The sequence below is a fragment of the Bacteroides difficilis genome, from assembly GCF_048319815.1.
Taxonomy (GTDB): domain Bacteria; phylum Bacteroidota; class Bacteroidia; order Bacteroidales; family Bacteroidaceae; genus Bacteroides; species Bacteroides zhangwenhongii.
In genome coordinates this window covers 2,018,500-2,076,170 of sequence record NZ_CP182814.1, presented here as the reverse complement: position 1 = coordinate 2,076,170, position 57,671 = coordinate 2,018,500, and the positions used below count along the sequence as shown (strand labels likewise).

Below are 57,671 nucleotides of genomic sequence, written 5' to 3'. Positions count from 1 at the left end.
GTGTCATGAGAACCGGCGCGTTTCACACCTTTCGTCTTCCGGAACGTATAGGTATCGGCTACGATATCCTGTTTCGGGAAGTCGAACATATAAATCGGATTGATTGCAATTCCTAAGAAACGAGTCTCAAAATGAAGATGCGAACCGGTAGAACGTCCCGTATTACCACCCAGACCTATCACTTCACCGGCTTTCACCAATTGATTTTCTTCTACCAACTGCTTGGACAAGTGTCCGTAAACAGTCTCCAAACCATTGTCGTGACGAATAACGACATACTTTCCATAACCTCTACGCTCATATTTCACGATACGTACCTTACCATCAAAGGCAGCCACGATAGTATCGCCGATATTAACCTTCAAGTCAAGACCGTTGTGCATTCTTCTCCAACGGGGACCGAAAGGCGAAGTTATCTTCGTACTCGGAGTCGGCATATGGAATCCGGTCAGGTCGATTGTATAAGTTTCGGGAATAATAGCGTTTCCGTAAGCATGTACATACTGGTTATTCCAGTTAGGATAAAGACTAAGGGCAGGATATTCGGACTGTTCGGCACGGATTTGCTTCTGCAATGCCAAAGAGTCAACAGTTTTCAATTTCTTGTCTATCGGTGCTTGGCGGGCAATCAGGTCTTGAGAGAAAGAGCTCAAACTAACCATAGCCGCTACAGCCACCAATCCGGTTTTAATAATGCAGTTAAAATTCATTCGTTCTTGTCAAATCATTTAATATTCGTCGTTTGCATACAGGTAATCAAAAGTAGCCTGCTTGTAATCGAATATTTCTTCCGGTTTAAAAAATCTCGTTAATTCAACAGCTGCGGTTTCCGGTGAATCGGAAGCATGAACTATATTCTCTTGAAAGCTCATACTGTAATCTCCACGAATGGTTCCCGGAGCAGCCAGACGTCCGTTAGTTGGTCCCGCCAATGTACGGACTGTTTGAATAGCATCCACACCCTCAAAACAACAAACGATGACAGGAGCTGTCATCATGGAATCTTTCACACGTTGAAAGAATGGCTTGCCGCTAAGGTGGGCATAATGTTCGCTTAACAATTCATCTGTCAGTTGCATCATCTTCATACCGGCCAACCGTAATCCTTTACGTTCAAAGCGATGGGTAATCTCACCTATCAATCCCCGTTGAAGGGTACATGGTTTTAAAATGACCAGCGTTTTTTCAAGCATAATACTCGACTTTATAAATTGGTTAAACGATACATTTACTAAAAAATTCCCCCAAAGGTAGCATTTTCTGATGAAACCACAAGGAAGTTATTAACTATTTTTCAGATGGTTAGCCGGTAAGCGGGTTAATAATCATCCCCTAAACTCCTATAAATAGGGAGAATAAGGACTAAATATGTTTTGCAACACATTTACGTAAATAAACTGTATGTTTAACCGTTTTTCAGCTAATGGCAGCCCAGTTAACATTCGTTTTCCGCAATGCTTTCAGTTGTCGCCACAAAATCTCGTTCTCCGGATTCTGCGCTGCAAAGTCATGCTCTACTATTTCTTCGGCAATGGTACGGACATATTGCAGAAGTTGTCCGTCGCGGGCTATATCGGCAATCTTCAGGTCAAAAGCGACACCACTCTGCTGAGTACCTTCCAGATCGCCCGGACCACGAAGTTTTAAATCGGCCTCCGCTATTTCAAAACCATCGTTGGTACGCACCATTATTTCCAGTCGTTTACGAGTATCTTCCGTCAACTTATAATTAGTGACTAAAATACAATAAGACTGTTCCGCTCCACGTCCTACCCGTCCCCTCAACTGGTGCAATTGAGAAAGTCCGAAACGTTCGGCATTTTCAATAATCATTACCGAAGCATTCGGTACGTTTACTCCGACTTCTATCACCGTAGTAGCCACCATTATCTGTGCCTCTCCCGAAACGAAAAGCTGCATCTGCTCGTCTTTTTCAGCCGGTTTCATTTTACCATGCACCTTGCAAACCTTGCATTTGGGGAATTCTTCGAGGATATGTTGATACCCCTCTTCAAGGTTCTTCAAATCGATCTTCTCACTTTCCTTTATCAAAGGATAAACGATATAAACCTGACGTCCCTCATCAATCTGCTTCTGCACCGAACGGTACATGCTCTCCCGACGATTGTCGAACTGATGCACAGTGGTTATCGGCTTTCGTCCGGGAGGCAACTCGTCAATAACGGACACATCCAGATCACCGTATAAAGTCATGGCCAATGTTCGCGGAATGGGGGTCGCTGTCATGACAAGCACATGTGGAGGTTGATTATTCTTACTCCACAGACGGGCACGTTGCGCCACCCCGAAACGATGTTGTTCGTCAATAACCACGAATCCCAAAGATGAGAAATTTACAGTATCTTCGATAACGGCATGCGTTCCTATCAGAATATGCACATCTCCGGTCAGCAGTCCGGAAAGAATAGCCTCCCGCTTTTTTCCTTTAATGGATCCGGTCAACAACTCAACACGGATATCCATGCCGAAAAGCAGTTCTTTTATGGTTTCATAATGCTGATTGGCGAGTATCTCCGTAGGGGCCATCATACATGCCTGATAACCATTATCCAAAGCCAGCAACATACTCATCAAAGCAACCAATGTTTTTCCGCTTCCGACATCCCCTTGCAAAAGGCGGTTCATCTGCCGCCCGCTGCCTACGTCGTTACGTATTTCCTTCAATACCCGTTTCTGAGCACCCGTCAGCTGAAAAGGAAGATTCTTGGCATAGAATGTGTTAAATACATCCCCTACCTTCTCAAAAACATAGCCCCGATATCTTCTCTGCCTGTCTTTGGCATACCGAAGAATATTCAATTGCACATAAAACAGTTCCTCGAATTTGAGACGGTATTGCGCTCTGCGGAGCAAATCGGGGTTGGCAGGGAAATGAATATTCCGAAGCGCTTCCGTCAAGGGCATCAGATGATGTTCCGCCAGCAGTTTGGGCGAAAGAGTCTCGGGCAAAGGCTCCTGTATCTGCTGAATGACAGTAGCCATCATTTTCTCTATTGCATGGGAGTTGAGGAAGCTGCGCTTCATTTTCTCCGTCGTATTGTAATAAGGCTGCAAACCTACGGACGAAAGTTTCAGTTCATCCGATTTGTCTATATCGGGATGCGCTACGTTGATACGTCCGTTGAACACGGTCGGTTTACCGAAAATGATATACTCTTCGTGAAGTTTATATTTACCTAAGATGTACTTTATTCCTTGAAACCACACCAGATCCACTACACCCGTCCCATCCGAAAAATGAGCAGTCAGGCGACGCTGCCGTCCTTCACCGATAGCCTCAAAGCCGAGAATCTCTCCCTTCAATTGGATATACGGCATATTGCCATCTATTTCGTGAATGTAATAGATGCGGCTCCGGTCAACGTATTTATAAGGAAAGTAGTAAATTAAATCGTGCAAAGAGTAGATTCCAAGCTCCTTATTTAATATAGCGGCCCTCTGAGGACCTACACCGGAGATAAACTTTATGTCTCGTGTGACTAAATCGAACATTTACAAAAGCGCACTCCCTATTTTTAAATCGAAAGGGGTCGTTATTTTTATATTCTCACGGTTGCCTTCGGCAAGATATACAGGCACTCCCATTGTTTCTACCACAGAAGCGTCATCTGTAAAGAACGGAGTAAACTCCTGCGTATATGCCCGCTTCAATAGTTCAGTATCGAATACTTGCGGTGTCTGCACCAGTTTATAATCATTGCGACTGACTGTCTCGCTACTATTGCCGGTCAAATGGCGTACGGTTTCCACTACATCGATAACAGGAATTACAGCCTTCCTTGTCTCCGCCAAATCGTAACAGTTACGGATTACGTCGACCGAGACAAACGGACGGACCCCGTCATGAACTCCCACCAATCCGGATTCCCGCACCAACGCCAAACCATTCTTTACCGAATGGAAGCGTGTCTCTCCCCCATCGGCAATGAGGTGTCCTACGTCAAAATGATATTCTTCACAAAGCTGTTTCCAGAAATCCTGTTGTTCTTTGGGAAGCACTAATATAATCTGAAGCGTAGCCTCATACTTCCGGAATGCTTCCAACGTATGCATCAGTACAGGCCTACCACCGATAGGAAGAAATTGTTTCGGAAGCTCACTCCCCATTCGCAACCCCTTCCCACCGGCGACAATAATGACATATTTCTTCATAAACGGCTTAGCGCTTAACACACATCGCTTCCGCCAATTCGTCTACTTTCTCTTTACCAGCCAACAGCTCTACGATAGCTAAAGCAAATTCCATAGCAGCGCCCGGTCCCATACCCGTTATAATATTTCCGTCACGGACAACGTGTTCACCGACACATTCCGCACCTTCCAGATACTGTTCGAATCCGGGATAACAAGTAGCTTTCTTACCTTTCAGCAATCCCAATTTGCCCAATACCATCGGAGCCGCGCAAATGGCAGCGATAGGCTTGCCTTTTTCCGCAAAGCTAAGAATCAGTTTGCGCAATCCTTCGTGCTTATCAAGCGTAGCTGCTCCCGGCATTCCTCCCGGCAACAACAAAAGCTCAGCGTCAAAGAAATCGCAATTTTCAAAGTTGACGTCGCAAAGAAGGGACACATCATGTGCTCCGACTACGATTTCATCCGGTGTAACGGATACGATTTCTACATTCAGTCCGGCACGTCTCAACGTGTCAACAGCAGTTAATGCTTCGATTTCTTCAAAGCCATCTGCAAAAAATGCGTATACAGTTCCCATATATAATAATGTATTAATGTGCCAATATGCTAATGTGCCAATTGGCTGCGCACTGATTGTTAACTATTCTCTATCTCAACTTAAAGTTATACGTAATCGTTCCAATCTGATTCGTCATTCTTTCCACCGCCTCAAAACGGGCTTTCTTTGCCGCATCTTCGGCTGCTTTCCGTAAGAAACGGTTCGGAGTATTCGTATGCGAAAGATTGATACTGGTTGCAATCACCTGTCCGGCAGGATTTACCGTGATATTCACAACAACCCGTCCCTCTTCCTGTACATTATAAACAGGTTTCGGCAGACTGGTGCCTGCACCTAAAGAACGTCCGCCGAGGTCAAATGTTCCCTCGCCTCCTATTCCTATTTTCGCACCGGTAGAAGAATTGCCTTCTTTGCTGCCTTCCGTACCTGTGCCACCGGTTGCCATCCCTTTATTGCCGGTCATTTGCGCTCCCTTACCAAAAGCACCGGCAACTTTCTTCCTTGCGGCTTCTTCGGCAGCCTTACGTTCACGTTCCGCCTTTTCCTCTGCAAGCCGTTTGGCTTCCACAGCTTTCTCAGCTTCGGTCTTTTCCGGTTTCTTCACAGGTTCTTTCGGCTTAACCGTCTCCTTAGGTTTCACCGTCTCCTTTTTAACTTCTTCTGTTTTCGGTTTCACAGCGACCGTTTCCTCCTCAGTCTGCGTCAACAGGTCTTGTTCTGAAGGTAGTTCCGGCTGTGTTTCCGCAGGAGCTGCCGCATCCTCATCCAGCACGTCCACATCTACCAGCGAAGGGTCGTCAAAGCCATGCGCCGATTCCACATTGCCCATCATCACGGGTATTCCACCCGCATCTTCATCCGGCTGCGGAACAGTGAAGCTCACCAGAATCAAAAGAGCAATCACTGCCACGTGCACCAGCAATGCACCCAGCGCTCCTATGTATTCACCCTTTTTTCTTCTGTCCATCATTCTTATCTGTTTTCGGGCGGGCGTGTAGCCAGCACCATCTTAAAATGATTCTCGTTCGCGATGTTCAGCACCCGTACTATTTCACAGTAAGGCACTGATTCATCCGCATATAATGCCACATACATTTCAGGCTCCTTCTCCGCACAGCTCTGCAAAAATGATGTCAAATCATTCAACGCTACGGGTTGCTCCTTCTCATTGCCGAAAGCCGCATAGAAATTCAAGTCCTTATCGATAATGACTCTGGTCAGCGGTTTGGCCGAAGTTTGCTGCTTGCCTTGCGGTAACAGCACTTTAATAGCATTGGGCGACACCACAGTAGAGGTTATCATAAAGAATATCAGCAACAGAAATATGACATCCGTCATGGAAGCCATACTGAAATTGGGCGATACTCTATTTCTTCTTTTTAATCCCACTTTATTAGTGATTAATGGTTAGTGATTAGCTGTCAGCTATAAAGTTACTTTTGGGCAGGCTCGTTCAACAAATCCATGAATTCCATTGTGCGGGATTCCATTTTGTTTACGACACGGTCTACCAACATCACCAGATAGTTATAAGCAAACATGGCAATGATACCGACAATCAGACCTCCGACTGTAGTAATCATCGCTTCATAGATACCACCGGAAAGCAACGTAATATCTATATTCCCGCTACCCGCATTCGCCATCTCGTAGAATGCGCGCACCATGCCGGTCACCGTTCCGAGAAATCCCAGCATTGGAGCGCCGCCGGAGATAGTCGCCATCACGGTAAGCCCTTTTTCCAGCTTCGCAACCTCAATGTTACCTACATTCTCGATAGCTACCTGTACATCATTTATCGGACGTCCCAAACGACTGATACCTTTTTCAATCATACGCGCCGAAGGAGTATTCATCGTACGGCAATAGTTAATAGCCGCTTTGATTTCTCCGCTATGAATATAATCTTTAATCCGCTCCATAAACATAGGATCCTCTTTCCCGGCCTTACGGATCATATAGTTACGTTCAAACAAGATATAGAAACAGACCACAGACAGTACGCCCAGCACAACCATAATCCATCCCCCCTTGATAGCCATATCAAGCATATTCATTTCAGGAGTGCCAACTTCCGTCAGTACGGGGTTGGCGGTAGCCAGCGAGTCGGCCATATTCATAGCCCCTTGAGCTAACAATATCATTGCATTCATCAGCGTAAACAGTTTTTATATTCCTGAATGGTACGTTCCAATCCTAAATACAGCGCGTCACTAATCAAAGCGTGCCCGATAGAAACCTCATCCACCCAAGGAATGTTTTTATAGAAATAGTTTAAATTAACAAGACTCAAATCATGACCGGCATTGAGACCGATGCCCAATTTACGAGCGGTTTTCGCAGCTTCGATAAAAGGGGCGATAGCCGCTTCCGGGTTCTTCGGATAATTCGTAGCATACGGTTCCGTATAAAGCTCCACACGATCGGCACCAGCCTTTGCCGCATATTCCACCATTTCCGAATCGGCGGCAACAAAAACGGATGTACGAATACCCGCACTGTTGAATTGGTCGAGAACTTCCGTCAGAAATCCCAGATTTGCTTTTGTATCCCAGCCTGAATTGGAAGTCAATTGTGAAGGGTCATCGGGAACCAAAGTTACTTGATGCGGCTTTACCTTCAGCACCAGGTCTATAAACTCAGGTGACGGATAACCTTCGATATTAAATTCAGTCCGCAACAAAGGGCGCAAGGCGTATACATCCGAATGGCGAATGTGGCGTTCATCGGGACGGGGATGAACCGTTATGCCGTCTGCTCCAAAAGACTCACAATCAAGGGCTACCTTCACCACATCGGGAACATTTCCTCCCCGTGCGTTTCTCAGCGTAGCTATCTTGTTTATGTTCACACTTAATTTAGTCATAGTTCTACGTAATATTTGCCGCAAAAATACAAATATTATTATTAGTTGCCTAATAATACGAAACGCATTCTCCGTTCTTTTTTGGTTATTTAAAGTAGAAATCCAAGAAAAAATGCCAAATTTGCAACCGAAACCAATGATACAGCTTATGAAATTTGCCATCTTCGGAAATACTTATCAGCCCAAAAAGTCTTTTCATGCCGCCAACCTGTTTCAATTATTGAAGAGGCAGGGAGCTGAAATATGTGTATGCAGAGAGTTCTACCAGTTCTTGATTTCAGAACAAATGGAAATCGAAGCCGATCAATTACTGGATGGCGATGATTTTACAGCCGATATGGTAATCAGTATCGGAGGTGACGGAACTTTTCTGAAAGCCGCCCGCCGTGTAGGCAGGAAAGGGATTCCGATTCTTGGCATTAATACGGGACGTTTAGGATTCCTTGCCGACATCTCTCCCGAAGAAATGGAAGAGACATTCAATGAAATTCATGCCGGACGATACAGTGTGGAGGAAAGAAGCGTGCTGCAATTGATTTGTGACGACACACATTTACAGGAATGCCCGTATGCCTTGAACGAGATAGCAGTATTAAAGCGGGACAGTTCCTCCATGATCAGTATCCGCACGGCTATTAACGGCGCTTTTCTAAATACATATCAGGCTGACGGACTGGTGATTGCCACTCCGACCGGATCGACCGCATACTCATTGAGCGTGGGCGGGCCTATCATTGTGCCCCACTCCAACACTATCGCCATCACTCCCGTAGCTCCACATAGCCTCAATGTCCGTCCCATCGTTATCCGCGACGATTGGGAAATCACACTAGATGTAGAAAGCCGTAGCCACAACTTCCTCGTCGCCATCGACGGTCGGAGCGAAACCTGCAAAGAGACTACGCAACTTACTATCCGTCGGGCTGACTACAGCGTAAAAGTGGTAAAAAGGTTCAATCATGTTTTTTTCGATACACTCCGTACCAAGATGATGTGGGGAGCGGATGGCAGACGATAAGCACTTATAATTCTTCTCTCCCCCTAATAATCCATTTTAATCACACTTATATTCGCCCAAATAACAAATTAAAGAATATCCCTAATTGCTAATTAAGGATATTCTTTACTGCTTCAAATATTTTTTATGAAGATCTATAAAACAAAAGTAATTACCAACAATCTGTCCTAAAAGGAGCAACCGGCAATCCTGTTTTATCATATAAATTGCAATCTGGATTATCAGCCCAACCATAACGCACAGCTACCGGATTGGAGACGTCCGGCGACCAAACCAACAATTCATCCCCTTTTATCTCCACCTTTGCCGGATAGAACACATGATCTGCACCTGCAATTGTAAATCCAGTCAGAAGATCCGAGGGTTGGAATCCTTTGGTATTGCCTTTGAACATCAAACGGACTATGCCTTTCTCGACAACATAATCCTTATAAGACATGATATCCGTTACTTTCCCTTTGCCATACGTCTTCTGTAAAGCAAGCAAGGACAGACGGCGTCCCACTTCCTGTTTGTTTTTGGGATGAATGTCGTTAGCGTCACCAATATCAATGGCTACTGCCATTCCTGTATTACATAAATGTAATGCTTTACTTTGTGCTTCTCGCAAAGCAGCCCATTCTGAATCCGGCTGTATCTCCTTACGTTCCAAATAACTAGCTAGCTGGACGAAGTAAAAAGGCATCTCCGAGTTTTGCCATTTATCGCGCCAGTCTTGAATCAACGACTGAAACAAGTCTGTATATTCAGCAGCACGTCCCACATTGGCTTCTCCCTGATACCAAATAACTCCCTTCACAGGAAAATGTATCAACGGATTCACCATTGCATTGTAAATTGCAGCCGGATAACTGGCATTATCAACTGGTGACAGCGGAACACGCGGAACCTCTTTCATAGAAACCCCGATCTTATATCTCCATTCTCCAGCCAACGGAATCTTATCCTCTTCACTGCAAGAGATCCACAAATCCTCCGGTTTCCCATGAATTCCACCTTCTCCCCCAAAGTCTGAAACACGGACTGTAATGACCGCCTGCCCCGCTTTCACCCATTCAGCGGGGACAGTATATTCACGTGGTGAGTTGTATCCATACCCACGAGCTATCTCAACCCCATTAAAATAGGTGACATCTTCGTCATCAATCATGCCCAGTCTCAATTTTAACTGTTTTCCACTCCAGTCTGTCGGTATGTCAATGGTCTTGCGAAACCATACAATGCCGTCAAAATTACCCATTCCTTTGTTTTCCCAATATCCGGGCAGAGCCATGGTATCCCAATTCTCGTCCGGATAGCCAGATAGTGTCCAAAGACTCCGGTCACCCGAATATCCTCTGTCGGCGTCATTCAAATTTTGTTGCCATTCTTTTCTATCCTCGTCATATTTCTTCCTCAACAGATCTGCATTAAATTTTAGCGCTTGAGCATTTTCCACCTCTTTACTAAATCCTAAGATCTTTTTCATCGCATCATAACTTGCCCATCCTTCCACAGGGGTTCCACCCCACGTGCAATCAATCACTCCAATCGGCACGCCCAACTCTCTCCATAGGTTACGTGCAAAGAAATAACCGACTGCCGAGAAGTTCGGAATCATTGTGGGAGAGCATTCCTTCCAACCTCCCATAGTAGAAACCAAATTCTTTCTAGGAGTCAATGAGGTCTCTTTTTTAACTTGAAACAACCGGATATACGGATAATCGGCTTCTGCTATTTCCTTCTCATAATTCATAACCTTACCCCAGCCTGCAAGTGGCATTTCCATATTAGACTGCCCGGAACAAAGCCAAACCTCACCGATTAGTACATTATGCAAAAAACACTCCTCACCATCGGATAGAACTATATCATAGGGACCACCAGCCTTGGGAGTCTCCACTTCTATACTCCATTCACCGCCTATGCCAATATCTGCCTTATGCACTTTTTTATCCCACCCCACTCTTAGTTCAACGAAACCTTTTCCAGAAGATTGTCCGCTAATAAGAACTTTAGTCTGTTGCTGCAACACCATGTTGTCCGCAAAATAACCAGGTAAAGTAATCTTCGCATACCCACCTATATGGGCAATACACAGTAGTAGTAATAGTATAAATCTCTTTTTCATCTTACTCATATTAATTAAAGTCATTCATGCGATAAATAAAACTATTAAAAAACACTTTCCCCCGCTCATCATTCACATTATAGGAGTAAATGCCTGTACGAATACCTTTCCAGTCTCCACTATGCAACGAATATAAATCACCACAGGCCATAAAATCCTTTCCATTCGCACTATAATAGAATTGATGAAGATTCTCCGGAACATTGAAACGAGCCTTCAGAAATATCCTGTTACCCTTCCATTCACAAATAGTCTTTGCTACCCCATTCTGCTCCAAATATACATAATTTTTTCCTTTGATGCGCGTTATCCCCGCTCCATTGAATACATTGCCGATTCCCAATATTCCTGCACGTTGCCCGTCGGCTATTTGCTTGATGTCTAGTTCCGTTACAGCTTCACTAATATATCCCATACATTTCTGCGTCATCATGTTATGTGCCTCACGTAAGTTTTTCGCTTTGGTCGAATGAATCATCATCCAGCCTTTACGTTCAGACAAACTCCAGTTTTCATCATCCGGATTATGATTAAATTGCCACTGATATCCCAGCTTTTCCGTTGAGAAATCATCATCCGTTTGAGGTAAGAACCGATCAGACATCTTGTTTATGTTCGGTTTTGTCCAAGTGCGCACAGGTTCACCGATACCGTTCATATCTATATCAACTCCGATCATAGGCCAATCTTCTTTCCAGCAAACCGGTTGAAGATGTACGACACGTCCCAGAGGTTCCGTCGCCTGAAAATGATAGAACCACCATTCACCGGAAGGGGTATCTACCAGGGCTCCCTGATGAGGACCGTTTACATTAGTAGTGCCTTGTTCTAATACGACTTTCTTCTCATAAGGTCCATAAATGTTCTTTGACCTTAAGATTGTCTGCCAACCGGTGCTCACCCCACCTTCTGGAATACTGATATAATAATATCCGTTCATCTTATAAAACTTTGTACCTTCTGCAACCGGTCCGGTATAAACCGTGACTCCTTCATCCAATAATTTTCTGCCGTCCGGACTCATACGGTGAACGATAATAGGTCCCCCTCCCCACTGGCTACGCCCTAAATAAGCTTCTCCGTTATCATCCCACAAAGGACATGGATCTTCCCACCTTTCGGCAGCCTCAATCACATGCAGCAGCGACCACGGACCTTTAGGGTCTGTCGCATAGCTCATCAACAGCCCCTCATGAGGAGTACAGACAAACATCCAATATTTATCATCATGAAAACGTAAAGAGGGTGCCCACGAACCGGCTCCGTATCTCTTGTTATGATTCCAGTCATCATGGAAAAAACGAGAATAGATTTGAGAAATCACTTTCCAGTTTACCATATCATCCGATTCCAGAACCTGCATGCCCAAATAATGAAAATCGGAACAGATCATATAATATTTCTCCCCTACCCGAATCACATCCGGATCAGAGTAATCCGCATTCAAAATAGGATTAACGTACGTCCCGTTCCCCTGATCTCCCCAGCTCATTGTTTTCTTCTGCGCGGAAAGGGAAACAGATATCAGCACCACTAAAAGAGAGATAGAAAATCGCATCATAGTAAGACAGTGTTTAGTTTATTTATAGAATCTGAATAATAAGACATCCCTAGCCGGAATTGTATAATTCATACTTGTTTTAACCTCTACTTCACGGTTTCTCCACAGCTCTTTCACTGTATATTTTTTATTTGCCTTCAACCCAAGCCTATCCAAAGACACCGTTCCTTCCACTTCTTCATCAGAATAATTGAATACTGCATAATCACAGCTTCCGTCTTCATTGAATCTCATAAACTGGTTTTCCGAAGCCTCTCCATTCCCTTCTACGGGACGAAACGCTACCCCCGTTGCAACACGATTTATTTCTTCCTTAGTCAACAGACAAAGAGATTTGCTTTTTGCCGATGCATCTCCTTCAACACTGAAATCATCTCCCAAGATATATAATCCCGTAATAATCCCTGAAGTTATCCGGGCGCGGTTCTCTCCTTCGGTCGCATCTTTCAGAACAATATGATCGGCGTCATTATATTGATAAATCAACTCCTGCCACCAGCCATAGGATACGGCATTCATCGTATATTCCGTATCTTTTATCTTATTCCAAGCATCACAGGCTATCCGTCGCGACTGCGCATATTGGGAAGGAAAAACCGGGGATATAGATAAGTTGATATACATATCCTCAAAATACTTGTTCAGTAACTTCATTCCGTAATTATATCCCTGTATTCCTGTCCGGATAGTATCACAGTACCATTGATCGGCTTCCATCGATCCGTGAGTCATAAAATCCATCTTGACATACTCAAATCCTGCCCGGCGGAACAAATCCGATTTGTTTTTCATGGCAGTCTCTACCGCAGGATGAGTAGGATCCAATGCATAAGCTCCGTCCAGTTCCTGTGGTACCCCATTTGCATAAAGATACACATCCTTATATTTATATTCAGGACAATCCTCGAATACCCTCTCCGGATTGCGCCCCCAATCCGTAAAAGGCGTCCAATAGACTCCCGCTTTCTGTCCGTTATCCCTACATTTCTTCACAAAAGAAGCCAACTGTTGTTCCGTGAAGCTATTCCAGCCAGAATCCAGTCCTATATACACTGCACCTGCCGGATTAACAAAAGACCGGTTTTGCAAATGATCTTTTATATATTCCGAAACCTCTATCGCTTTCTGATATGTCAAATCAAACTTCAAAACTCCCCAACTATTCCAACCGAAAGGAACAGCTCCCTCCCATTTCCGGGGAGGAGTGATGGTAGCATTCGCCTTCGCGTATGCTTCCAACCCGTTCCTCCAATCCGAAAAGTAGCCAATAAAGACTTTGGGTGACTTCAAACACCGTCCCACAAGGCTCCCATGAGGTTTAGAATCTCGTGTATATTCATCCGCCACGCCCCCATAGCAACATAAACTCCCTCTGTTATATAGAGAACTTTTACCTATTGAAACTACAGTTTTCCATGTATCGTGCTCTACCGAGCCGACAATTATTCCATTCCGTTCTTCATTATTAAAAAGGGCTGTCACTTCATAACTCGTAAGTTGTTCAAAAGGCAAAGGCACCGAATGATAACGTCCCCATTTATCATTATCAAACGGGACTTTTAAGACACGGCTATCTTCATTCCACTTAAGAGAGCTATTCGCCAGTGAGTCAATAATAAGCGGAGCCATATAGTTGGAAGATAATTCCTGATCGCCCTCTACTGTAAAGTCAGTCAATATGTAGTCGTAATCCGGATAAATATAAAAGGTATGAACAAGCATAGGAAGAACAGAATCCGTATAGACAACCTGATATAAGTATCCTTTTCCAAACTCATCTTCATACTTCCGGGAAAATATCCGGTGATTAGGATAATCACAAGACTTTATCAGACTCTCCTTATATTTAAAGGAAGAATAAACAGAACCGCAAAGAGGCAATGAATTCTTATAAATATCAACTCCTCCGGAGCGACTATTATAAATAATCTCCCAGTCTTTTACCTTTAAACATTCTGAAGTAGACCGGCTACATCCCGAAAACTGGACGGCCACCAATAACAGAAACATACAGAGAAACATTCTTCTACATTCTTTCTTCATAATATCAGCATAAAAAAAACACTGCAAATTTAAACGATGCAAAAGAAGAGTCCTCCTATAAATAGGACATAAAATATAATTTTTGACGCAAACCGACGGATACCCCACTACAAATCCGCAAATTTTACATCTTTGTCTTCATTTATTTCATTTTTAAATAACTGTCAATATCAATCTTTTCCTTCCCGCCCAAACTTTGTTTCTCAAAATCCTTAGGTGACATACCAAACTGCTTCAAAAATAGCTTGCTAAAATAAGACGGCGAATTAATGCCGACCATATAACAGATCTCTCCAACACGATATTGCCCTGTTTGAATGAGTTCCGCCGCTTTTCGCAAACGTATCAACCGAATAAAGTCCACAGGAGAAAGATTGAATAACATTTTTATCTTACGCAATAGTCCGGAACGGCTCATACACAAGATATCCGCCATACGTTCCACATTAAAATTCTCATCCGTCAGATTCTCGTTTATGATTTCAATAACTTTATCCATAAATTCTTCATCAGCCTTGTTCACCTGCATATTATGTACAGGGAAGAAAGGATGTTTGGAGAATGCTTCACGTTCCTTTCTCCGATTATTCAGCAATGATAAAATCTGAACTTTCAGATAATTAAACGAGAAAGGTTTTTCCACATAAGCCTCCGCCCCCATTTTCAAGCCTTTTATCTTACTATCCAAGTCATTCTTGGCTGTCAGGAAAATAATAGGTATATGGCATAATTCCATATCCGACTTCAATGTCCGACACAATTCCCAGCCGTCCATAACCGGCATCATCACATCGCTTATCACTAAATCGATTCGCTTTTCTCTCAATATATCTAATGCTTCCTGACCATGATGAGCCACTTCCACTATAAAATTCTCCTTCAATCGTTCCAGTATGAAGTTCAACATATCATCATTGTCTTCAACCAGCAGAATCGTATATTTATCTATTTCCTCATTCTCCACCAAACCGTCATCCGGCAATAAACCCGGCAACGAATCCGCCACTTGTTGCTGTTGTTCCACCTGACCGGTCAAACTAAGCGGAAGTGTCAGCACGAATGTATTATATGCTTCGTCCGCCATTTCCAGATACAGTTTTCCTTTATTCAAGGCAGCCAATGATTTAGCCAAAGATAGCCCGATTCCTATACCTTTCGCCTTTTGCATATTAGATTCCATTCGATAGAAAGGAGTAAATATCTGTTCGCGCATATCTTCCGGAATTTTCTCTCCGTCACTCACCACGCGAATAGTCAGAGTTTTCTCTTTCTTCTCCAACTTCACCTGTATTTCTTTCTTCGCATATTTCAATGCATTATTCAGCAGATTGCTGACTATCTTTGTGACAGACTCCTTATCGACGACAGCTGTAATCACTTCCTCTGGAATTTGGAGAGCCAATTCCTTCTTTTCGTATTGTATGGTAGGCTCAAAACGTTCACAGATTTCATTCAATAACGACGTTATATCTACCGTTTCAAATTTGAGTTTCAGTTTATTTGCTCCTATCTTCTGGAAGTCGAGCAATTGAGCGACCAAATCCAAGAGACGTTTTGTATTCTGCGCAATGACATTCAAGTTCTTGTTCAGCTTTGAATCTTCAAAATGCATCTCCCGGATCACCTCCAAAGGGCCGTTAATGAGTGTCAACGGCGTACGTATCTCATGAGCAATTTCGGTGAAGAACTCCACTTTCGACTCGTAAAGTTCTTTCTCCTTCTGTATTTCAAAAAGTTTCTGGTTCTCCGTCATTTGCCGTTCCTTACGTCGCTTATACCAAGAGAAACAAGCCCAAATAAAAGATACGAAAATAAAGATATAGCAACCATACGCCCATACGGACAGCCACCAAGGAGGCAAAATAACAATAGACAAAGAACGCTTGGCCAACCGACTGTTACTATTATCGGCCTGTATCCTAAAAACATACTTACCCGGTGACAGTTTGGCATACGAGATATTCTGATTACTAATCGCCTTTATCCAATCCTTGTCCAACGGATCCAAACGGTAATAGTACTGATTAGATTTTGTGGTAGAGTAGCTCAACAAAGCAATATCAAAACTGATATTCGACTGATTGTAAGGCAGGACTATCTCTTCCGTACCTACAATATTCTTCTTCAAAGGAGAATTGGGAGTATGTACCGTTATTTCTTTATTGTAGATGCTGAACTTTGAGATATAAATAGGAGAAGGAGGAGCCAACTGTTGTTGGGGGATATTCGGGTCAAAAGCAATAAGCCCATTGATTCCTCCAAAGAAAAACCTGCCGTCGCTTACCTTTAAAGCCGATTTGTAATTAAACTGGTTCCCCAGCAATCCGTCTTTGGTAGTAAAGACACGAATATCTTTCGTCTCCGGATTGAATTTCACCAGCCCTTTATTAGTCCCGAACCAAAGGTTATGAGCATCATCTTCCAATATCTCATAGGCCACATCATCCGGTAACCCTTCTTTTATAGAAAAAGAAGTAAAATCATTCGTCTCTGCATTATACCGGCAAATGCCACCTCTATCAGTCGAAAACCATATCCCACCCTTACTGTCCTGCATGATCGAACTGACCGAGTTCGAACTTAAGCTGTTAGGCTCACCTTCCTTATTGATATACTTTTCGAAAGAATTCGCCTGCGGGTTATGTTTCCAGACTCCACTGCCCATAGAAGCAAACCACAAATTACCTTCACGATCTTCAAAGATGTCGAAAATCCAGTCATATCCTACTTCATTCACTTTCGAAAATGAAAAAGAATCCTTATCCGCCATAAACAAACCGGAACCGGTTCCTATCCATTTGCATCCTTTCTTATCAATACAAAATGCCCAAACACTTCCCTCCTCAATATTCAAAGATCTGTCTGAATAATGAATAACTTCCCCTGTTGGTTTTATCACATCAACTCCATCCTTGAACAGCCCGCAATAGATGTTCTCCCCATATATGGACATATTCAAAATAGTCCGGTTCTGTTGTTCCTTACCATTTGATTTCATCCGTGTGATTTGTCCCGATGCAGATAAAATATTAACGCCTCCGTCTTCTGTTCCAATCCATACATTCCCTTTCCTGTCCTCAACCAATTCGCGTATCCTTTTGGAACTCAACGAATGCCCGGTATTCAAAGGAACATATTTTTCAAAAATCAACCCACGATTAGGCAAGTAATTAACCCCTCCGAACATAGTGCCTATCCACATACCACCTTCATCATCCTCATACATTGTATATATTATATTGTCAGACAAACTGAAAGGCTCAATAAGATTGGACTTTAAATGTACCACAATCCCTTTCTTTTCATTAATAATATACACTCCTTCATGAGTTCCTGCCCAGATTTCATCTCCATGCATTAGAACATTCCTGACAAATGTATGACTGACGTCTGCAATATCCAGACTACGAAGAATGTTTTGACAGGGATGATACTTCATAATACGCCCATTCTGGATAGCCATTATCAACCAACCGTCACTCTCACATATAGAGTTGATAGAAAGTGCAGTCAAAGAATTATTGTCTTTATCTACTTTATACTGCTCAAATTTATCTTTCGCAGTGTCATAACGGAACAGGCCCGCGCCCCAGGTTCCCACCCAAACTTCTCCCTTCGAGGTAACATGAATGCAATCCGGAGTTTCCTTTTTAAAGTTATTTCGGTCTATAATTTCATAAAAGTATAGTTTTTTATTAGCGTACCTGAACACTCCCTGATCCGGTATCACCACCCAGATATTCCCCACAGAATCGGCAACGATATTAGACACCCAATTATCCAAACTGGTACCAGATTCTGCCTTATCATCCAAAACAGTAAATGTATCCAGCATCATATCATATAAATACACTCCTCTATCAGTACCTACCCATAACTTCTTATCTTTATCCTCAAAAAGAGCTGAAATATTATGATTCCCTTTCTTCGCTACGTAATCATCACAATCAAGTTGTAAAATAGAAGTACCATCATAACGATTCAATCCATTCTTGGTACCAAACCACATAAATCCATAGCTATCCTTCAAGATAGCCTTCACATGGCTTTGTGACAGTCCATTATCACCTGTTATATGCAAGAAAGAGTAGCTAGAATAATTATTGGATATAGCAGATAAATGTAATAAAACCAATAATAAAGTCAACAGTGTCTTTTTCATATCATTCATATTATTGTGGTACAAAAATACGCAAACGCACGAAATATAGGCATTTTAAATGGTGAAAATTTACATTTGCGTCATTTTTGTTAGTTATTGACGCACCTGTAATTCTACCGCTTTCCGAAACAGACTACATTTGTGTGTTCAATCATAAATTTATCTATCAATGAAAACTATCGAGTACATGAAATTTACATTAATCCGTTATTGTTGTATAATAGCAGTATTTATCTTTCCAGAAATCCTGTCAGCCAAAGAACCTAATCCGCCCATAGAATTATGGTATGACCAGCCTGCGGATGAATGGATGAAATCGACTCCTGTCGGAAACGGACGCTTAGGTGCTATGGTTTATGGCGGAGTATTGGGAGAGATTATCGCCATAAACGAATCCAGCATGTGGTCCGGAGCTCACGATCCGTACCAGGAACAACCTTTCGGAAAAGAAAAGATGAAGGAGTTACGGCAATTATTCTTTGACGGAAAACTAGTTGAAGGAAATCAGATTGCCGGCGAGAAACTGAGAGGGCTACTACATTCGTTCGGTACCCATTTACCTATCGGAGACTTGAAACTAAGTTTCACATATCCTGAAGGAAAAATAACCAATTATAAACGTTCATTGAATATGAATCAGGCATTGAGTACAGTTTCTTATAAAATTGGAGCCATACAATACACTCGTGAATGTTTTGCGAGCAATCCGGACGACGCGATAATCCTCCATATGTCTGCCAATAAAAAAGGAAGTATCACAGCCGACTTGTCCCTTGATCTGCTGCGGGAGGCTTCTGTGCAAATAAAAGATCAGCAGATAACTTTTGAAGGAGATGTATCTTTTCCCAAACAAGGTCCCGGCGGGGTTTCCTTTATAGGCAAAATATCCGTTATTGCTCCCAAAGGAGCTTTTCAAACGAAGCTGGGGTTACTATCCGTACAAAATGCTGATGAACTGACTATTATTATTGATGTACGCACCAACTACAAGAATAATCAATATAAGCAATTATGCGAGCAAACAATTAAAAATGTAGAGATTCAAGCATATAAAGAACTCAAGTGTAAGCACATTGAAGATTTTTCTCCTCTGTTTGACCGCGTCTCCCTCACCCTCGGCAACAACCAGTATGATAAACTCCCTACTGACAAAAGGTGGGAACGTATCAAATCGGGCGCTACTGATCCCGGACTTGATGCAATTTTCTTTCAATACGGACGTTATTTATTACTCGTTTCCTCACGAGAAAACTCTCCGCTACCCGTAGCATTACAAGGTTTCTTCAACGACAATCTGGCATGCAACATGAGTTGGACCAATGATTATCATCTGGATATAAACACCCAACAGAACTATTGGATATCCAACATCGGAAACTTATCGGAATGCAACATTCCCCTTTTCAACTATATTAAAGATTTATCCATACACGGCACTAAAACCGCACAAATAGTATATGGTTGCAAAGGTTGGACAGCACATACAACAGCTAATATATGGGGATGTACAGCACCTTCAAGCAACATAGGCTGGGGACTTTTTCCCACAGCCAGTTCATGGCTTGCCTCACATTTATGGAGTCAATACGAGTATACATTGGACAAAAAATTCCTAGCCAAGACAGCCTATCCTTTATTAAAGGGAAATGCGGAATTTTTATTAGACTATATGACGGAGGACCCCAACAGCGGTCATTTGGTCACAGGTCCCAGTATTTCTCCTGAAAATAATTTCCGTTACCAAGGCACTACTTTATGTGCCTCAATGATGCCCACCTGCGATCGCGTTTTAGCTTATGAAATATTCCGTTCGTGCATACAAGCTGCCCAAATACTTAATACTGATAAAGCCTTCAGCGACAGTCTAAAGAATGCACTGAGCAAGTTTCCTCCAATTCGTTTACGTGTTAACGGAGCGATTCGTGAATGGTACGAAGACTATGAAGAAGCTAGTCCCAATCACCGACACACTTCTCATTTGCTGGCATTATACCCCTACAATCAGATCTCATTGACAAAAACTCCGGAATTAGCAGCAGGAGCAAGAAAAACAATAGAAGATAGGCTTAGCGCACCAGGCTGGGAAGATGTAGAATGGAGCAGGGCCAATATGATTTGTTTTTATGCCCGGCTCAAAGATGCTTCTAAAGCGCATGAGAGTATTGGTATTTTAGTTGGCGATTTTGCCCGCGAAAATCTGCTGAGCATATCTCCAGCAGGCATTGCAGGAGCGCCTTATGACATATTCATTTTTGACGGAAATGCAGCAGGAGCTGCCGGTATCGGTGAAATGCTTATTCAAAGCCATGAAGGATATATTGAATTCCTTCCTTGCTTACCGGAACAATGGAATAAAGGGAGTTACAAAGGATTATGTGTCCGTGGTGGCGCGGAAGTTTCAGCTGATTGGAACAACTCTATCATCAGTTATGCTTCGGTTAAAGCTACTGTTGCAAACTCTTTCTCCATAAAAATACCTCAAAACAAAAACAAACCTTACAAAATCCTGCTCAATGGAAAAACAATCGAAACGGTTCCTGACACTCACCATATTGTAACTATATCTATGAAAGCCGGGGATTTATTAGAAATCAAATAACCGAACAAACAACTATCAGATTATATACCGACAAGTTACCTGTTTGTCAGTTAATTAAATGAGACTTTACAGGAAGGAAAGCCGGTATAATTAGGGATATTCAGTAAATGTTCCTCTTTCTCATAAATCAAGAGAAAAGCTTTACTTTACGTGAGCTTTTCTCTTATTTTTTTCGGTCAGCTCCCCAGTCTTCCCTCCTTTTTTATGGAATATTATTTACATATTTTTATTTTTTCTCCCAACCTTGCATTATGTACATGTCTTTTTTAGGGGAAGTTAAAACCTCTCCTGTTTTCCTCTTATTTTAGTCAGATTATGATTGCCTCTCTTATTTTCTTTTCAACCTTTTTACCATACATACCACATTGACCGTATGTATCCAAAGAAAATCCAAAACATTTCCGTTTTCCTGTTTCTGACCTTTATCCTGGCCAGTGAGTAATGTTTCTGTGTTCCAATTAAATTAGAATACCGATATTACATAGAAAGCCCCGGACGAAATTTCGTCCAGGGCTTTCTATTCATTTACTTACGCTCTTTTATTTAACCTCTATGAGTTCAAACACCCGACTCGCATATTCTGAACCCAAAGGAACTTCCATTCCTGTACTCATCAGAATACTACCTGCCACCACCTTGTCATGCAAATAACACGGATTCTCGCCTTGCGGCAAATTCAGTTCGCGAATACGATAATTTTTGTTCGCATCCAGTCCGGCCATACGGAAACGAGGTAATACCTGATTCATATAATGTTCAATTTTATAAGCAAAGAATACGGCACGATCTTTCTCTGGAGTACAATACATCAAAGAAGCGACACCCAACTTATCAAAAGGAGAAATTAACCGGTATAAATCTCCGAACTGCACAACCGGACGGATTTCCTTATAAGTAGCAATCGCATGTTTCGAGAATTCTTTCTCCCCGTCGGACATGGTATTTGGTTGAATTTCCATTCCGAGACGACCGCTCATAGCAACATCAAAACGGAATTTCAAAGGGATTACCCGTCCTGTCTGATGATTGGGAGAAGCACTTACATGCTGCGCCATAGCCATAGAAGGATAGAAATAAGAGGTGCCCCACTGCATAAATATACGCTGCAACGCATCGGTATTATCACTCACCCAGAACTCATCAAATCCGGGCATCACTCCATAATCAACACGACCGCCGCCTCCACCACAGGCCTGCATCACCAGATCCGGGTATTTGGCACGAATACGTTCTACCGCCTTCTGCAATCCACGATGAAAATCAATGTATATATGAGATTGCTTGTCTTTAGGCAGATAAGGAGATCCGTAATTTACCAAAGACGCATTAGCATCCCATTTGATATAGGCGATATCAGGATAGTTGGTCATTAAATCATCGACTACCTGAAATACAAAATCCTGCACTTCGGGATTGGACAAATCCAACAACATCTGCGTACCACCGCGGCCATAACGAGGATCACGATTGGGAACTTTCAATACCCAATCCGGGTGTTTCTCATACAACTCGCTGACAGTATTGGCACTCTCCGGTTCAATCCAGATTCCAAATTTTATTCCATGTTTCTTTGCTGTCGCAATCAGACCGTCCACTCCATTAGGCAACTTCCGTCTGTTCACGACCCAGTCACCCAATGATGAATGATCATTATTTCGCGGATACTTGTCACCAAACCAACCATCGTCCATAACAAACAACTCACCTCCCATTGCAGCAAAGTCTCCCATCATCTGGTCCATTTTCTGCTCGTCAATGTCAAAATAGACACCTTCCCAACTATTCAACAGAATGTCACGAAGTTTATTACCACCATGAATCTGACCGTTACGCGCCCAACGATGAAAATTACGACTTACGCCACTCAACCCCTCTTCACTATAAGTAAAAGCAAGTTTAGGGGTTACGAAAACCTCTTTGGGTTCCAATTTATATTCGGATGCTTCATCGTTGATTCCTGCCAGGAAATTATGAGAATAATTATTATCTGTATCAATACGAAGTTTGTAATTTCCACTCCAACACAAGGCGGCTCCAATCATACGCCCCGTGTTTTCCTGCGGACGCCCATCCAGAGAGAACATAATCTCCGCATGGTCTCCCTGGCCATTGCGAGCTCCATCCATATTCTTTATTGTTTTCATACCCGGCTTCAATGGCTCGGAAGTAACGTCCGATTCTGCAATCCAGCTTCCATGTAAATGTGAAATCCATACGTCTCCTCTACGGATAGGCATACATCCCGAATCAAATCGTTTCAAGACAACCACTTTCTTTTCTGTATGGGAGATTTCCGCCCACATCTCGATGATATCTGAGTTATTATAGGCTTTGTAGTTCATCTTCACTTCAAACGGATAATGTTTATCTCTTAAAGTCACCACTGTCTGTTCTCCGTTTTCTACATTTTTTGTCGTTACATCTTTCACGATAAGATCCAAAGTCATATTTCCATCCGAATGTACCACTTGGAGTGCTGTAGCCGACGAATATTCCGAACCGAACGTCGGATATGCAGGTCTGTTCAGACCTGCCCATATATCATGGATTTGATTTATTTGATCCGGAGTTATCTTATCACCGTAATATGCAAACCGCAAATCGCCATCGTTCTGTGCAGCAAACAGCAACGAGGTATTTTTAGTCGAAACCAAGATATTCCGGTCCCATGCATACATTGAGACCACACTCCATATACACGTCAATATCACAAAAAGAATTTTCTTCATCATACTTTATTTATATTTAATTAATTACAACTCTTCCCCGTCTATTGCAGTTACTTTTTGCACTGTAATTTCCGCAATTGCACCCAAATGAGGCGCCCCATGTCCGCTAGTGCATATTATCTTTAAATAACGCCCTTTTTGTTGTTTCTCCAACATACTATTTATGACATCATTCCATTGCATTCCATTCTTTTGTAATAGTTCTATCTCACCAACATATATCCACTGATTTCCGTTTGGATTTCCAGCAGTAAACTCGTCATCATCAGAGATATAATAACTTATACCTTTCGTATAATAATTATTCTCACGAGACATGGCCCCCAATTTTCCTACCATAAGCTCGTCCTTCATGTCTATTACAAAAGTGAAAGGATAGGGTTTCTGCTGCCCTTCTCGATAATTAGAATGCCAATATGAAGAAGGGTTATTATCAATAATATATTCTGGTTTTCCTTCTTCCGGATCGGTGTTATCATAATACAACAATTCCCAATTTTTTCTATCCGCTTCTTCCATTGTGTACACATGTGGAAAGATCATCCCCGTCTCATCCGAACGTACCCATGGCGTATAAAAAGCATCAATACATTTTTCCTCTGGAAAATAAGCAGACCTGAATTCAACATATCCTCCCGGCTTCGCTCCCGGACAATCCAGAGTATTTTGAGTAGCATCCATTTTTACCACTACTTCTTCACCATCTATATTCGTATATTTCACTTCAGTATATATCAAGCCCTCCGAAGCAATATTCCACTCAATGATTCCTCCATTACCACTCGACAACATTTTACTAATACGTCTTTGGGATAGACTAGCCTGATATTTTTCTCCATAAGAAGTTCCTATACCTGTAGTTTTTAAAGATGTATGTCCGTACGAGTCTTGCAATTCGACAGTAAACGTATATGACTTTTCTTCCATATCATCCAAAATTACTTTTCCTTTTTCTATTCCGGAAGAAAGTTCTAACGGAACAACACGCGTTCCGTCGCCATTATCCCAATAAACATTCATATATTTTACATTTGGTGCTTTCGATATCTCATAATTCAATTCAACCCGATTCTTCCCAGCAATAAAAAATATCGTATCAGGCATAGGGGCATAAATAATCTCTCCCCCCTGAATAAAGACCTTATGTGTATCCATCACATCGTCACAGGCTGAAAAACTGAATAGACACAACAACAATATTAACAAATTATCATATATTCTTTTCATAATTATCAACAATATTTTATTCTACATTGGGATCTCCGTAAAACGTAAATTCAGCAGGATGACAGAATGTCGAACTAGTCCATACTCTTATAAATTTAAGTCTAAGATACCGTATAGGCTCCTGATCGATATCAAAACTAAAGTCATGACCTTCCTTAAGCGCCTCTATATCTTCATCCGTATTGGTGCCAACCGGCATTCCGGACGGTTTAATAACTTCACAATCCAGCAATTTGGTCCATTGCCCCCAATCACCGTCTCGTCCCGGTTCACTAGCAGAACAATAAACTTCAAATACCCGTGGATTTCCCCAACCATAAGGTTCGTTATTACGCTGATAAAGGACTATACGACTGAGTTTTACCGGTTCTCCCAAATCAATAGTGAATGAAGCCGGCATCGTTCCGTTACTGCTATGCCCGAAAGTCTCCAGATTATCATCAATCATATGCTCATTACTACCACCAAAATCATTGAAAGGTGTATCATTATTCAGTATCATGACTCTCATTGCCGATTTATTCAGTTTCTGCTCATACATAGGAACTATCTGAGTCTTCTCACCTAATTCATTACGAGGATAAATCGTGTCTGACACATTTCCATAATTATCACGCACTACGGCTGCAAACCAACGTGGTTCGACATCATACCCCCTCAAAGCATAAGTGCCCGTTTTTGATGCAGTTGTCATTATCTTCATGGCAATCATATTTCCCAATTCATCATTAGTCAACAGTTCCATTGTTATTGATTCACGCTCATCGTTGGCCCAACTGTATTGAGCTCCACCAAAATCACGTATAATTTTCATACTTTTTGAAACTTTACTGATAGAAGATTCCAAGGGAGTAAAAGTCACAGGAACAGGTTCCGACAATTCCATTGCACGATTCACCGTGTATAGTATTGCTTCATGTTCTTCCATATCATCATATCCCATAATTCGGACTTCATTATTATAATAAGATGAAATAACCTCACGCTGCTTTCCGTCAGCCAATGAATAAACGGCCTTCACCCCTAAAATATCTTCTACATCAGGGACACGATACGATATGACAACTCCTCCGGAAACCGGTTCAATACCAATTTCTGTCGGTACAGCCGGTTTACCTAAACTTTCTGTAATCGGCTCCATCTGCTTTTCCGTGCAGGACGCCAACATCATTAAGGATAAAGTGATTAATATATATATATTTTTCATAATGCTCATAATTTAATAATTACCACCATGGATTCTGAACTAACAGAGGATTCCTTATAATATCACCATCCGGTATCGGAGCGAAATAATCCCTGAGAGTAAATTGCTGATTATATATATTAGTAGGAATATAATAATCTTCTGCAGTTTCTCCATTCAAAACATTCCATCCCTGTACAATACGGTTCAACTCTTTTTCTGCTGTCTTCCAACGGCGAATATCCCAATAGTAAGATCCCTCACATGCCAACTCCACCTGGCGCTCACGATGAATAATATCTCGCATCTGAGACTTATGAGAAGGATAGTCTTTATATTGTTCACTCGCATATTTGATATATGTTTCTTTAATTCCTTCCAATCCCGCCCGCTTTCTTACTTGGTCCAAATAATCATACACTTTCGCATTTGGTGATTCTTCCACTTCATTCCATGCCTCCGCCGCCATCAGTAACAGGTCGGCATAACGCATATCCGGAAAAGGGATAGAATAGAAAGAGACATTATCACTTCCCGTAAAAGCAGAACGTAAAGTAACCAGTTTCTTGGCCCAATAACCAGTAACATTATACCAAGTTGAATTCCAAACTGAAGAGAATTCACCAAAACGATTCCTAGGATATCGATAAGCAGCTTGTGATTCACTTTGGTCACCAGCCGGATCACTATATGAATTTCCGTACCAAACTCCTCTATCAAAACCTACTGAAGCATAGAAACGAGGCTCACGATCAAAATTCATTCCAGCCGTAGTTTCATTTTCAATCACATAACGATAATTATAATCAAAATCATAATGCTCTGTAAACTCGACATTGTCCTTCGAGTATTTTACAGGAAAATACATTCCATCTTTATAATAACTCGCATCCTGCTCGATAGGTAACCCATTCTTTGTATAGAAAACATTGACCGTAGAAAACGGAAGACTAATGGTAGCAGATGTTACAGCTGTGCCTCCATCTTCTAATCTGGGAAGACACGAACTCTGAAACCCAGGATCTAACATTGAACGGGTACATCCCCATATTAACTCACAATTCCACGGTTCGGCAACAGAATTTCTAATCGTGTTGACCAGCCTTGTTTCATCTGTCAATAACTGAGATGTAATATAATCCTCTTTTTGATATAAGCGAATTCCTGCTTCCGTGCAGGCATTAATTGCATCCTCACAGGCATCCGCCGCCAATTTCCAACGCCCTTTATCTTCGATCTGATTAAAGAATGGTTCCTGATTATGATCTAAAAAGTCATTATAATTTGTATTTCCATTAAATAATGGGCTTGCCCAATACAATAACACCTTTGCTTTCAAAGTGTAGGCTGCTGCCTGTGTAAAACGCCCTAATTCTGTAGCTCTATTGGTAATGATTACCGGAAGTGATTGGCTATCAATAACCTCCTGTAACAATTCTAAAACATAAGCAAAACAATCATCTACTTTTTCACGGTATACACGTGCTCCTTGCGTAGATTCATCTACTGCAACATTAACACGCATCGGGCAAATGGGCCCATAATACTTAATCAAATAAAAATGCAAATAAGCTTTTATTAACTTTACTTCTGCTTTCATCCTCTCACGTTGATATTGCTGCAAATCGGTCACTCCGTCAATGCCTTCTAGAAAATCATTACAAACACGGATAGCAGCATAGCAACCGTCAGTTCCCTGCCAATAATCGATCACATTGGAGGAAGCACTGTTTTGTCCCAACGCCAACTTCATACATGCATTGTTTACCATATCAGTAGTAGTATTATACACCATCTCCATAGCTCCCACCAATCCCGGATTCCGATTAGTTTCTCCCAAACGCGGTAATCCACGATAACAAGTTGCCAAATAACGTTCAGCGGTATAACGATCAGCGAACATACTGTTCACTGTTACTGTATCATCAGGCATTATATCCAAATAGTTACATGATGAAACGGATAATGCCATACATATACCGACTACATATTTATAAATTGATTTCATTTTCTATAGTATTATTTAATTAAAACCCAAGATTCAACCCAACATTAAAAACCCTTTGAAGAGGATAGTTCAGGCCACTACCAGCCAACTCTGGATCCCACATTTTAAATTTACTCCAGCACAACAGGTTTGTGCCACTGAAATATAAACGTAAATTATTCATTCCTAATTTCTTCATCACTTTCTGTGGGAAGGTATAACCAATTTCAACCGACTTCAAGCGCAAGAAGCCTGCGTCTTGCAGCCACCATGTACTTGGTTGATTATTATTTTCATTAATTCCATTTTGCAAACGGGGCCAAAAAGAATATGGGTTAGGATTGGTTTCAGACCAATAACTATTTGCAATATCTTGAAGCACTACATTCGCACCAATCAATCCGTCACCACGAATATTATGGAACGGAGTTATCTCCGGTATATTAAGCAGGAATGACTGACGTGCCGATCCCTGAAAGAAACAGGAAACATCCACTCCCTTATATCCTACCGATACTCCAAAACCGTAATTTATCTGTGGAGTGTTCGGGAAACCAATCGTAACCTTGTCCAACTCATTAATTTTGCCGTCATTATTCACATCTCTATATTTAATATCACCCGCTGTATAGTCACCAAATTGTATCGGTGAATTCTTTACTTCCTCCTCATCAACAAAAAGACGTTCAGCAATATATCCTCCAATACGTCCGATAGATTGACCTACAGCTGAGACCCAAGGTGTATCTGTATAATCCGGTTCTTCCCAGACCAACACCTTACTCGCTGCATATGTAAATGTTCCTCGAGCTTGTATCCATAAATCCTTATTTAAAATTTTATCATAATTAATTTCCATATCAATCCCGCTACCTCTTGCTTCACCTAAGTTGGCCTTTACTCCCTGAGTAATACCAGTTGTAGACGGAATTGTACGCCCTAACAATATGTTATCACGTTTTTCATGGAAGTATTCTATATTTCCCCCTAAACCAAATGTGGTGACAAATTCAATACCGGTATTCAACTTATATGATTTCTCCCAACCAATTTGATCATTCGCATAGCGGTTTACATAAAAGCCTCCACCAGGGTTATAGTCCAGTCTTTCTCCCCAGTTCACTGTATTGTCAGCACCATTATTTACATCTGACATATAGTAAAAACGATCTTCATTATTACCTATCTGATCATTACCTGCCATACCATAAGTGGCCTTTATTTTAAACTGATCAAATATTCCACGCAAAGGCTTAAAGAACTGTTCGTTTGATAACATCCAGCCTGCGCCAATAGAAGGGAAAAAACCCCAACGATTATTCTCCGCAAAACGTTCAGAACCATTATAGCCAAAGTTTAATTCCAGCATATAACGATAATCATAATTATAAGCCATACGTCCCGCAAATCCAATGTTGCGATTGGGTAATGACAATTGCAAACTATTTATATAGGGATTAGACTGTTTTGACTCACGCATTGTATAAACAAACAGCCCGTTTACACTATGTTTCTCCTTAAATAAACGTGAATATTCCATTGCAGCTTCCAGATAAAAAGCTGTATTGATATATCTATCTCCAGATGAATAATTCAAACCATCACTTCCACTCTTTAATCTTTTCAACGTGTAGCTTCCGTCCAATAATTTATAATTTGAAATACCATAATAGAATGGGGTCCATTCACGCTTTGCCGAAAATTCAGCATAACGATCTATATTCACAAATGCTCGTGCCGAAAGTCCCTCTGTTATCATATCCAACTTTTGTTTAAAACCTAACTGCGCGAGCATCGTATTCTTACTGTACTCACGATACCCTCTCTGCACTTGTGCGTATGGATTTACATAATTGCCATCTCCGTAATTACCATATAATATATGTCTTACGTTCGAATACTGTTCATCTGCCTCATAATAAGGTTGAAATAGCACGGGATTGGCTTGCATAGCCATGCGATACACTTCCGTACCTCCGTCAATCGGGCCGTTATAATCATCGAATGAAGCGCTTAATTTCAAATATAATTCCGTTGATTTAGTCAGATTCAGATTGATATTTGAACGGAAAGCATATTTTATCAGACTAATATTATTATTGTAGTTATTCCTCTTATCTACTTTTATATTACCATTGTCATGAGATATATTAGCTGCAACATAATAGCGTGCCAATGGACCACCACCACTCAAACTGACGTTTGCACGTTGATTGGAGGTCACGTCCTTCAACATTGTATCGTACCAGTTGATAGCAGGAAACAAATGAGGATAACGCCCGGCAGCAGTCATACCTATTTTTTCTTCCGAATACATAGCTAATCCCATTGGATCACGAGTCTTAATAGCTTCATTTTGCATACGCATATAAGTGACCGGATCTGCAATCTTCACACGTTCTGTCGGAGATGAAAAAGAAGTCTCTACACGAGCATTGATGGAAACCTTTCCTTCTTTTCCCTCTTTAGTAGTCACTAAAATAACTCCATTTGCTCCACGTGCTCCGTAAAGAGCTGTTGCCGTCGCATCTTTCATTATAGAAAAAGATGCAATATCATCTGTATTCAAACGTGCCAAATCATCTGTAGTTAGTTCTATTCCATCAATTAAAATTAAAGGATCTTTTTTAGCATCCGCCCCGAAAGTTGTAATACCACGAATAAAGAAATTCGCATTATCCTGTCCAGGCTCTCCACTAGGCTGAAAAGATATTAAACCTGCAACACGACCGGCAAGAGCAGTAGTAAGATTACTACTTGGAACCCTTAACTCCGCAGGTTTTACCGTAGTGATAGAAGCTACCACACTTTCCTTTTTTTGCTTTGCAAAAGCAACGACAGTGACTTCGTCCAACTCGTCTGTTTTAGGTTTCAATGTAATTTTCAGAAAGTCCTCTCCATTGTATTTAACCTCCTTCGTCTCCATTCCGACAAAAGACACAATTAAAATACTACCTACCGGACAATTACTGAATTCAAAATTACCGTCCATATCAGATATTACTCCTTTAGTACTACCTTTTAACTGAACTGTAGCTCCTGGAAGTGGCTCTCCCATTGCATCAACAATTTTACCCTTTAAGTTCTGTAATGTAGCCTGAACAACACTTTTAGGCATTTCTGCATTTGCAAAAGCAACAGAATGCGGTAATGTAGAGATTAAGATTAACAGGAGAACGCCGACTATTCGCAGAAATAGAAACTTCTTCTCCTTCATTTGTTGTTTTTCATGAGACAATCCATTGTATTTATTGTCTCGTTTCATTCGTAAATTTACCATTGCATTAGTTTTAAGAAACGTTATTTCATTCATATTAAATTATGGTCTCTTATTAGACTAATGGCAAATGTATAGAGTTTATTTATCGTAAGCCTTCTGTAAATAAAGAAAAAAATAAAACTTTTACATCAAAAAGATTATAGCAATACATAAAAGACACAAATATTTCATTTTTTGATGCATTTACGCTAAAACAGAAAATACTATCATCACTTATAATGAATAGCATTAGTAATATAGAAACTTCAACTCCCCATAAAAAGTGCTATTTATACAACTAAGACACAATTAAAAAAGAGGTTTGCAATCACTTATATAAATTAAAGTGATTGCAAACCTCTTTTTATAATCAAACACTAATTTTATCAGGTGTTATTTATCAGTTTAATGTGAACGCCTGGGAACCGATCAAGTTGCCGCCTTCGAAAATATCCACCCGATAGTTTCCGGCGTACAAGAATTCTTCCACATCCCAAAACACATTCACATTCTGCTCTTCGCCATTGTACTCGATATACTTCTTGATGGAATAGGTCAATGTTCGGTTTTCATAAGGGAAAGTATTGGATGCGCTCTTGGTCAACACATCATTATCCGGTTTGGTAATACGTATATAGACAGTACGCTCTCCGTTCTCAGCCGTTATATTCTTCACAATAGTAAAGCTGATAGCCAATTTCACGACATCTTTCACTTTTTTCGCCACTTTACCGCGTTTATTGCGTGGTTCGACACGAATATTGGTCGCATCAAGCTGGGCTGCCAACGTCACTTTCTTATCCAGATTCTTCTTTTCTTCGGAAAGGTTATCAATCTGTCGTGAAGCCTGATTGTATTTCTGGGTGACTTCCGCGATGACTTGTTTCTGTTGTGCCGTCAGTTTATTCAGTGAATCTATCTGATTGATATAGCCAATCATTACCTTGCGCAAGGTAGCCAATTCCTTCTTCAGACGACGAATCTCCGTCGCATTCGAACTTTTCACTGTACGGAGTTCTTCCAATAATCGCTGAGTCTTCAACTGCTCCTGCTCCAGCAACTGAGATAAAGAGTCATTGGAAATTGTCATCTTTAACTCATCATATTGTTGTGCAAAACGAGTATATTCGTTTTCCAGATCCTCCTTATCTAATTGGAATTCCTGTACCAACTCCCGGTTAGCCTGTTTTTCAGTAAATAACAGATAGGTAACACCGATAATTGCTATCACTAATACGGCAACAGCCGCAATAAGAATGCCTTTTTTGTCCATAGTTCCAGTACGTTAATTGATAACCGCCGCAAAAGTAATCATTTCGTAATAGAAGTCAAGCAGAAAAGCAGAGAGTTTTTTATATCCCCTCTGCTAATCCATACAATTTTAACTTATTGATGGGTAGCGATCAAAGAATAGACTTGTGCCGAAGTATGTTCACGAATACTTTTTGAGATATTATCAATTTTTCTGTTAGCAACACCGCTCTCCCAATCGGTCAAGTCCTTACCTTTTTCAAGAGATAACGTATTATACGTCCACGACATTTCTTGCTATTGTATGATACGAACGTTATTTCTTTCTCTGCCTACTATTATTAATCTCACTGCCTATACTTATTTCGTTTAACTATAGTCTTCCTTGCGTATGACTATAGTTATGCGCAAAGGAGACTATAGTTATGCGCAAGGGAGACTATAGTGCAACGAAGTAATAGTAGCGGACGAAGTAAATCCGGATAGGCAAGCAATTATTAAATTATCATACCTATTATATTATTGGGAACTCAGACCTTTAACTAAAATTATTACGGAAAAATTTCTTTAATTAGGATTATCGTTGTAATTTTGTCGCGCTAAAAGATAAAACAAATTATCAACTTTTTAAATATATAGTATTATGTCAAAAGTAACCGTAGTAGGCGCAGGTAACGTAGGTGCTACATGTGCAAATGTACTTGCTTTTAATGAAGTAGCAGACGAAGTAGTAATGCTGGACGTTAAAGAAGGCGTTTCAGAAGGTAAAGCAATGGATATGATGCAGACTGCTCAATTGCTGGGCTTCGACACAACAATAGTAGGCTGCACTAACGACTATGCTCAGACTGCTGATTCTGACGTTGTTGTGATTACTTCAGGTATTCCTCGTAAACCGGGTATGACTCGTGAAGAACTGATCGGTGTGAACGCTGGTATCGTTAAATCGGTAGCACAGAACATCTTGAAATATTCTCCAAACGCTATCCTTGTTGTAATTTCTAACCCGATGGACACAATGACTTATTTGTCATTGAAATCTTTAGGTTTGCCGAAAAACCGTATTATCGGTATGGGTGGTGCCCTGGATAGCTCTCGCTTCAAATATTTCCTGGCTCAGGCTTTGGGATGCAATGCTAACGAAGTAGAAGGTATGGTTATCGGTGGTCACGGTGATACTACTATGATTCCGTTGACTCGTTTCGCTACTTACAAAGGTATGCCTGTAACCAACTTCCTGTCAGAAGAAAAACTGAACGAAGTAGCTGCCGCTACTATGGTAGGTGGTGCTACACTGACTAAATTGCTGGGTACCTCCGCATGGTATGCACCGGGTGCAGCTGGAGCATTTGTAGTTGAATCCATCATCCACAACCAGAAGAAGATGATTCCTTGCTCTGTATTCCTGGAAGGCGAATACGGCGAGTCAGATATCTGTATCGGTGTTCCTGTTATTCTTGGCAAAAACGGTATCGAAAAGATTGTTGAACTAGACCTGAACGCTGACGAGAAAGCTAAATTTGCTGCCAGTGCTGCTGCTGTTCACAAAACAAACGCTGCTTTGAAAGAAGTAGGTGCTCTTTAATCCCCTTTTACATTTATATATTAAAAGGCTGTTCTTCATTTCAGAAGAACGGCCTTTTTCTTTTCACCGGAATCACTAATTTTGCTATATTTCTAAAAAAAGCTAATTCTTTTTGCTTTCTCATAGAAAGCACATACATTTGCATCGTTGTTTATGCAATTATTGTTTAAGCTAACAAGTACAAATAAACAGACTATTTCCATAAACAAATTACATAAGAACAGGGTTATTTAAATAGAAGTATCACCTTATTAATATGCAAGATGCGATGAAAAAACTATTTCTCCTGACAATTCTATTGCACCTGACTTTTATAGTAAAAGCGCAAACTTCACTAAGCTTGGATAGTTGCCGGGCATTAGCGCTTACCAACAACAAAGATTTGTTGATAAGCCATGAAAAAATAAATGCAGCCCATTACCAACGAAAGGCGGCATTTACCAACTACTTACCCAACTTTTCGGCAACCGGAGCTTACATGAGAAATCAAAAAGAATTCTCTCTATTGAACAACGATCAGAAAGCGGCACTCTCCGGATTGGGAAGTAATCTGGCAGGTCCCATCGGGCAAGCCGCAGCCGGAATTATAGCAACTTATCCCGAACTGGCTCCACTCATATCCTCATTAAGCGGAAGTTTACCGGCAGCCCTCGACCAAGCAGGCAATTCTTTGGTGGACGCGCTTCGTACAGACACCAGAAATGTATATGCCGGAGCCATCACATTAACCCAGCCTTTATATATGGGCGGTAAAATCCGTGCTTATAATAAAATAACAAAGTACGCCGAAGAGTTGGCACGCCAACAACATAATGGCGGTATGCAGGAGGTTATCATGAGCACCGACCAAGCCTATTGGCAGGTAATCTCACTGGTCAATAAGAAAAAATTGGCAGAAGGTTACTTAAAACTTCTGCAACAACTGGATAGCGACGTTGAGAAGATGATCGCCGAAGGAGTAGCAACCAAAGCGGACGGTCTTTCCGTACGCGTCAAAGTCAATGAAGCGGAAATGACACTAACTAAAGTGGAAGACGGATTGAGCCTTGCCCGAATGTTGTTGTGTCAACTATGCGGTCTCGATCTGAGTTCACCCATCACGCTGGCGGATGAAAATATGGAGAATATTCCATTAATTCCGACAGACACTCATTTCGATCTGTCCACCGCATACGAGAACCGTCCGGAGATACGCAGTCTTGAACTGGCGACACAAATCTACAAGCAGAAAGTCAACGTAACCCGCGCCGAACATCTTCCGTCTATCGCATTGATGGGAAACTACATGGTCACCAACCCTTCCGTCTTCAACAGTTTTGAGAATAAATTCAAAGGTATGTGGAACGTAGGTGTCATGGTGCAGCTTCCTATATGGCATTGGGGAGAAGGTATCTATAAAACAAAAGCTGCCAAGGCCGAAGCACGCATCGCCCAGTATCAACTTCAAGATGCACGAGAAAAAATAGAGTTGCAAGTCAATCAAGCAGCATTCAAAGTGAATGAAGCAGGTAAGAAGTTGGTTATGGCTTCCAAAAATATGGAAAAAGCAGAAGAAAACCTCCGTTATGCGACGCTTGGATTCAGAGAAGGCGTAATTGCCACCAGCAACGTTCTCGAAGCGCAAACCGCCTGGCTATCCGCCCAATCTGAAAAGATCGATGCACAAATAGACGTGAAGCTGACTGAAATTTATCTGAAGAAATCATTAGGAACTCTTCAATAAGTGGAGAGTAAAAAGTGGAGAATGGAGAGTTGAGAGTAAAACTCATTATCTGGTAATTTATAAATAGTAATTTAGTAATTCATTATAATATGGTAACTACAAAATCACAAAACAGCAATATGCTGCTGGCTTTTCTTACTTTACTCGGAGTTATTGCAATCGTTGCAGTAGTTGGCTTTTTCATGCTTCGCAAAGGCCCTGAGATCATACAAGGGCAGGCAGAGGTTACCGAATACCGCGTTTCAAGCAAAGTTCCGGGGCGTATTCTGGAATTTCGCGTGAAAGAAGGTCAAAGTGTAAATGCCGGTGATACACTGGCTATTTTAGAAGCTCCTGACGTCATGGCAAAAATGGAACAGGCGCGTGCAGCCGAAGCCGCTGCGCAAGCACAGAATGAGAAAGCAATCAAAGGAGCCCGCAAGGAACAAATCCAAGCTGCTTACGAGATGTGGCAAAAAGCACAGGCAGGTGTTACTATTGCCGAGAAATCATACCAAAGAATCAAAAACCTGCATGAGCAAGGAGTTATGCCCGCACAAAAGTTGGATGAGGTAACCGCACAGCGTGACGCCGCCATCGCAACCGAGAAAGCCGCCAAAGCTCAATATACAATGGCTAAGAACGGAGCCGAACGTGAGGACAAAATGGCTGCGGAGGCTTTGGTGAACCGGGCAAAAGGTGCTGTTGCCGAAGTGGAATCGTATATCAAGGAAACCTATCTTATAGCGCCTGCCGCCGGAGAGGTTTCTGAAATTTTCCCGAAAGTCGGTGAATTAGTGGGTACAGGAGCGCCAATCATGAACATAGCCGAACTGAACGATATGTGGGTAACATTTAATGTGCGCGAAGACCTCCTCAAAGATTTGACTATGGGAGCCGAGTTTGAGGCAATCGTACCCGCTCTGGATAATAAAACAATCAAACTCAAAGTACATTATCTGAAAGATCTAGGAAGTTATGCCGCTTGGAAAGCAACTAAAACAACCGGACAGTTTGACTTGAAAACATTTGAGGTGAAAGCTTCCCCTATGGAAAAAGTGGAAAACCTCCGTCCGGGAATGTCGGTTGTCATTGACAAATAAGAAGTCATGAAAGAAAGAGAAAAGAAATATATAGCTTTGTGGCAAGTCATGCAAAGGGAATGCCGACGGTTGGTTTCACGTCCGCTCTACCTTTTCTGCATGGTTATCGCTCCACTATTCTGCTATATCTTCTTCACCACATTAATGGATTCGGGACTTCCGCAGAATCTTCCGACCGGTGTAGTGGATATGGACGACTCATCGACTTCCCACAACATCGTGCGCAATCTGGATGCCTTCTCACAGACGGGTGTCGTAGCGCATTACAGTAATGTGACGGATGCGCGAATTGCTGTACAGGAAGGGAAAATCTATGGATTTTTCTACATCCCGAAGGGTTTATCCGCAGAAGCGCAAAGCCAGCGGCAACCTAAGATTTCTTTCTACACCAACTATTCTTATCTGATTGCCGGCTCCTTGCTTTTCAGAGACATGAAAATGATGGGGGAACTCACCTCCGGTGCCGCCGCACGAACCGCTTTATATGCCAAAGGGGCAACGGAAGACCAGGCGATGGGATTTCTGCAACCTATTGTGATTGATACGCATCCTCTGAATAACCCGTGGCTGAACTATTCGGTATATCTGTGCAACACATTGATACCGGGAGTACTTATGTTACTTATATTCATGGTTACCGTCTATTCAATCGGTGTGGAAATCAAGGACCGTACCGCACGTGAATGGTTACGTATGAGCAATAACTCGATTTATATTGCATTGGCAGGAAAACTACTGCCCCATACGGTTATCTTTTTTATTATGGGCATATTCTATAATGTATACCTGTATGGTTTCCTGCATTTTCCTTGCAATAGCGGTATTCTTCCGATGATATTCGCAACACTCTGCCTCGTTCTCGCCTCGCAATGTTGCGGCGTTGTCATGATAGGAACCTTACCGACTTTGCGGCTTGGACTGAGTTTCGCTTCCTTATGGGGAGTTATATCATTCTCCATCTCCGGCTTTTCATTTCCGGTAATGGCGATGCATCCCGTTTTACAAGCTTTGAGCAATCTGTTTCCGTTGCGTCACTACTTCCTTATTTATGTAGATCAAGCGCTCAATGGGTACAGCATGGCTTATTCTTGGAGTAACTATATGGCATTACTGATATTCATGTTGCTTCCTTTTCTGGTAGTTCACCGTTTAAAAGAAGCACTTGTTTATTACAAATATATTCCCTAAATGAAAGATATAAAATTAAAAGATAAGATAGTACAAGGTATCAATGACCTGTTTTATATCTGGAAACGGGAGTTTCAGACAACTTTCCGCGACCAGGGGGTACTGATATTCTTTATACTCGTTCCATTGGGTTATCCGCTATTATACAGTTTCATTTACGATAATGAAGTTGTGCGTGAGGTCCCCGCTGTCGTTGTGGATGACTCTCATTCATCTCTCAGCCGCGAATACTTGCGCAAAGTAGACGCTACGCCTGATATCCAGATTGTTTCATACTGTGCCGATATGGAGGAAGCCAAGCAGATGTTGAAAAACCGACTTGCGTATGGTATTATCTATATCCCCTCTGACTTTAGTGATAATATAGCCAAAGGAAAACAGACGCAAGTCAGCATTTATTGTGATATGAGCGGATTACTTTATTATAAATCCATGCTCATAGCCAATACAGCTGTTTCATTGGATATGAATCAGGATATCAAAATTGCACGTAGTGGCAATACTACTGACCGTCAAGATGAAATCACTGCTTATCCGATAGAGTATGAGGAAATTTCCATATTCAATCCTACTGCCGGATTCGCAGCTTTTCTGATTCCTGCCGTACTGGTGTTAATCATTCAGCAAACCTTATTGCTCGGTATTGGCTTGGCTGCCGGTACTGCCCGAGAAAACAACCGTTTCAAAGACCTTGTTCCCATCAACCGGCATTACAACGGTACCTTACGGATTGTACTCGGAAAAGGTCTGAGCTACTTCTTGATTTATATATTGGTAGCTTTTTATGTACTGTATATTGTCCCAAGAATATTCAGCCTCAATCAAATAGGACAACCGGACTCATTAGTGTTATTTGTTGTCCCCTACTTAGCCGCCTGCATATTCTTTGCAATGACTGCCTCTATCGCTATCCGCAACCGGGAAACGTGTATGCTGATTTTTGTATTTACATCTGTCCCTTTATTATTTATCTCCGGAATTTCATGGCCGGGAGCCGCCATACCTCCCTTCTGGAAGTATGTATCTTACATCTTCCCGTCTACTTTCGGTATCAATGGTTTCGTGAAAATCAATAATATGGGAGCTACTCTAAGCGAAGTAGCCTTTGAATATAAAGCTTTATGGCTACAGGCAGGCATTTACTTCCTTACCACCTGTTGGGTATATCGCTGGCAAATCCTTATGAGTCGCAAACATGCGATAGAGAGATATAAAGAATTAAAAGAGAAGGCCCTACATTAATTCATTTTTGATATAGGATATTAAGTTGTACTGACACCCGGGTGTCAGACTAGTAATTCTTGCAGATAAACGAGGCAGAATGTATAACTCGTCCCAATATCATATAATAAGAAGAAATATATCAAACATTAGAATATAAAAATCCCCCGTTCCAAAGAGTATAGAACGAGGGACTTTAAAGAGATATTATAAAGAGAGTATAATCCTAATTAGAATTTATAACCTACACCGATAGAGAAGTTCATGTTCTTCGGAGCACCGTCACCATCACCAAGCTTAGTCAAGCCAAATTCTCCATCTAAACTAACAAAGAACTTATTGATCTCATAAGCAACACCAACACCAATACCAAAATCAAACCTCTTCATATCCATTTGATCTTCACCACTTCCAAAAAGATCTGCTTCTTTAGGAATATCTAGATAATCCAAAACATCTTCTACAGAAATTCCACCTAAATCACCCTCAATATCAGTTTTCCACTTACCTGCAATACCAAAAGCAAAGTATGGACCAGCTTTCACCACGATGTTTTGGTTATCAGCAATCGCAAAACGAGCAGCTGCCAACACAGGAATCTCTAAATACATCGGATTCAATTTCGCAGTAGCAGTAATTCCCTCTTCACTCTCTTCCATTTTAGTTCCTTTTTGAGTGAACATCAACGATGGTTGGATAGACCACATTTCTGTGAATTGATATTCCGCACCTACGCCTACATTAAATCCAATTCTCATCTTACTATCTTTAAACGCATCTCCTGTAAAATTACTCATGTTCATACCAACTTTGGCATTCCAAGAAAGCTGAGAATAAGAAACGATAGAAACAAGTGCAAATAGCACAAAAATCAAACCTTTTTTCATATCATTTATTTTTTAATTCGCCTCCCTCTTTCCCTTTGGTCAGCATTATTAATAGTTTTGTATCTCTAGTGCGGGGAATTTCCTGAACTTTGTTAGAGTATCAAGACGCACCGTTTCATATTTAACGTCTGTTTCGTACCCGCAAATATATTTCATTTATTTTATATAAAAAAATCCTAGAACAACTATTTTTTGCATAAATGTTATTAAAGTGTGACTATTTAGGCGAAAATAGTGTTTATCCTATCATTTTTCGTGCTTAATATTTTGGTGAAATAATATCATTGAAACATTTTTGCAACAAACACACATATTTTATTATAAACCAGCGGGTAGTCACAAGAATATTCTTATATTTGCTCGTAGTATAAGAAACATTATATAATAGATATGAGAAGTTTCGCATGGATTATCGGTTTGCTACTTTGCACCGTTTACGGTGTACAAGCCCAAGACAGAGTGATTGAACGTCCTCCTTTTCTCGCCTGGAGTTCCAATAGCATTGAGATTGATAAAATTGTTATGGGAGATACAGTTACCACCCTATACATTAAAGCTTATTATCGCCCTAAATATTGGATAAAAATTGCGACAGGCAGTTTTCTGAGAGACAATAACGGAATGCTTTACCCTATCCGCAAGGGAGTTGGAATCACATTGGACAAAGAATTCTGGATGCCGGAATCAGGAGAAGCCGAATTCCAATTATTGTTTCCTCCCATTCCTCAAAATGTAACTAGTCTTGATTTCTCGGAAGGAGATTTTGACGGAGCGTACAAGATATGGGGAATACAACTGGACAGAAACGCATTTTACAAGCAAAAACTTCCTAAAGAAGCGGTTAAACACAAAATAAACAAAAAAGCGGCATTACCCACCCCTAAGTTAGCTTATGCTACCGCTACTTTGAAAGGGAAAATCCTCGATTATCAGAAAGATATGATGAAACAGATGCGGATGCATATAGAAAGTCCCGCATCGAATATCCACAACGAACAGAATATTATAAAAATCGAGGAGGATGGCAGCTTTCAAGCAGAAGTAAAAGTAACGTCCGTCACAAGCGTTGCATTGGAGCTTCCTTTCGGCTGGGTGGAATGCCTGATAGCCCCCAATGAAGAAACATTACTCATTATCAACACAAAAGAACTTTGCCGTAGGCAGACACATCTGCAAAAGAAGGATAAAACATTCGGAGAACCTGTATACTTCAACGGATATCTGGCCAGCTTGCAACAAGAACTGGCTTCGGTAGATATTGATATCACATTAAAAAGTGTTTTCTACATGGATATGTACAACGCCATTGCAGGGAAAAGCGCAGATGAATATAAAGCCTACGTATTGGAACGTCTTCCATCCATCCGGAAAGCGATAGAACAATCTTCCTATAGCAATGCGTGCAAAGAACTATTGAACATACAGGTAGATCTCGCAGCAACCGGGAAAATTGCGATGACAGACAGAGAGGTAAAATCTGCTTATATTGCTGTAAATAAGTTAAACAGAGAAAAAGCAAACGAATATTTTTCCAATACGCATATTGATATTCCCGAAGGATACTATGACATATTAAAGGAATTTACTTCCATCAATACCCTCAAAGCGTTATACGGCAGGCAGTATGCATCAACAATCTATCTGATCAGTTTTATGCCGAACTATCGGAAAATACTTAAAGAAACGTTAGGAACGAATCAAGGGCCATTATTTGATTATATAAGATTCAACGAACTGTACCATTCTATCAAAGATTTCATTCCATTGACAGCAGATCAGGAGATAGAAATAAAGAAGTTGTCTTCTCCGGCGTATACCGAAATGCTTACTCAAACGAACAAAGAAACAATAAAGAAAATAGAATTGAACAAAAGGAAGAGTGGATTTAATATCAATGAAGCGGGAGAAGTCTCCAATGAAGATTTGTTCCCATCCATCCTTTCCAAGTTTCGCGGGCATACTTTACTGGTTGATATTTGGGCAACCTGGTGCGGTCCTTGCCGCATGGCCAATAAAGCAATCGCCCCGATGAAAGAGGAATTGAAAGAGAAAGACATTATCTACCTTTACATCACCGGCGAAACGTCTCCCAAAGGAACATGGGAAAATATGATTTCCGATATTCACGGCGAACATTTCCGCGTAACCAACGAACAATGGAATTTTCTGATGTCCAACCTCAACATAGAGGGAGTCCCTACCTATTTTATCATTGATCCTGAGGGTAATATCACTTATAAGAAGACAGGATTTCCGGGAGTGGAAACGATGAAAAAGCAGTTACTGAAAACTTTGAGTAAATAGTTCCGAATATGGTATGAAAGGGGCTTTGGAGTATCCAGAAGAGGATTGTCATAATGAATAAACGAAACGCGGATTAACGCAAATATCGTAGAAGCAATTTTACAAGTTATTGATAAATATATAATTGAAATACCCTACGATAAATTGCGTTAATCTGCGTTTTATTATTCATTACGATACAGTTCTTTTACGAACTCTTATTTATGCATCTCTACAATCTTGGTAGGAGCCATTTCCACATTCCGACGATCTACCTGACGGACAACACTAGCTGCCAAGGAAAGGAACGCACGTCCGGTCACGGAATCTTCATCCAATGCGACAGGAGTACCATTATCTCCTCCTTCACAGATACTTTGCACGATAGGAATCTGTCCCAGCAAAGGAACATTCATCTCTTCAGCCAGTTTCTTGGCACCTTCTTTGCCGAAGATATAGTATTTATTTTCAGGAAGTTCGGCAGGAGTAAACCATGCCATATTCTCAACCAGACCGAGAATGGGCACATTTACCTTATCATTGGTGAACATATTGATTCCCTTACGGGCATCCGCCAAAGCAACTGCCTGCGGAGTGCTGACAACAATCGCCCCTGTCATAGCCAATGTCTGAACAACGGTCAGATGAATATCACTGGTTCCGGGAGGAAGGTCTATCAAGAAATAATCCAAATCTCCCCAAGCCGCATCACCAATCAACTGTTTCAACGCATTGCTTGCCATCCCGCCACGCCATAAAGTAGCTTGATCCGGATCAACAAAGAAACCGATAGACAATAATTTCACTCCATATTTCTCTACCGGAATAATCAGATCACGACCGTCTATACGCTCGGCATACGGGCGCGCATCTTCCACCTGGAACATTTTCGGCATGGAAGGACCGAAAATATCCGCATCGAGCAAACCTACCTTATAACCCAATTTCGCCAAAGCAACCGCCAGATTTGCTGACACGGTAGACTTGCCTACCCCGCCTTTACCGGAAGAGATACCAATAATATTCTTTACCTGAGGAAGCATCTTGCCCACCTCCGGACGGGGAGCTTGTTTACTTTCTGTCGCAATCGTCACCTGCACATCCGGAGACACATAGGTATGAATAGCTGTCTCGGCAGCTTTCACCATTGATTTCATAAACGGATCGGTCGGTTTCTCAAAGATCAATGAAAAACTGACAGACATACCGTCAATACGGAGATTATCGGCAACCATCTCCGCTTCTACCAAATTCTTTCCCGTACCGGGATAGCGCACCGTTGCCAATGCATCCAATATCAATTTAGGATAAAGAGTCATGTCAATTAAAAATTAAATATTAAAAATTAAAAAGGGAGATGCGCAGGCTCCTTGAGTGATAGGAGGAGATGCGTAGGTCCGGTCCATATTTATGCAGTTCTATTTACTTGTATTTAGTCCGCTACGCTTGCTGCGGTTATAACTGCGATAAGAATCAAGTTCTATTTCCACATCCGGCTCTTGCAACTTTCCTTCCTGTGGAAGACGGAATTTGATATACTTGATGTTTAAACCACGATCGAGCCATTGTTGTTCATAATAGGTCTTGATACCGAGAATATCATCCACCAATTCCGAGTGATATAAATCTTCGGTCATAAAGTCTACCGGAAGCCGGTTCGCCTCTATCATGTATTTTGTATAAGTGAACATGAAATTGCTGTCCGTCTTCAGGTGGATAATGCCGTCCGGTCGCAAGAACTTGCGGTATCTTTCCATAAAGTAAGTGGAGGTCAGCCGTTTCGTCGCTTTCTTCATCTGCGGATCAGAGAAAGTAAGCCATATTTCGCTCACCTCACCCTCAGCAAAGAAGCGTTCGATAATCTCAATATTGGTACGCAGGAAAGCTACATTCTTCATTCCCGCCTGCAACGACTCCGTAGCTCCGGTCCACATACGGGCTCCTTTGATATCGACCGCTATAAAATTCTTCTCGGGAAACATCTTTCCCAAACCGACCGTGTACTCACCACGTCCACAGCCCAGTTCGAGTACAATAGGATGATCGTTTTTGAAAAACTCCTCATGCCATTTTCCCTTCATATCGAAAGGCACGTTATCTATCGCCGAATAAGGATACTCGAAGACGTGCGGATAACTTGCCATATCGGCAAACTTTTCTAATTTGTTCTTACCCATATCAATCCTGATTAGGCTGCAAAGGTACTGATTTTGACGTAATCGGCAAAAAGAAAAAAGAAGAGGATTATTTTCACCACAGATTACACGGATTAACACAGATTAAAAAGAAGAAATAATCTGTGTTAATCCGTGTAATCTGTGGTGAACCCTGTGTTATTCTACGATTGTCACCCATCCGTGTGTATCCGGTTCGTCACCATATTGGATACCACGCAGCTTATTGTACAGCTTCGTACAAATCGGTCCCGGCTTTCCGTCTTTAGAGATAACGTATGATTTTCCATTCTCCAAATCGTCGATACGCTGAATCGGGCTGATTACTGCCGCAGTTCCGCAAGCACCGGCTTCTTCAAAAGTCTCCAGTTCTTCTTCCGGTATCGGGCGGCGTTCAACCTTGATACCCATATCTTCCGCCAACTGCATTAAGCTCTTGTTCGTGATAGACGGGAGGATGGAAGTTGACTTCGGAGTGATATAAGTGTTATTTTTGATACCGAAGAAGTTGGCAGCTCCACACTCATCGATATACTTCTTTTCTTTTGCGTCGAGATAGAACTCGCAGGAATAACCCAAGTCATGCGCTTTTTTGTTGGCACGAAGACTGGCGGCATAGTTCCCACCCACTTTATAGATACCAGTTCCGTGAGGAGCGGCACGGTCATATTCGCGAATGATAACGTACGGATTGGTAGAGAAACCACCCTTGAAGTACGGACCTACCGGAGTCACAAATACGACAAACATATATTCATCTGCCGGATGCACCCCCACTTGAGCACTTGTTCCGATCAGCAACGGACGAATGTAAAGAGAAGCACCTGTCTCGTATGGAGGAATGAAACGTTCGTTCAGTTTCACCACTTTCAGAATAGCTTCCTTAAAACGTTCAGTCGGAAGTTCAGCCATCAGGATTCCCTGACAAGTAGATTGCAGACGGGCTGCATTCTCTTCCAAACGGAAAATACGCACTTTACCGTCTTTTCCACGAAAAGCTTTCAAGCCTTCAAACGCTTCCTGACCATAATGCAGGCACGTAGCTGCCATGTGCAGATTCAGATGTTCGTCACTGCTCACTTCCAGTTCTCCCCATGCTCCATTGCGGAAATTAATTCTCACATTGTAGTCTGTCTTCATGTAGCCAAACGACAGATTCGCCCAGTCTATTTCTTTCATATTGTAATGTATTAGTTTATTTTTCTTATGTATTGATTCGCAAAAATAGCTTTTATTCTTCAGATTGCCGCTTTTCTTGCAATAATTTTTCGACTTCCTTATCTGCTTTCGTCAGTTTTTCGGTGCAGAAAGCTATTATTTCATTGGCTTCTTTGATTTTCTCACCCAAGATGTCAATATCCAATTCATTATTGTCTATCTGGCGAACAATCTTCTCGAGACGTTCCATTGCTTGAAGATAGGTTTCTTTTTTTGCTGCCACGATCGTTATATTTATTAAGAGTTAATGAGATTTGTTTCTTTTATCAGTTCCGATAAGACGGCTTTGCTCTACCACAGATTGCACCTCCCCTTTCGAGAACCGGGTGACCAATCTGTCTCCCGACTTCAATGAGGATGCGTCCGTTACCGCCTTCCCATCTTTCAGCGTGATGCTGTATCCACGACTTAACAATTTATCAGGAGAAGCATCGGCAATGCGTTGTTGCAAAAGTTCCAATCGGTGACGCTGGCGGGACAATAACGCCATTGTGGCTTGCGACAGATCCTTTCGGGCTGTCAGCAAGGCAAGACGCGCCTCTGTCAGTTTCCGCTGTACAAGGTTCGGGATACGAGCCTGCAGTGTATCCAATCTTCTCCGCTCCCGCTCCAACAGCGTATATGCTCCTTGCCGAATGCGAACAGACAAATCCTCCAGACGGTCCGCCACTTCCGCAACCCGATGAATCAAAAGTTCCGCCGCAGCCGTAGGAGTTTTCACCCGGGTATGAGCCACCGAATCAAGTACTGTATCGTCTCGTTCATGACCAATTCCGGTAATGATAGGAAGCGGGAACTGCGCACACGCAGCAGCTAATAGGTAAGTGTCGAAGCCGGACAAATCGGAAGTAGCCCCTCCGCCACGAATGATGACCACCACATCAAAATCATCAATACGGGCATTGACGCGGTCTAATGCAGCCAACACAGATTCTTCCACCTGATTCCCCTGCATCAATGCAGGAAACAGTTCTGTGTAAAAGAAGAACCCTCCGGGATTATGCTGCAACTGATGACAAAAATCACCGTATCCGGCTGCAGTAGCGGAAGAGATGACCGCAATACGTTGAGGAAGCAGAGGCATTTCCAATTCCTTATTCAAGGTCAGTACTCCTTCTTCCTCCAACTGCAACAGTATTTCCCGGCGACGACGGGCCATATCTCCCAATGTATAGGCAGGATCAATATCAAGCACGGTCAGACTGTAACCGTAAAGTTCGTGAAACTGGACGGTCACTTTCACCAGCACTTTAATGCCGGATGTAAACGGTTGCCCGGTCGTTTCCTCGAAATAGGGTTTCAGCAAACGATAAATGGTATTCCAAATCATACCGCGTGCTTTAGCGATAAGACTATTGCTGCGAGGATCTTTCTGCACAAATTCCAGATAACAATGGCCTGTCGTATTGGAACGGACATCGCTCAGCTCAGCCTGTATCCAATATTCATCAGGCAGGCATTGCTCCAGACTACGGCGGACAAGCGCATTCAGCTCCAAAAGAGAAAGTCTTTCTCCACCCTCCCCCGAAGAGAAGGGGTCTGACCGCTTCGACTGATTCATAGTGTTTATCATACAGCAGCCATCTTATTTCTTTTCCTTAGAGGAGGAGTCTAGATAAGCCTTCCATAAGTCGGGTATGCCATAGCCATAAATATTGTCGGGGAAACCGGCTCTGTCACCCGAACGGCGAACAAGTTCGATTATCTCTTTTGCCGTCAGCTTTGGACAAGCCTGCCACAGACAAGCCACCATCCCACACATAATCGGAGAAGAGAAAGACGTACCGTTGGCACGGCTAAGATTGCCATTCGTTCCCATCACATCCGATCCCAGACCGACAGCCACCACATCAGGTTTCACCCGTCCGTCCGCCGTATTTCCTACGGAAGAAAACGGAGCCAACTCACCTCTTTTATTAATGGCGCCTACAGTGATCACATTTTCCGCATCTCCCGGAGGGGTAATCTTCTTCCACGAACCCGCACCGGAGTTTCCGGCACTGCAAACAACGACCATTCCTTTATCGGCTGCATGGGAAGCCTCACGTGACATCAACGCATAATGCCCGTTCAAATCACGGTACCTATAATTCTTTGTCGGATCATCAAAGGAATAATATCCAAGTGATGTATTCACCAAATCCACACCTACGCTATCGGCAAACTCAATAGCTGCCGCCCAATAGTCCTGTTCCACTAAGTTCTCCGAATACTCATCCTCACTGCGCAATAACCAATAAGAAGCTTCGGGAGCCGTACCGATCATGACATTCGGCTGATTCATCGCCATACAGGAAAGGACGGACATACCGTGACTGCTTTCCGCATAAATATCCGCCTCCGGGTTTACAAAGTCACGCACACCCCGAATATCGATATTCTTCATCGCTTCAATCTTATCTACATTATGGAATCCCGCATCAATAACCGCAATCGTCATTCCTTTTCCCTTGAAACCCGCATCATGAAGGAGGTTCGCCTTGCTCATCTCAATCTGGGTACACGCAGGACCGTAAAGGCTATCTGTACGTAGCGGCTTATTAATCAGCGAATCTCTTCGGGTAGCTTTTTCCATCTTTCCTTTCCATACTCTTTCTGCAGAACGCACAAAAGGCAAGCGGGCAATCTCATCTATCAACACACTGTCATTACAAGAGACAGTAACGAAATTCTCCCATTTTCCGGTCACAAGTATGTGAACTCCTCTCCGACGGATAGCGTCTACATATTTCTTACATACCGGCAAATCGGTGGAATCAATCTTCAAGCCCTGTTTCTTTCTCCGTTCAATAGACTTTTTGGATAAGTACTTTTCCGGCTTTTGCAAAGAATAATCGGTAGCAGCCTTGTCTTTCAGACTGATACGATACTTCAAGGTATCTCCGGGAGTAAATTGGGCGAATCCACCCAAGCACACAGTTAAAGTAAGAATCAATAGTATAAACTTCTTCATCAGTTATCTTTATTTTATCAATTAAAATCCTTCGTTTTCCAGAATCACCAGACCTATTCCACGCTGTGAAGCTATGAAAGCTCCTCCCAACACTCGCTTTCCATCATAGAATACAGCCGATTGTCCGGGAGCTATAGCCGAAGCCGTTTCAAGAAAACGGACAAGCAAACGACCGTCTTCAAGACGTCTCACCCGACAGGCCAACGGACGACTGCGATAGCGAATCCGTACCGTCAGGTTCTCACACTGAAACAGTTCTTGTTCGTCCACAATCTTATCCTGTTCCGCCAACATATAATCCGTCTTCAACTGCTCCGCATCGCCAAGCATCACCGTATTCTTCTGAGGGTTGATTTTCAACACATAAGCAGGCTTTCCAAGCGCGATTTCCAGTCCTTTCCTCTGACCTATAGTATAATAAGGCGCCCCTTTGTGCTGCCCCAGCTTTACACCTTCGGAGTTGACAAACCATCCCGGACCGATCTCGCTATCCAATTCCGGACACTGTTCGCGGAGAAAGTCGCGGTAATCTCCTTTAATGAAACAGACTTCCATACTCTCTCCCTCCTTCGATTTAGCCTCATAGCCATTCTCAGCCAGGTATTCACGCACTTTTATTTTTGTATAATCCCCCAACGGAAAGATACAACGTCGCAGCACATCCTGTCCCAACCTCCAAAGAAAATAAGACTGGTCTTTTTTATCATCGTCTCCGGCTATGATATAAATATGCCCGTTGTTCTCTTCCAGCCGTGAATAATGTCCGGTAGCAATCCAATCACAACCCAACTTGTCCGCCCATTCCGTCAACACACGGAACTTAAACAACGGATTGCACATCACACAAGGATTCGGTGTACGTCCCTGCTTATATTCGTCTATGAAGTTTTTTACAATAGTCTCTTTAAAAGGTATACGTTCATCCGCCACATAATGTTCAATGCCCATCCTGGCAGCCAACTCTCTGGCATCCTGCGGCTCATCTCCCCATACACGCATAGTGACTCCCACTATTTCGTATCCTTGTTCTTGCAGCATAAGGCAGGTAGCGGTACTGTCTATACCGCCACTCATACCCACCAGCACTCTCTTATTTCGTTCTTTCATCTGATCCTTGAAAAGTTATATGGATACAAATGTACGAGATTTCAACCAGATAGCCATACAGATAAAAAAATAAAAAGGAAACAGATCTAAAACCTATTTCCTTTCCATCATTCACACCTATTTCAAACCCTCAATCTTTATACCTATAATTCTATTTGGCATTAAACCTCTGTATTGTATCAAAAAACGCTTGAATATTCTCTTCCGGAACCAGAGGAGGAACATCACATCCTGTTGAAATCACAAAATTACCATATCCTTTTGTACGTTCCAACAATTCCATTGTTTCAGCTACAACTTGTTGGCTATTGCTTTGTTTAAGAATACCAACGGGATCTAAGTTACCCATTACTAATATATTCGAAGGACACTCTTTCAATGCTTCCACCACATCAATCTTGTTACCAAAGTGAAGAGCATTTGCACCGCTCTCCACCATTGCCAGAGTACATTGACCTGTATTTCCACAATTATGAAGAATAACTGTAAAGTCATCATCCTGTACAGCCTCCACAATACGTTTAACAAACACGGTTGAATACATCATACAGTCCTCATTTGATAACAAACCGGCTGCTGGCTCGGCTATGACAACTCCAGCAGTGCCCAGTTCCTTCAAAGCCTTACAATACTGTATCAGAAATTCCGTACATTTATCAAGCAAAGCTAAAATCATATCCGGTTCGATATAAATAGCAACCATTATTTCCGACATATCATACAAACGTCCCGCCAATGAATATGGACCGATACAACCTGCAAAAACCGGACGATCCTTCATAAATTCAACAGCAAGACGGTTTGCTTTCAAATATTCTGGCAACCGTCCCTGACTTAAATCTGGAATCTGCAATTTATCAACAGAATCCATATCTGTAATCAAACGACCTATTACCGTAGGAACCTCGTCTTCGGGAAACTTAACTTGCGCACCAAAAGCTTCCGCTTCTACCGTCAAATCCATAATTACAGTACAAGAAGAAGTATGATAACGTTCTGCGACAGCCTGAATAGCTCTAAAGTGTACCTCTCCGTCAGTTACCGCACGTTTTACCGTTTCACCTATCAACTCAATACCAGGATGTGTCATTATAGGCAATGACGTAACTTCCGCTTTCGATAGAACATCGTTTATCCATGTTTTCATAATACTTTTATTTGAATTTTGCTTCTGTTCTAAAAGAACATATTAATAAATACACAATACATACTCCCAATATCAACAAAGAACCGATCAGGCTACCAGAACAATCGGCAGCTACTCCCATTAATAAAGGAATAACAGCTCCGCCAGATACACCAGTTATCATCAATCCCGAAATTTCATTAGCTCTATCCGGTTGTATCCTTAAAGCCAAAGAGTAAATAACGGAGAAGATGCCTGCCGCACAAAAAGCTATAAGACAAACCCACATAAGAATGCCGGTATAGGAAAATGAGAAGATCAAACCGATAAGAGCCAATAAAGCAACCAGCATATTAATAGCAAAATAAGTTCTTTCTGATAGCTTGGTCAAAATCAAGACTCCTAGAAAAGCGCCAAAAGTTCTAGCCGCGAAATACCAACTAGTACCATATCCGGCAACTTCTTTGGCTAAATCCAAACGGGTCATTAATAACTTAGGAGTAACAGTATTCATTCCCACATCCAAACCAACCACACATATGATTCCAAAGAATAGTATCAATATCCGACGATCCTTTAAAAGTTGGAAAGTAGACCCTATAGATGATGTGGCTCGATTATTCACCACCTCTTTCTCTATGGTTGTCATATAAAGCCAAATGGTAGAAAGTAAGGTTATTCCTGCATAAATCAGAAACATCATTTCCCAATTTCCGAGTTGCAAGGAACAAAAAGCTGCCAAAAGCGGACCAACGAAAGCCGATATGGCTTTTATTAACTGTCCCGCCGTCAATGTACTGGTCAACAAACTTCCATCAATCACGTTAGAGACTAAAGGATTGAGCGAAACCTGCAAAAACGTATTTCCTATTCCAAGCAAAGCAAATGCAAAATAACACGCCCATTCATTAAATAGAAAATAAGGAAGAGCCATACCTACGAAAGTAAACAACATACTAAATAGAACCGTATTCTTTCTTCCGATACGATTCATTAATGAGGCAACCGGAACTGACAAAAACAGAAACCAAAAGAAAACCATAAAAGGTAAAAAACCGGCCTGCGTTTCACTCCATGAAAATTCCTCTTTTGCATAAGTCACCGAAATGCCGATCACATCTGCAAATCCCATCACCCAAAAGCCAAAAAGTACTGGTAAGACGCTTTTTAGCGAAATCTGTTTCTTCATAATCATTCTCTTTGATGTAACTTCTTTCTATATAAGCAATTCTTCATCTCACACAACATACAATTATGTTCTACATAGCGAACTGAATGTCCGACACCAATAATACCGCTTACCGACTTGGAAGGAATCATTAAGGATGATTCGCTTAAGCTAATTCCACAAGGGGATGAGGGGAAAAAAGAAAAAATTTTCTGTTGCTCTCTCACAAGCCATCCACAATATCCCGGACTAAAACGATTGGTGAGTTGCAATTGACGTGCAGACAATTCTTCCGCTAATTGATGTTGAACCTGGTCCATTGCCTTTTCAACAGCAATACTACCCAAAGTATCTGCAAAGTAAGCTTTCAACGGATCACCTTGCGAAATGAAATATTTATAGGCGTCTGATATTCCGGCACCTATGGTACAAACAAATAAAGCTACCTGCTCACTTCCTTTCATTAAACGAGCTATTTTTCGCCCACATTCAAAACGGACATTCCGGACACCTAAATCTGTAATGCCTATATCAACCCCATCAGTAAGTAGAACTTTACCAAAAGGCTTTATCCATTCCTCTCCCTGATCTATAACCAAATTCAGTTCATCGGACAACATTTCAGCTTCTTCTTCGTTCGAAAAAATACCAGAAAAATCATCCGACGAAAGCTGTAGAGAGGAATAAGTTAATTTATAGTCAAATATCATTATTTTATGAAACAAGAGAATCCAACCATTTCACCGATTCCTGAGGATCCTTTCCATAAGCATCAGCTCCAATAGAGACAGCAAACTCACGAGAAAGAGGAGCACCACCCACCATTACTTTGGTCTGTGGAGAATAGCCCTTAATTGCCTGAATAGCCGGAGCCATATTGGTCATTGTAGTAGTCAACAGAGCAGACATACCTATCACAGCATCAGGGTGTTCCTGAAGAGCCGAAATAAATTTATCAGAAGAGACATCCACCCCGAGGTCAATCACTTCCCAGCCGGCACCTTCTATCATCATGCCACAAAGATTTTTACCAATATCATGCAAATCTCCTAATATAGTTCCGATGATAACAGTACCTTTCCTTTTCACTTCTCCGGAATTGAAATAAGGTTTCAGTAAAGCCATAGCTGCATTCATCGCTTTAGCTGATAACAACATCTGAGGGACAAATATTTTATTTTCCGTGAAACGTTGTCCCACTTCATCCATAGCAGGAACAAGAGCTTTATTCATTACTTCAGAAGGAGCCACTCCTTCTTCTAAAGCCTCTTTTGCATAATCATAAGCTCCGGGCATTCCCTTCATATGAGGAGGGAAGGGGGTTGATGCATTTATTTTACCTACTATCACACATTCTTTTATTCTGCCAAGTATTTTTTCCATAATATTTTCTTCTTTATTTATTTTCGCGTCTTCTAATTTCTTTCACTGCATCAATCATTGCATTAAAACCTTCAATGCTCATATAGTCAGGTATCGAATTACCGGACCCAAGCGCATAACCATTAGCCATAGACCTGAATAATGTACCTTCCTCTAATACTTTCTGATATACTGTATCATATGGATTCAAAATCAGGAAATTCATATCGAAACCTCCGAACAGTCCTATCTTGTCTGCATATTTCTCAATCCAAACTTGATAAGGACAAATCTGATCTTCGTTAGAATGTTTTGCATCAATACCATTCGCCAAAATATCAGGCATTATTTCAAATATGTTACCACAGCTATGTAGCAAAAACTTCTTACCGGCACTATGCACAACATCAATCACACGTTTATGTTGAGGAAGAATATACTGACGAATCGTATCCGGCTCAAGCATTGTTGCAGTCTTATGTCCCAAATCATCTCCCATACGATGAAAAACGAAAATATCCGCATAGTCGTGAACCATTCTTGTCCATAATGTCACATACAAATCACCAATCTTATTAAATAAGTCAGTAAACAAATCAGGATCCAAATACTGCATTACACAAAGACTTTCATACCCCACTAAGTCCTGAGCTGTTTCAAATATGCCATAGCCACATCCACCATATGCTTTCATTCCTGCCGGAAGTACCTTACGAATTGCATCCAGCCGAGGTTTATAAGTATTCCAAAAAATTGCAGGAATTTCGTCAAACGGATATCTTTCAAAATCTTCCCGCGTTTGAATAGGACCAAGCATACCGCCTAAAATGGCTCCATGTCCTGGTAAAATGTCACAAATACCAGCCTCATAAGAAAACGAGTCATACCCCGCATTTATCCAAAATTGAATAGTTTTCCGGAAGAATTCTTCTAGTTCATCTGGAGTATTGGAAATAATCTCCAGCCTCTCGCCAATGTATTTCGATATAAACGGAGCATCTATATTATGCTCATACAAAGGCAAATAATCTGGCTTCTGATTATACAATACTTTTAATATATTTGTATAATCAGGACTAAATGTTTTTTCATTCATCATAGTTCCTTGTTTAAAATTATCATTAGTACTCAATAGCTTTTTATAAGCTATTGAGTATGTGTACTTCTCTATTCGGATATTGAGAAAGGAATATTTTCATCTCCGCTACCCCACTGAGAGGGATTTTCGCCCATAACAAATTTCAAGACACCACCTTTCATAACATCAACGTGACTTATGAAGTTCTTATTATAAGGAGTTCCATTAAGCGTAGCAGACTGAATATATATGTTTCTACCGTTAACATTCTCAGCTACTATCTCAAAAGACTTACCATCCTTCAACCGGATAGATGCCTTTTTGAAGGTAGGACTTGAAATTATATAATAAGGTGTTCCCGGACATACTGGATAAAATCCCAAAGCAGAAAAAGCATACCATGCAGACATCTGACCGGAATCATCATTACCCGAAAGGCCACCGACATCCAATAAATACTCTTCTTGCATGATACGACGAACATGTTGTTGAGTTTTTGCCGGCTTTCCAAGCCAATTATACAAATAAGCAACTTGATGGCAAGGCTCATTCCCATGCCAATATCTGTTTTCTGAAAACATTGAATCCAATTTTGCTTCAAATATTTCCTGCCCCCCCATTGCTGTCATCAAACCACGAATATCTTGAGGAACATACCATGTATAATGGCAAGGATAGCCTTCAGTTATATAAGGTGCAAATATATAAGGATCGAAATACTCAACAAAACGCCCATCTTCATGTCTTCCTCTCGCATAACCGGTGACAGGATCTATTACATTCTGATAGTTCAGCGCTCTCTTCTTTAATAAAATTGCATCTTCTATTTTCCCTAATTTCTTTGCCACTTGAGAAAGTACGAAATCATCAAAAGCATATTCCAGCGTACGGGAAACCTGTTCACCCGTATGAAATGCTTCTTTCACAGGATCCTCTAAAGGTATATAACCATATTTTAAATAAGAATTTAATCCGCGTCGTCCCTTTCCATCAACATACTCTTCATAGGAAACAGGAGTTTCAAAAGCATTTTTGCGCATTCCTTCGTATGCTGTTTCCAAATCACGAACAGGAATATCCTTTATGATCGCATCTCCAATCATCGCAATAACATGATCGCCCACCATTGCAGAAGTATAGCTATTCCAACAAGGAAATATCGGCAGCCAACCTCCCTGAACATATTTAGATACCAAAGAAGAAACCATATCTCCACCTTTTTCCGGATTCATCAAATGTACCAAAGGCATTAATGCACGATAAGTATCCCATGCACAAAAGTCATCATAGTAGACAAAAGAAGGATCATGAACAATTGAATCGCGCAAAGAAAATGCCGGATAAGTTCCATCAACATCACTATAAATTCTAGGCAACAGAGAACAACGATACAAAGCACTATAAAACATTTCTTTATCATCATTATTCTCCGACTCTATATTAATAGAAGATAAATGGTCATTCCAACGTTTCTCTGTGGCTACCCGTACCTTATCAAAATCCCAATCCGGAATCTCTACTTCCAAATTACGTGCAGCAGCATCCGTACTTGTAAAAGAAGAGGCTGTCTTCACTATCAAAGCTTCCCCTTTATCCAGTTTAAATCCGATATAAGCTCCCAATTCACGCTTATTATCCATCTGCGTTGCAGACTGTAAACGCTCATTCTCATTATATACTCCATAAACCGTAAACGGACGATCAAAGTGAACCACGAAATGACCGCTGAAACCAGCCGACTGTCCAGTTCCTTGATAAATACGGTAAGCAGGATTATATCCTTTGATTTCCTGTTTCTCTACGTCTATTGTGATGGAACCGGCAAAATGATCATTATTAGGAGTTACCAAAATATATACAGAATCTGCTTGGTCGGGTGTAAATCTAAAGATAGCAGAACGATCAGTGGCAGTCATTTCAGAGAGCAATTGTGATTCGGCAAAACGTATAGAATAATAAGCCGGACTACCGATTTCATCTTTATGATGGAAAAGCTCTTTTCTCTCTTCCGATAAACACTTCAATGAGCCACTTAACCCCATAATTGTATAAGATCCATAATCTTGTGCACATCCACCATTAATCCAGTGAGATGCACGAAATCCATAAAATAAGGAATCTCTATAATAATAAGGAGAAACACATTTATTCTCAGTCAATCGTGTCTGAGGTGTCCAACTATTCATAGCATTGGGAGTCAATACCGCAGGAATAGTCTGTCCCAGTTCTTCCGTACCTTTTCCATGAGAATTGGCCGCTTTCGTCACACTAGGAGCAGTTCCAATAAATGTATTCACCCATTTTATAGGTGCTTGAGGTGACTCTGCACGTTTGGTGCATGACATTAATACCAATAAAGAGACTAAAAGATAACTATACTTCATCATATATGTAAGTTCTTAAAGTTAACACTAAATATTACTTCTTCACCAATGCTCTGTATTTATCAACTGAGGCTTTCATTCCATCAATCCACACAGGTACATTACGTCCACCCGGTTTCCATCCTAGAAAATATCCATTATACAAGGTGGCACAATCTTTATTATCTTCCTTCAGTTTGCAATATTCTACCCAAAGTTGGTCATAGGTATCCAATGCTAATTGAATGGAACATTTATCCCATTTCCCCGTTTTCTCTCCCAAATATCCTTTGAGCATGATAATCCATCCTTGCTCCATAATTGCATATAGCAAATAGCCGTATTGAGAAGAAACACGGATATAGTGTTCCGTACTTTTATCATTACATACTATTTGTCGGGATAAACTAACAATATCACTCCAAAGTGCTACAGATAAAC

43 protein-coding genes (2 of these 43 only partly in view) are annotated in these 57,671 nt (G+C 41.5%); 8 read left to right on the top strand and 35 right to left on the bottom strand.

Going from position 1 to position 57,671, the window contains the following annotated elements; all coding sequences use genetic code 11:
• From ACNOGP_RS07700 to ACNOGP_RS07660, 9 genes are all read right to left on the bottom strand, one after another.
• Positions 1 to 710 carry the 5' portion of a peptidoglycan DD-metalloendopeptidase family protein gene (locus tag ACNOGP_RS07700; RefSeq protein ID WP_186966669.1) on the bottom strand. 163 nt of this gene lie to the left of the window's left edge, so only the first 710 of its 873 coding nucleotides appear in the window; it begins with the start codon at positions 708 to 710; its stop codon lies off the left edge, out of view.
• 18 nt (positions 711 to 728) lie between these two features.
• Positions 729 to 1,193 carry a nucleoside-diphosphate kinase gene (gene ndk, locus ACNOGP_RS07695; RefSeq protein WP_022275728.1) on the bottom strand — a complete coding sequence of 155 codons (465 nt, stop codon included), beginning with the start codon at positions 1,191 to 1,193 and terminating at the stop codon, positions 729 to 731.
• 223 nt (positions 1,194 to 1,416) lie between these two features.
• Positions 1,417 to 3,513, bottom strand: a complete 2,097-nt coding sequence (gene recG, locus ACNOGP_RS07690) for an ATP-dependent DNA helicase RecG (RefSeq protein WP_007764381.1) — start codon at positions 3,511 to 3,513, stop codon at positions 1,417 to 1,419.
• Positions 3,514 to 4,173: a 2-C-methyl-D-erythritol 4-phosphate cytidylyltransferase gene (locus ACNOGP_RS07685; protein WP_418214468.1), complete on the bottom strand. Its 660-nt coding sequence runs from the start codon at positions 4,171 to 4,173 to the stop codon at positions 3,514 to 3,516.
• Between the two features lie 7 nt (positions 4,174 to 4,180).
• On the bottom strand, positions 4,181 to 4,732 hold the full coding sequence (locus ACNOGP_RS07680; RefSeq protein WP_007749390.1) for a DJ-1 family glyoxalase III: 552 nt from the start codon (positions 4,730 to 4,732) through the stop codon (positions 4,181 to 4,183).
• A 70-nt stretch (positions 4,733 to 4,802) separates the two neighbouring features.
• On the bottom strand, positions 4,803 to 5,681 hold the full coding sequence (locus ACNOGP_RS07675; protein WP_418214748.1) for a cell envelope integrity protein TolA: 879 nt from the start codon (positions 5,679 to 5,681) through the stop codon (positions 4,803 to 4,805).
• 5 nt (positions 5,682 to 5,686) lie between these two features.
• Complete coding sequence (locus ACNOGP_RS07670) at positions 5,687 to 6,103, bottom strand: ExbD/TolR family protein (protein ID WP_418214467.1); 417 nt, start codon at positions 6,101 to 6,103, stop codon at positions 5,687 to 5,689.
• A gap of 44 nt (positions 6,104 to 6,147) precedes the next feature.
• Positions 6,148 to 6,867 carry a MotA/TolQ/ExbB proton channel family protein gene (locus ACNOGP_RS07665; protein ID WP_007749402.1) on the bottom strand — a complete coding sequence of 240 codons (720 nt, stop codon included), beginning with the start codon at positions 6,865 to 6,867 and terminating at the stop codon, positions 6,148 to 6,150.
• Positions 6,867 to 7,580 (bottom strand): pyridoxine 5'-phosphate synthase, encoded by a 714-nt coding sequence (locus tag ACNOGP_RS07660; RefSeq protein WP_418214466.1) that lies wholly within the window; start codon positions 7,578 to 7,580, stop codon positions 6,867 to 6,869. Before ACNOGP_RS07660 ends, ACNOGP_RS07665 begins: the two co-directional genes overlap by 1 nt.
• Positions 7,581 to 7,728: 148 nt before the next feature.
• Here ACNOGP_RS07660 and ACNOGP_RS07655 point away from each other — a divergent pair, with 148 nt between their 5' ends.
• Positions 7,729 to 8,598 (top strand): NAD kinase, encoded by an 870-nt coding sequence (locus ACNOGP_RS07655; protein ID WP_418214465.1) that lies wholly within the window; start codon positions 7,729 to 7,731, stop codon positions 8,596 to 8,598.
• A gap of 151 nt (positions 8,599 to 8,749) precedes the next feature.
• Here ACNOGP_RS07655 and ACNOGP_RS07650 read toward each other — a convergent pair whose 3' ends face one another.
• From ACNOGP_RS07650 to ACNOGP_RS07635, 4 genes are all read right to left on the bottom strand, one after another.
• A complete protein-coding gene (locus ACNOGP_RS07650; RefSeq protein ID WP_418214464.1) occupies positions 8,750 to 10,708 on the bottom strand; it encodes a sialate O-acetylesterase in 1,959 nt (652 codons plus the stop codon).
• A 10-nt stretch (positions 10,709 to 10,718) separates the two neighbouring features.
• Positions 10,719 to 12,269, bottom strand: a complete 1,551-nt coding sequence (locus tag ACNOGP_RS07645) for a glycoside hydrolase 43 family protein (protein ID WP_418214463.1) — start codon at positions 12,267 to 12,269, stop codon at positions 10,719 to 10,721.
• An 18-nt stretch (positions 12,270 to 12,287) separates the two neighbouring features.
• On the bottom strand, positions 12,288 to 14,312 hold the full coding sequence (locus ACNOGP_RS07640) for an alpha-galactosidase (RefSeq protein ID WP_418214462.1): 2,025 nt from the start codon (positions 14,310 to 14,312) through the stop codon (positions 12,288 to 12,290).
• A 142-nt stretch (positions 14,313 to 14,454) separates the two neighbouring features.
• Positions 14,455 to 18,474, bottom strand: a complete 4,020-nt coding sequence (locus ACNOGP_RS07635; protein WP_418214461.1) for a two-component regulator propeller domain-containing protein — start codon at positions 18,472 to 18,474, stop codon at positions 14,455 to 14,457.
• 187 nt (positions 18,475 to 18,661) lie between these two features.
• On the opposite strand from ACNOGP_RS07635, the gene ACNOGP_RS07630 reads away from it, so the two are divergent.
• Complete coding sequence (locus ACNOGP_RS07630) at positions 18,662 to 21,073, top strand: glycosyl hydrolase family 95 catalytic domain-containing protein (protein ID WP_418214460.1); 2,412 nt, start codon at positions 18,662 to 18,664, stop codon at positions 21,071 to 21,073.
• A 539-nt stretch (positions 21,074 to 21,612) separates the two neighbouring features.
• On the opposite strand, the gene ACNOGP_RS07625 is transcribed toward ACNOGP_RS07630, so the two are convergent.
• The 7 genes from ACNOGP_RS07625 to ACNOGP_RS07595 form a co-directional block, all read right to left on the bottom strand.
• Positions 21,613 to 23,802, bottom strand: a complete 2,190-nt coding sequence (locus ACNOGP_RS07625; protein ID WP_418214747.1) for an alpha-galactosidase — start codon at positions 23,800 to 23,802, stop codon at positions 21,613 to 21,615.
• 24 nt (positions 23,803 to 23,826) lie between these two features.
• A complete protein-coding gene (locus tag ACNOGP_RS07620) occupies positions 23,827 to 25,029 on the bottom strand; it encodes a DUF4998 domain-containing protein (RefSeq protein WP_418214459.1) in 1,203 nt (400 codons plus the stop codon).
• A gap of 16 nt (positions 25,030 to 25,045) precedes the next feature.
• Positions 25,046 to 26,236, bottom strand: coding sequence for a DUF5000 domain-containing lipoprotein (locus ACNOGP_RS07615; RefSeq protein ID WP_418214458.1), 1,191 nt, complete (start codon positions 26,234 to 26,236; stop codon positions 25,046 to 25,048).
• Between the two features lie 19 nt (positions 26,237 to 26,255).
• A complete protein-coding gene (locus tag ACNOGP_RS07610) occupies positions 26,256 to 28,223 on the bottom strand; it encodes a RagB/SusD family nutrient uptake outer membrane protein (protein ID WP_418214457.1) in 1,968 nt (655 codons plus the stop codon).
• Between the two features lie 19 nt (positions 28,224 to 28,242).
• The gene (locus tag ACNOGP_RS07605; protein WP_418214746.1) at positions 28,243 to 31,320 is read right to left on the bottom strand and encodes a SusC/RagA family TonB-linked outer membrane protein; all 3,078 of its coding nucleotides are present in this window, start codon (positions 31,318 to 31,320) and stop codon (positions 28,243 to 28,245) included.
• Positions 31,321 to 31,861: 541 nt separating this feature from the next.
• Positions 31,862 to 32,734, bottom strand: a complete 873-nt coding sequence (locus ACNOGP_RS07600; protein WP_007764368.1) for a hypothetical protein — start codon at positions 32,732 to 32,734, stop codon at positions 31,862 to 31,864.
• A gap of 113 nt (positions 32,735 to 32,847) precedes the next feature.
• Complete coding sequence (locus tag ACNOGP_RS07595) at positions 32,848 to 33,003, bottom strand: hypothetical protein (RefSeq protein WP_418214456.1); 156 nt, start codon at positions 33,001 to 33,003, stop codon at positions 32,848 to 32,850.
• Between the two features lie 352 nt (positions 33,004 to 33,355).
• Here ACNOGP_RS07595 and mdh point away from each other — a divergent pair, with 352 nt between their 5' ends.
• From mdh to ACNOGP_RS07570, 5 genes are all read left to right on the top strand, one after another.
• Positions 33,356 to 34,297, top strand: a complete 942-nt coding sequence (gene mdh / locus ACNOGP_RS07590) for a malate dehydrogenase (RefSeq protein WP_007749415.1) — start codon at positions 33,356 to 33,358, stop codon at positions 34,295 to 34,297.
• A gap of 268 nt (positions 34,298 to 34,565) precedes the next feature.
• Positions 34,566 to 36,020 (top strand): TolC family protein, encoded by a 1,455-nt coding sequence (locus tag ACNOGP_RS07585; RefSeq protein ID WP_186927428.1) that lies wholly within the window; start codon positions 34,566 to 34,568, stop codon positions 36,018 to 36,020.
• A gap of 89 nt (positions 36,021 to 36,109) precedes the next feature.
• Entirely contained in the window at positions 36,110 to 37,102 is a 993-nt protein-coding gene (locus tag ACNOGP_RS07580) for an HlyD family secretion protein (protein WP_418214455.1), read from the top strand.
• 6 nt (positions 37,103 to 37,108) lie between these two features.
• Entirely contained in the window at positions 37,109 to 38,290 is a 1,182-nt protein-coding gene (locus ACNOGP_RS07575; protein ID WP_418214454.1) for an ABC transporter permease, read from the top strand.
• Complete coding sequence (locus tag ACNOGP_RS07570) at positions 38,291 to 39,532, top strand: ABC transporter permease (RefSeq protein WP_007764344.1); 1,242 nt, start codon at positions 38,291 to 38,293, stop codon at positions 39,530 to 39,532.
• Positions 39,533 to 39,741: 209 nt separating this feature from the next.
• Here ACNOGP_RS07570 and ACNOGP_RS07565 read toward each other — a convergent pair whose 3' ends face one another.
• Positions 39,742 to 40,398 carry a porin family protein gene (locus tag ACNOGP_RS07565; RefSeq protein ID WP_418214453.1) on the bottom strand — a complete coding sequence of 219 codons (657 nt, stop codon included), beginning with the start codon at positions 40,396 to 40,398 and terminating at the stop codon, positions 39,742 to 39,744.
• Positions 40,399 to 40,788: 390 nt separating this feature from the next.
• Here ACNOGP_RS07565 and ACNOGP_RS07560 point away from each other — a divergent pair, with 390 nt between their 5' ends.
• A complete protein-coding gene (locus tag ACNOGP_RS07560; RefSeq protein ID WP_418214452.1) occupies positions 40,789 to 42,702 on the top strand; it encodes a TlpA family protein disulfide reductase in 1,914 nt (637 codons plus the stop codon).
• Positions 42,703 to 42,899: 197 nt separating this feature from the next.
• Here the strand turns inward: ACNOGP_RS07560 and ACNOGP_RS07555 are convergent, their stop codons facing one another.
• The 14 genes from ACNOGP_RS07555 to ACNOGP_RS07490 all read right to left on the bottom strand — a co-directional run.
• The gene (locus tag ACNOGP_RS07555; RefSeq protein WP_022275737.1) at positions 42,900 to 44,000 is read right to left on the bottom strand and encodes an Mrp/NBP35 family ATP-binding protein; all 1,101 of its coding nucleotides are present in this window, start codon (positions 43,998 to 44,000) and stop codon (positions 42,900 to 42,902) included.
• 99 nt (positions 44,001 to 44,099) lie between these two features.
• Positions 44,100 to 44,858, bottom strand: a complete 759-nt coding sequence (gene trmB / locus ACNOGP_RS07550; RefSeq protein WP_143868358.1) for a tRNA (guanosine(46)-N7)-methyltransferase TrmB — start codon at positions 44,856 to 44,858, stop codon at positions 44,100 to 44,102.
• A 156-nt stretch (positions 44,859 to 45,014) separates the two neighbouring features.
• Positions 45,015 to 46,067, bottom strand: a complete 1,053-nt coding sequence (locus tag ACNOGP_RS07545; RefSeq protein ID WP_418214745.1) for a branched-chain amino acid aminotransferase — start codon at positions 46,065 to 46,067, stop codon at positions 45,015 to 45,017.
• A gap of 19 nt (positions 46,068 to 46,086) precedes the next feature.
• Positions 46,087 to 46,296 carry an exodeoxyribonuclease VII small subunit gene (gene xseB / locus ACNOGP_RS07540; RefSeq protein WP_007749434.1) on the bottom strand — a complete coding sequence of 70 codons (210 nt, stop codon included), beginning with the start codon at positions 46,294 to 46,296 and terminating at the stop codon, positions 46,087 to 46,089.
• Between the two features lie 21 nt (positions 46,297 to 46,317).
• Positions 46,318 to 47,646, bottom strand: coding sequence for an exodeoxyribonuclease VII large subunit (gene xseA, locus ACNOGP_RS07535; RefSeq protein WP_418214451.1), 1,329 nt, complete (start codon positions 47,644 to 47,646; stop codon positions 46,318 to 46,320).
• A gap of 12 nt (positions 47,647 to 47,658) precedes the next feature.
• Positions 47,659 to 49,026, bottom strand: a complete 1,368-nt coding sequence (locus ACNOGP_RS07530) for a S8 family peptidase (RefSeq protein ID WP_418214450.1) — start codon at positions 49,024 to 49,026, stop codon at positions 47,659 to 47,661.
• Positions 49,027 to 49,047: 21 nt separating this feature from the next.
• Positions 49,048 to 50,133: a tRNA 2-thiouridine(34) synthase MnmA gene (gene mnmA / locus ACNOGP_RS07525; RefSeq protein ID WP_418214449.1), complete on the bottom strand. Its 1,086-nt coding sequence runs from the start codon at positions 50,131 to 50,133 to the stop codon at positions 49,048 to 49,050.
• A 151-nt stretch (positions 50,134 to 50,284) separates the two neighbouring features.
• A complete protein-coding gene (locus ACNOGP_RS07520; protein ID WP_418214448.1) occupies positions 50,285 to 51,280 on the bottom strand; it encodes a uroporphyrinogen decarboxylase family protein in 996 nt (331 codons plus the stop codon).
• 7 nt (positions 51,281 to 51,287) lie between these two features.
• A complete protein-coding gene (locus ACNOGP_RS07515) occupies positions 51,288 to 52,448 on the bottom strand; it encodes an MFS transporter (RefSeq protein WP_418214447.1) in 1,161 nt (386 codons plus the stop codon).
• A 2-nt stretch (positions 52,449 to 52,450) separates the two neighbouring features.
• A complete protein-coding gene (locus ACNOGP_RS07510) occupies positions 52,451 to 53,137 on the bottom strand; it encodes a vitamin B12 dependent-methionine synthase activation domain-containing protein (protein ID WP_418214446.1) in 687 nt (228 codons plus the stop codon).
• Between the two features lie 4 nt (positions 53,138 to 53,141).
• Positions 53,142 to 53,810 (bottom strand): cobalamin B12-binding domain-containing protein, encoded by a 669-nt coding sequence (locus ACNOGP_RS07505; protein WP_418214445.1) that lies wholly within the window; start codon positions 53,808 to 53,810, stop codon positions 53,142 to 53,144.
• A gap of 13 nt (positions 53,811 to 53,823) precedes the next feature.
• On the bottom strand, positions 53,824 to 54,888 hold the full coding sequence (locus ACNOGP_RS07500) for a uroporphyrinogen decarboxylase family protein (protein WP_418214444.1): 1,065 nt from the start codon (positions 54,886 to 54,888) through the stop codon (positions 53,824 to 53,826).
• A gap of 68 nt (positions 54,889 to 54,956) precedes the next feature.
• Positions 54,957 to 57,251, bottom strand: coding sequence for a GH92 family glycosyl hydrolase (locus ACNOGP_RS07495; RefSeq protein WP_418214744.1), 2,295 nt, complete (start codon positions 57,249 to 57,251; stop codon positions 54,957 to 54,959).
• A 34-nt stretch (positions 57,252 to 57,285) separates the two neighbouring features.
• On the bottom strand, positions 57,286 to 57,671 hold the end of the coding sequence (locus ACNOGP_RS07490; protein WP_418214443.1) for a hypothetical protein. It continues 1,348 nt past the right edge of the window; the window shows 386 of its 1,734 coding nt (coding positions 1,349–1,734); its start codon lies beyond the right edge, outside the window — the gene reads right to left on this strand; its stop codon occupies positions 57,286 to 57,288.

What these genes read in the sequence shown, in the direction of transcription:
- ACNOGP_RS07530 (WP_418214450.1), bottom strand. Translation starts at nt 49,026, where the DNA reads ATGAAGAAGTTTATACTATTGATTCTTACTTTAACTGTGTGCTTGGGT.
- ACNOGP_RS07615 (WP_418214458.1), bottom strand. Translation starts at nt 26,236, where the DNA reads ATGAAAAATATATATATATTAATCACTTTATCCTTAATGATGTTGGCG.
- ACNOGP_RS07555 (WP_022275737.1), bottom strand. Translation starts at nt 44,000, where the DNA reads ATGACTCTTTATCCTAAATTGATATTGGATGCATTGGCAACGGTGCGC.
- ACNOGP_RS07660 (WP_418214466.1), bottom strand. Translation starts at nt 7,580, where the DNA reads ATGACTAAATTAAGTGTGAACATAAACAAGATAGCTACGCTGAGAAAC.
- ACNOGP_RS07505 (WP_418214445.1), bottom strand. Translation starts at nt 53,810, where the DNA reads ATGGAAAAAATACTTGGCAGAATAAAAGAATGTGTGATAGTAGGTAAA.
- mnmA (WP_418214449.1), bottom strand. Translation starts at nt 50,133, where the DNA reads ATGAAAGAACGAAATAAGAGAGTGCTGGTGGGTATGAGTGGCGGTATA.
- ACNOGP_RS07620 (WP_418214459.1), bottom strand. Translation starts at nt 25,029, where the DNA reads ATGAAAAGAATATATGATAATTTGTTAATATTGTTGTTGTGTCTATTC.
- ACNOGP_RS07605 (WP_418214746.1), bottom strand. Translation starts at nt 31,320, where the DNA reads ATGCCTAAAAGTGTTGTTCAGGCTACATTACAGAACTTAAAGGGTAAA.
- ACNOGP_RS07650 (WP_418214464.1), bottom strand. Translation starts at nt 10,708, where the DNA reads ATGAAAAAGAGATTTATACTATTACTACTACTGTGTATTGCCCATATA.
- ACNOGP_RS07600 (WP_007764368.1), bottom strand. Translation starts at nt 32,734, where the DNA reads ATGGACAAAAAAGGCATTCTTATTGCGGCTGTTGCCGTATTAGTGATA.
- ACNOGP_RS07570 (WP_007764344.1), top strand. Translation starts at nt 38,291, where the DNA reads ATGAAAGATATAAAATTAAAAGATAAGATAGTACAAGGTATCAATGAC.
- ACNOGP_RS07595 (WP_418214456.1), bottom strand. Translation starts at nt 33,003, where the DNA reads ATGTCGTGGACGTATAATACGTTATCTCTTGAAAAAGGTAAGGACTTG.
- ACNOGP_RS07630 (WP_418214460.1), top strand. Translation starts at nt 18,662, where the DNA reads ATGAAATTTACATTAATCCGTTATTGTTGTATAATAGCAGTATTTATC.
- ACNOGP_RS07625 (WP_418214747.1), bottom strand. Translation starts at nt 23,802, where the DNA reads ATGAAGAAAATTCTTTTTGTGATATTGACGTGTATATGGAGTGTGGTC.
- ACNOGP_RS07565 (WP_418214453.1), bottom strand. Translation starts at nt 40,398, where the DNA reads ATGAAAAAAGGTTTGATTTTTGTGCTATTTGCACTTGTTTCTATCGTT.
- recG (WP_007764381.1), bottom strand. Translation starts at nt 3,513, where the DNA reads ATGTTCGATTTAGTCACACGAGACATAAAGTTTATCTCCGGTGTAGGT.
- ACNOGP_RS07515 (WP_418214447.1), bottom strand. Translation starts at nt 52,448, where the DNA reads ATGAAGAAACAGATTTCGCTAAAAAGCGTCTTACCAGTACTTTTTGGC.
- ACNOGP_RS07655 (WP_418214465.1), top strand. Translation starts at nt 7,729, where the DNA reads ATGAAATTTGCCATCTTCGGAAATACTTATCAGCCCAAAAAGTCTTTT.
- ACNOGP_RS07645 (WP_418214463.1), bottom strand. Translation starts at nt 12,269, where the DNA reads ATGATGCGATTTTCTATCTCTCTTTTAGTGGTGCTGATATCTGTTTCC.
- ACNOGP_RS07675 (WP_418214748.1), bottom strand. Translation starts at nt 5,681, where the DNA reads ATGGACAGAAGAAAAAAGGGTGAATACATAGGAGCGCTGGGTGCATTG.
- ACNOGP_RS07520 (WP_418214448.1), bottom strand. Translation starts at nt 51,280, where the DNA reads ATGAAAACATGGATAAACGATGTTCTATCGAAAGCGGAAGTTACGTCA.
- ACNOGP_RS07575 (WP_418214454.1), top strand. Translation starts at nt 37,109, where the DNA reads ATGAAAGAAAGAGAAAAGAAATATATAGCTTTGTGGCAAGTCATGCAA.
- ACNOGP_RS07560 (WP_418214452.1), top strand. Translation starts at nt 40,789, where the DNA reads ATGAGAAGTTTCGCATGGATTATCGGTTTGCTACTTTGCACCGTTTAC.
- ACNOGP_RS07510 (WP_418214446.1), bottom strand. Translation starts at nt 53,137, where the DNA reads ATGATATTTGACTATAAATTAACTTATTCCTCTCTACAGCTTTCGTCG.
- mdh (WP_007749415.1), top strand. Translation starts at nt 33,356, where the DNA reads ATGTCAAAAGTAACCGTAGTAGGCGCAGGTAACGTAGGTGCTACATGT.
- ACNOGP_RS07680 (WP_007749390.1), bottom strand. Translation starts at nt 4,732, where the DNA reads ATGGGAACTGTATACGCATTTTTTGCAGATGGCTTTGAAGAAATCGAA.
- ACNOGP_RS07495 (WP_418214744.1), bottom strand. Translation starts at nt 57,251, where the DNA reads ATGAAGTATAGTTATCTTTTAGTCTCTTTATTGGTATTAATGTCATGC.
- ACNOGP_RS07610 (WP_418214457.1), bottom strand. Translation starts at nt 28,223, where the DNA reads ATGAAATCAATTTATAAATATGTAGTCGGTATATGTATGGCATTATCC.
- ACNOGP_RS07665 (WP_007749402.1), bottom strand. Translation starts at nt 6,867, where the DNA reads ATGAATGCAATGATATTGTTAGCTCAAGGGGCTATGAATATGGCCGAC.
- xseA (WP_418214451.1), bottom strand. Translation starts at nt 47,646, where the DNA reads ATGATAAACACTATGAATCAGTCGAAGCGGTCAGACCCCTTCTCTTCG.
- ACNOGP_RS07580 (WP_418214455.1), top strand. Translation starts at nt 36,110, where the DNA reads ATGGTAACTACAAAATCACAAAACAGCAATATGCTGCTGGCTTTTCTT.
- ACNOGP_RS07685 (WP_418214468.1), bottom strand. Translation starts at nt 4,173, where the DNA reads ATGAAGAAATATGTCATTATTGTCGCCGGTGGGAAGGGGTTGCGAATG.
- ACNOGP_RS07635 (WP_418214461.1), bottom strand. Translation starts at nt 18,474, where the DNA reads ATGAAAAAGACACTGTTGACTTTATTATTGGTTTTATTACATTTATCT.
- ACNOGP_RS07585 (WP_186927428.1), top strand. Translation starts at nt 34,566, where the DNA reads ATGAAAAAACTATTTCTCCTGACAATTCTATTGCACCTGACTTTTATA.
- ACNOGP_RS07500 (WP_418214444.1), bottom strand. Translation starts at nt 54,888, where the DNA reads ATGATGAATGAAAAAACATTTAGTCCTGATTATACAAATATATTAAAA.
- ACNOGP_RS07640 (WP_418214462.1), bottom strand. Translation starts at nt 14,312, where the DNA reads ATGAAGAAAGAATGTAGAAGAATGTTTCTCTGTATGTTTCTGTTATTG.
- ndk (WP_022275728.1), bottom strand. Translation starts at nt 1,193, where the DNA reads ATGCTTGAAAAAACGCTGGTCATTTTAAAACCATGTACCCTTCAACGG.
- trmB (WP_143868358.1), bottom strand. Translation starts at nt 44,858, where the DNA reads ATGGGTAAGAACAAATTAGAAAAGTTTGCCGATATGGCAAGTTATCCG.